We start from the raw sequence: 51,255 nt of genomic DNA, 5'->3' as shown, positions 1-51,255 counted from the left end.
AACTCAGAAGTGAAACGCCGTAGCGCCGATGGTAGTGTGGGGTCTCCCCATGTGAGAGTAGGGAACTGCCAGGCATCAATTAAGTAAAGAGGCCATCCGCAAGGATGGCCTCTTTGCGTTTATAGACTAAAAAACGGTAGGCGCCGGGTAAGGCAAAGCCGCCACCCGGCAAGTCAGACCGCACTCCACTTCACAACAAACTCTGCAATCCCATCCACATCATTCAAATTCAGTAACGGAACTTCAAGCGGCAATACAACATCACTGGCCACCGCAATCACATGCTCATCCAGCGTTAACTCGCTGAAATCATGCCCGGCATCGCTTCTGAACAGCAGGATCTTAGGTACGGCCTCATGCTTAAATCCCTCAACCAGCACCAGATCCAGCGTGGAATGATCCATCCGGCTGACCAGATACGCAAGATCCAGCGGTGCCTCATCCGGCGTTTCTGTCATCAACGCCCAGCGCTGGTTGCTTGCCACCATCGTTTGCGCCGCACCCGCTTTACGAAGTTCATAGCTATCTTTGCCCGGCTTATCTACATCCATATTATGGTGCGTGTGTTTAATCAAGCCTGGACGGATGCCGCGGGCGCACAGCGCGGGTATCAGTTTTTTCAGCAGCGTAGTTTTTCCCGTACCGCTCCAGGCGGAGATTGCTAAAACAGGTGTCATCTCTTCTCCTGCATGGCCTGTAAATCTTCTGTCGTGTTCACATTCACGAAGGATGTTTTCATGTCGCTAAAATCAACAGCATGTCCGCCAACCTTGCGCATAAACACCATAACTCTTCGTTCACCGGCAGCCAGATAGTCGCTCATGTCCGGAATCAACGATTTGTTAACGAGCGCGATAGTTGGATGGTCGCGCTCGCCGTCATGCACCCAAACCACGGGCGATTCACCTCGCTGTTGCACCATTCGCTCTACCAGGCAAGTGGGTATAAATGGCGTATCACACGAACAAAAGAGAAACCACTCGCCCTGCGACTGCTGCATCACCGAAAGCATGCCAGCCAGCGGTCCCGGATAATCTGCGAGATTATCCTGATAAACGGGAAACCCGCTGCGTTGGTAAATATCAATATGGCGATTAGCGCTGAGCGCCATGGCCGATACCTGATTGACAAGCGTATCAGCGACGTGCTGCCATAAGGGCTTGCCATTCAGGCGCTGTAACCCCTTATCTTCTCCGCCCATTCGCGTCGCTCTGCCACCGGCCAGAACGACACCGATGATTTTCTGGCTCTCATTCACTAATATCGCCTCTTTTATTGTGGGATTGACCCTGCTAACGTGTCACTCTAAATGAAAGGAGCACCACCATGAAATGTAAACGTCTGAATGAAGTCATTGAACTCCTCCAGCCAGCCTGGCAAAAAGAGCCAGAGCTGAATCTGATGCAATTCTTACAAAAACTGGCGAAAGAGTCAGGTTTTGACGGCGATCTGGCAGACCTTTCTGACGACATCCTGATCTACCACCTCAAAATGCGCGACTCGGCCAAAGATGCTGTTATTCCTGGTATTCAGAAGGATTATGAGGAAGATTTTAAAACTGCGCTGCTGCGCGCCCGAGGCGTAATTAAAGAGTAAAAGCTTGTAAGCGGAGCCACCGAAATCGCCACAAGATGATATCCTGAATCATTCGTATAATTTCCGGATGATCGGATGAACGACCAGGCTTTTACTTTCCAGACACTACACCCGGATACCATTATGGATGCCCTGTTTGAACAGGGTATTCGTGTGGATTCAGGGCTAACCCCGTTAAATAGCTACGAAAACCGCGTCTATCAATTTCAGGACGAGGATCGTCAGCGCTTCGTCGTAAAGTTCTATCGCCCTGAACGTTGGTCTGCACAGCAAATTCAGGAAGAGCACCAGTTTGCTCACGATCTGCTGGGTGATGACGTCCCTGTTGCCGCGCCGATAAAGTTCAATAACCAAACACTGCACACGCATGAAGGGTTTTACTACGCCGTATTCCCCAGTCTGGGTGGCCGCCAGTTTGAAGCGGATAATATCGATCAGATGGAGTGGGTTGCTCGCTATCTGGGACGCATTCATCAGACGGGACGTAAAACAGCGTTCACTGCCCGACCAACGCTCGGGGTTCAGGAATATCTCACCGAACCACGTCAGGTATTTGAAACGTCTGCGCTGATCCCCACTGCGCTAAAGGATAATTTCCTCAACGCCACCGATAAGCTTATTGCTGCGGTGAAAGCCTGCTGGCGTGATGATATTTCCGTTCTGCGCCTGCATGGCGATTGTCACGCCGGAAATATCCTCTGGCGCGATGGCCCGCTGTTTGTCGATCTCGACGATGCGCGCATGGGACCAGCGGTTCAGGATCTGTGGATGCTGCTCAATGGCGACAAAGCCGAGCAGCGCATGCAGCTTGAAACGATTATTGAAGCCTATGAAGAATTTAGCCCGTTTAATTCAGACGAAATTGCCCTGATTGAGCCTTTACGTTCTATGCGTTTTGTTTATTATCTCGCATGGTTAATCAGGCGTTGGGACGATCCCGCATTTCCCCGTAATTTCCCGTGGCTTACCGGAGAAGATTACTGGCGTAGCCAGATATCTACATTCACTCAGCAGGTTAAGGTTCTTCAGGAACCCCCTCTGCAATTAACGCCGATGTATTAATTGGACACACCCAGGAGAGAGTTAATCATGAAAAAAATTTGGCTGGCGCTGGCAGGTATGATTCTGGCATTTAGCGCTTCTGCTGCGCAGTTTACCGACGGTAAACAGTTCATCACGCTGGAAAAGCCGGTTGCTGGCGAGCCACAGGTTCTGGAATTCTTCTCGTTCTACTGCCCGCACTGCTATCAATTCGAAGAGGTGCTGCATGTTTCTGACAACGTGAAGAAAAAGCTGCCGGAAGGCACCAAAATGACCAAGTACCACGTTGAGTTCCTGGGCCCGTTGGGTAAAGACCTGACTCAGGCGTGGGCGGTTGCGATGGCGCTGGGTGTGGAAGATAAAATCACTGCTCCAATGTTCGAAGCCGTACAGAAAACTCAGACCGTTCAGACCACTGCGGATATCCGTAAAGTGTTCGTTGATGCCGGCGTGAAAGGTGAAGAGTACGACGCCGCGTGGAACAGCTTTGTGGTGAAATCTCTGGTGGCTCAGCAGGAAAAAGCGGCCGCGGACCTGCAGCTTCAGGGCGTTCCGGCGATGTTTGTTAACGGCAAATATCAGCTGAACATGCAGGGCATGGACACCAGCAGCATGGATATCTTTGTACAGCAGTATGCCGATACCGTGAAATACCTGGTTGAGAAGAAGTAATTTCGTTGATATGAAAACGCCGGTCACTGACCGGCGTTTTTGTATGAGGATTTAATGCTGTCTATCTGTTGGTCTTTCTCTTTCCAGAGCGTATTAAGCCACTGCTGGAAACCACGTTTGAAATTCTTATCGTTAACGTAGTCACCGTGCAGCTCGACATCGATCGGTACTAAATTCACCCGAACAACAATGCGCGTCAGCTTGCCGCTGAGCATATCGAAGAACGGCGTCCTGTCATTTTCCGGATAGCAGAGCGTAACGTTCAGAAGTTTATCGAACTGTGCACCCAGCACGTTAAGCGCCATAGCAATACCCGCCGCCTTTGGCGGGAGCAAATGCCGATAAGGAGAGCGAGTTTGTTGACGCTTCTCTTCCGTAAACCGGGAGCCTTCAACAAAGTTCACGATGGTTGTTGGATGCGCGCGAAACTTTTCACAGGAACGGCGCGTGGTCTCCACATCCTTACCGCGACGCTCCGGATGACGAATCAAATAGCTGCGCGAATAGCGTTTCATAAATGGCATATCGAGGGCCCAGCAGGCCAGCCCGATAAAAGGCACCCAGGCGAGCTGCTGCTTCAGGAAGTATTTGTTCATCGGGATATGTTTGCGGAAAAGCACGCATAACACCACGATGTCTGCCCAGCTGTGGTGATTGCAAATCAGCAGGTACCAGTTCTTTTTGTTCAGGCTCTCCAGCCCTTCGATATCCCACTTCAGATGCGGGTTCAGGCACAGCAGGATCGCCAGTCCTTCACACCAGCAATACATCATGAAATTACAAAACGCAGAGACGGATCGCCACACCGCAGGCACAGGCAGCAGCAGTTTAACGATCCCGGCGATAATGATCGGCACAGAACAGGCAATCGTCACCAGAATAGTTAAAATGATGCTTAGCGGTAATGTTATTGCAGCGAGCAATTTCGACATGATGAGCTTTTTCAGGTGGTTAGCTTTAATGAAGCGGCCGATAATTCGGCGCTGGGCGCTGATTTTATCAGAAAAATGACAAAATAATGGCGCTTTCATGTCTTCAATTGACGGCTTTTCCCCTGACGCAGAAGATTTCTCTAATACTGTGCGCTATTCAGGACTTATATCCACATAGACTAAATTGTCACCATCAGGCTATTATCATACAGTGTTAGTGTTTAACAAGCTGATATGTAATGATTTATTCTCAACGCATAGCTGTATTTAGCACCTGTTTTTCATTTGAAGTGAAAATATTCACAAACTTATCCACAGTTTGAGTTTTGCGAGCGATCCTCACGATCGCAAAATCTTTTCCTGTATCGAACCTGAATAACTGATGTTTTCATCCTTCTGTGGCATCCTTTACGCATAAATTGATTAAAGGCACGGACATTATGGTTCAGATCCCAGAAAACCCACTTATTCTCGTCGACGGCTCTTCTTACCTGTATCGGGCGTACCATGCGTTTCCTCCTCTGACCAATAGCGCAGGGGAACCTACCGGCGCAATGTACGGCGTGCTGAACATGCTGCGCAGCCTGATCCTTCAGTACCAACCCACCCATGCGGCTGTCGTTTTTGATGCGAAAGGCAAAACCTTCCGCGATGAGCTGTTTGAGCATTACAAATCCCATCGTCCGCCAATGCCTGACGATCTGCGTGCGCAGATTGAACCGCTGCACGCCATGGTGAAAGCAATGGGCCTGCCGCTGCTGGCCGTCTCTGGCGTGGAAGCCGACGACGTCATCGGTACGCTGGCGCGTGAAGCGGAAAAAATGGGCCGTCCGGTACTGATCAGCACCGGCGATAAAGATATGGCCCAGCTGGTGACGCCAGGTATCACCCTGATAAACACCATGACCAACACCATTCTGGGGCCGGAAGAAGTGGTCACTAAGTATGGCGTGCCGCCAGAGCTCATTATCGACTTCCTCGCGTTGATGGGTGACTCCTCGGATAACATCCCTGGCGTCCCCGGCGTTGGTGAAAAAACCGCGCAGGCGCTGCTCCAGGGGCTGGGTGGTCTGGACACGCTCTACGCGGAATCAGACAAAATCGCCAGCCTTTCCTTCCGTGGCGCAAAAACCATGGCCGGGAAGCTGGAAGAGAACAAAGAGGTGGCTTATCTCTCCTATAAGCTGGCAACGATTAAAACCGATGTGGAACTGGAGCTGGGCTGTGAGCAGCTGGAAGTGCAACAGCCTTCCGCTGACGACCTGCTGAGCCTGTTTAAGAAATACGAATTCAAGCGCTGGACCACTGACGTGGAAGCCGGTAAATGGCTGCAGGCAAAAGGGGCCAAACCAGCTGCGAAGCCGAAGGAGACGATTGTCGTTGATGCCGAAGAGCAGGCGGAAGAAGAAGCCGCTGCGCTCTCCTTCGACAACTACGAAACCGTTCTGGAAGAGTCACAGCTGATCGCCTTGATCGAGAAACTGAAAAAAGCGCCGGTCTTTGCCTTTGACACCGAAACTGACAGCCTCGACAACATCTCAGCCAATATGGTGGGATTGTCCTTCGCGACAGAGCCGGGTATTGCCGCCTACGTTCCTGTGGCGCACGACTACCTGGATGCGCCGGAGCAGATCTCCCGCGAGCGCGTGCTTGAGCTGCTGAAGCCGATTCTGGAAGATGAAAAGGCGCTCAAGGTCGGGCAAAACCTCAAGTACGACCGCGGTATTCTGCAGAACTACGGCATTGAACTGCGCGGGATTGCCTTCGACACTATGCTCGAATCTTACATTCTGGACAGCGTCGCGGGTCGTCATGATATGGATTCCTTATCTGACCGCTGGCTCAAGCACAAAACCATCACCTTTGAAGAGATTGCCGGTAAAGGGAAAAATCAGCTCACATTTAACCAGATCGCTCTTGAAGAAGCAGGGCGCTACGCGGCGGAAGACGCCGACGTCACGCTGCAGCTGCACCTGAAGATGTGGCCAAAACTGCAGAAGCATGAAGGTCCGCTGAACGTGTTCCAGCATATCGAGATGCCGCTGGTGCCCGTGCTGTCACGGATTGAACGTAACGGCGTGAAAATAGACCCAACGGTGCTGCATAACCACTCCGGGGAGCTGGCGCAGCGTCTGACCGAGCTTGAGCAGAAAGCGCACGATCTTGCAGGCGAGCCGTTTAACCTTTCTTCACCGAAGCAGCTGCAAACCATCCTGTTTGAAAAGCAGGGCATCAAGCCGCTGAAGAAAACCCCTGGCGGCGCACCGTCAACCTCAGAAGAGGTGCTGGAAGAGCTGGCGCTGGACTACCCGCTGCCAAAAGTGATTCTGGAGTACCGCGGTCTCGCAAAGCTTAAGTCTACCTACACGGACAAACTTCCGCTGATGATCAACCCGAAAACGGGTCGCGTGCACACGTCGTATCATCAGGCTGTCGCGGCCACGGGACGCCTCTCGTCAACCGATCCTAACCTGCAGAACATCCCGGTGCGTAATGAAGAAGGGCGCCGCATTCGTCAGGCTTTCATCGCCCCGGAGGATTACCTGATTGTCTCGGCTGACTACTCGCAAATCGAACTGCGCATTATGGCGCATCTGTCCCGTGACAAAGGTCTGCTGACGGCATTTGCGGAAGGGAAAGACATCCACCGTGCGACCGCGGCGGAGGTCTTTGGTTTGCCGCTGGAGAGCGTGACCAACGAACAGCGCCGCAGTGCAAAAGCGATCAACTTCGGTCTGATCTACGGCATGAGCGCGTTTGGTCTTTCTCGCCAGCTCAACATTCCGCGTAAAGAGTCGCAGAAGTATATGGATCTCTACTTCGAACGCTACCCGGGCGTGCTGGAATATATGGAACGTACCCGCGCGCAGGCGAAAGAGAAAGGCTACGTTGAAACCCTGGATGGCCGTCGTCTCTATCTCCCGGACATCAAATCCAGCAACGCGGCCCGCCGCGCTGGCGCAGAACGTGCGGCGATCAACGCCCCGATGCAGGGAACCGCGGCGGACATCATCAAGCGCGCCATGATTGCCGTTGATGCCTGGCTGGAGAAAGAGAAGCCGCGCGTGAAAATGATCATGCAGGTACACGATGAACTGGTGTTTGAAGTGCACAAAGACGATCTCGATACTGTGTCGAAAAAGATCCACGAACTCATGGAAAGCAGCATGACGCTAGACGTGCCGTTGCTGGTGGAAGTGGGAAGTGGTGAAAACTGGGATCAGGCTCACTAAAGGTTCAATGAATAACGCGCTTTTTATGTAAGTTAGCAACATAACAAAGCGCGTTTTGTGACGATCATTAGAATTCCCTATGTAAAGAATGAAAAAAAACTACAAAAAGTGCTTTTTCTACAGCAAAAAAAGGGGTAGAGTTATCGACGTAGGGTACAGAGGTAAGATGTTCTATCTTTCAGACCTTTTACTTCACGTAATCGGATTTGGCTGAATATTTTAGCCGCCCCAGTCAGTAATGACTGGGGCGTTTTTTATTGCGGCAAAGAAAAGTTCCGTCAAAAAAAAGCGCGGACATTGCCGCGCTCGGTTTTACTCTGCTTCCGCTTCTGTTGCGGGTTCCAGCTCGTTAAACCAGCTATCGAGCTTCTGACGCAGCTTGTCAACGCCCTGTTTTTTCAGCGAAGAGAAGGGCTCAACCTGTACATCGCCATTAAAGGCCAGTACCGCTTCGCGAACCATATTCACCTGCGCTTTACGCGCGCCGCTTGCCAGCTTATCGGCTTTCGTCAGCAGCACCAGCACGGCAATATCGCTTGCTACGGCCCAGTCGATCATCTGCTGATCGAGATCTTTTAGCGGGTGACGAATGTCCATCAACACCACCAGACCTTTCAGGCACATGCGTTTTTCCAGGTATTCGCCCAGCGCACGCTGCCATTTGATCTTCATCTCTTCTGGCACCTGCGCATAACCGTATCCCGGCAAGTCGACCAGGCGTTTGCCTTCAGCGACTTCAAAAAGGTTAATCAGCTGGGTACGGCCAGGTGTTTTTGAGGTACGCGCCAGGTTCTTCTGATTGGTCAGCGTATTCAGGGCGCTGGACTTCCCCGCATTTGAGCGGCCAGCAAATGCCACTTCAATACCGGTATCAGAAGGCAGGTGGCGAATATCGGGCGCACTGGTGACAAAATGCGTCTGTTGGTAATTCCAGGTAGTCACGTGGTCGTCTCCAAAAATCGTAATCTGGGGGGATTATACCCGAATGCGGGCAAAAGGCTTTTCTCATTGCACGGCGCCTGCAGGCGAAAGCCCGAAGCGTTGTGAGAGATCGGCTAATGTTGCTATGGGAGATTTCAGAGAATTCGCAGGTGCCAAAAAAGTCAAACTGTTTTAAATCATAAGCTTATTTCCGGGTAATTGTCTGAAAATCTCTTTTTGTACCGTTTCGTTGCTTGTCAGTTTAAGCGAACAAGGTAAAGTATGCGTCAGGGCGAGGAAGCCAACAGGAATTCGACTTAAGGATTAGGGTCAGGAGCGCCAGGAGGCGAAGACGCAGGACTGTCAGGACGACCAGCGCCAGGAGGCGTTTTAACAGGAAATGGAACCATACACGGACGGTATCAGCCAAAGGATAAACAGGGTGTGTTGTTGGTAAACATGGAATGTCTGACCCGCTAAGGGTTGTGAGTCAGGAAAAAAGGCGACAGATTGCTCTGTCGCCTTTTTTCTTTGCTTGCTTTCTGCTAGATTTCGCCGCAATTCTATACTGAAGAAAACGACTTAAAGATAAAACATCATGAAAAAACCAACCTCCGCTGCGGGTGCGAAACGCCCTGCAAAAGCACGCCGCAAAACGCGCGAAGAACTGAACCAGGAAGCGCGCGATCGCAAACGCGATAAGAAACATCGTGGCCATGCTGCGGGTAGCCGTGCAAACGGCGGTGGTGCAGCGGGCGCTTCTGCAAAAAGCAAGCAGCAGAAAGATGCTCGTATCGGCAGTAAAACTCCCATTCCGCTGGGCGTGACAGACACCCCGGTCACTAAGCAGCACAAACCAAAGAGCGAGAAACCTATGCTTTCACCGCAGGCTGAGCTGGATATGCTGGAGAACGATGAGCGCCTGGACGCGCTGCTGGAACGTCTTGAAGAGGGTGAAACCCTGACCGCAGAAGAGCAGTCATGGGTGGATGCTAAACTGGACCGCATTGATGAGCTGATGCAGAAACTCGGTCTGTCTTACGATGACGAAGACGACGAAGAAGAAGACGAAAAGAAGGAAGATATGATGCGTCTTCTGAAAGGTGGAAACTAACATTTGCACCCGGCAGGCACGATAGTCCTGCTTATAACCCTTCCGGTTATATGTTATCTGGTGTGGTTATTCGTTAAACTACGGCGGTTGTCGCGGCGACAGAAGTGGCTGCGCACCCGAATGATGGCTCGCGATGGGGCCAGAACGGGCCGCCGTATACGAACGCGACACCAACGGAAGGAGTGAGCATGTCAGCACCAACTATCGACTGGGATTTGGCCCTAATCCAGAAGTATAACTATTCCGGGCCGCGTTACACGTCATACCCCACTGCGCTGGAGTTCTCCGATGCCTTCGGCGAGGCGGATTTTCAGCAGGCCGTCGCGCGCTATCCTGAGCGCCCGCTGTCGCTCTACGTCCATATTCCGTTCTGCCATAAGCTCTGCTACTTCTGCGGCTGCAATAAAATCGTGACCCGTCAGCAGCATAAGGCCGACCAATACCTGGATGCGCTCGAACAGGAAGTTGTGCACCGCGCGCCGCTTTTTGTTGGCCGTCACGTCAGCCAGCTTCACTGGGGCGGCGGCACGCCAACCTATCTGAATAAGGCGCAAATAAGCCGTCTGATGACGCTGCTGCGCGGAAATTTCAATTTTAAAGACGACGCCGAAATCTCGATCGAAGTCGATCCGCGTGAAATTGAGCTGAATGTCCTGGATCATTTACGCGCGGAAGGCTTCAACCGGCTGAGCATGGGCGTGCAGGATTTCAATAAAGAGGTCCAGCGTCTGGTGAACCGCGAGCAGGACGAAGAGTTTATCTTCGCCTTACTCAACCACGCACGTGACATCGGCTTTACCTCGACCAACATCGACCTGATTTACGGCCTGCCAAAGCAGACGCCGGAGAGCTTCGCCTTTACGCTGAAGCGCGTGGCTGAACTCAGCCCGGACCGCCTCAGCGTCTTTAACTACGCGCACCTGCCGACGCTATTCGCCGCTCAGCGCAAAATCAAAGATGCGGATCTGCCTTCTGCCCAGCAGAAGCTGGATATCCTGCAGGAAACCATCACCTCGCTGACCGAGAGCGGCTATCAGTTTATCGGCATGGATCACTTTGCCCGTCCGGACGACGAGCTGGCCATTGCCCAGCGCGAAGGGGTACTGCACCGCAACTTCCAGGGTTACACCACCCAGGGCGATACCGATCTGCTCGGCATGGGCGTCTCTGCCATCAGCATGATTGGTGACTGCTACGCGCAGAACCAGAAAGAGCTGAAGCTCTACTACCAGCAGGTAGATGAAACCGGCAACGCGCTGTGGCGCGGCATCGCGCTGACCCGTGACGACTGCATTCGTCGTGATGTGATTAAAGCGCTTATCTGCAACTTTCGTCTCGACTTTAGCGACGTGGAAGCACAGTGGGATCTGAAATTCAGCGATTATTTTGCACAAGACCTGGAGCTTCTGGCGCCGCTGGCTAAAGACAGGCTGGTGGATGTGTCGGAGAGTTCAATTGAGGTCACGCCGAAAGGGCGTCTGTTGATCCGTAACATCTGCATGTGCTTTGACGCGTATCTGCGCCAGAAAGCGCGACTGCAGCAGTTCTCGCGGGTGATTTAAATCGCAAAAGCACGAAACGTAGGCCGGGTAAGGCGAAGCCGCCACCCGGCTTTTACGTTCAACCCCGCTAGCTAAACAGCCCAACCAGCGCCGCACACAGCACCGCCGCAACGGCGGTTTGTGGCGTGTGGCTTTCAACTGCTCCGCTAGAGAGCATATTGACTAATGTTTCCAGCATGATCTCCACCCTCGATTTCCGGGCACGATCATACAAAACTCATCGGAACAGTAAAGCGCAAAATAACGGCAATTTGCGCTCAATTAATAACCTTTACACTTCGGGGAATCTTACTCCATTCCCAGCTCTTTAAGCTTGCGCGTCAGGGTATTACGTCCCCATCCCAGCAGGCGAGCGGCTTCCTGCTTATGGCCCTGCGTATGACGAAGCGCGGTGGTCAACAGCGTACGCTCCATCTCGGGCTGAGCCTCAGACAGCAGGTTTTGATGACCGGAACGCAGCGCGCGGTCGGCCCACTGCGCCAGCAGCGTCGCCCAGCTGTCCGGCAGCGCGTGTCCGGTACTGCTTTCTGGCGCGGTGGCCTCAAACAGCTCGGCCGGTAAATCCTGAATCAGCACTTCCTGTCCGGCGGCCATCACGGTTAACCAGCGGCAGGTGTTTTCCAGCTGACGGACGTTGCCCGGCCACGCCAGGCGGGTGAGGGCGGCATCGGTTTCCGGGTGCAGCTGCTTGGCTTCCACGCCCAGCTCGCGGGCGGCAACCTGCAGGAAATGACGCGCCAGGCGGGGAATATCTTCCCGACGCTCGCGCAGCGGCGGCAGATGAACGCGAATGACGTTCAGACGGTGGAATAAATCCTCACGGAATTTCCCCTCCTGCACGCGCAGCTCCAGGTTCTGGTGCGTCGCGGCGATAATGCGCACGTCCACCTTCACCGGCGCATAGCCGCCCACGCGATAAAACTGCCCATCGGCCAGCACGCGCAGCAGGCGGGTCTGAACGTCCAGCGGCATATCGCCAATCTCGTCCAGGAACAGCGTGCCGCCGTCAGCCTGCTCAAAGCGCCCCTGGCGAATGGTATTCGCGCCGGTAAACGCACCTTTTTCATGGCCGAACAGCTCGGATTCAATCAAATCCTTCGGGATCGCCGCCATATTCAGGGCGATGAACGGCGCTTTTGCCCGCGGGCTGTGGCGATGTAACGCATGCGCCACCAGCTCTTTACCGGTTCCCGATTCACCGTTAATCAATACGCTGATGGACGAGCGGGACAGACGGCCAATAATGCGAAATACGTCCTGCATCGCCGGCGCTTCGCCGATGATGTCCGTCGTTGGCCCAAAATCGGGCGCGTGGCGGGGCTGTTGCTGCTCCTGGTAGTGGCTAATCGCGCGCTCAACCAGCGCCACCGCTTCGTCGATATCAAACGGTTTGGGCAGGTAATCAAACGCCCCTTGCTGATAGGCGCTCACCGCGGCATCCAGATCGGAGTGCGCGGTCATTATGATGACCGGAAGCATCGGGTGGCGTTGTTTGATCTGCTTTAACAGCGCCAGCCCGTCCATGCCCGGCATACGGATATCCGAAAGCAGAACATCTGGCGTTTTGGTGGTGAGTGCGTCGAGCACTTCGCTGCCGCTCTCAAACGTCGTGCAGCTTAATCCTGCCCCTGTGAGCGCGCGTTCAAGCACCCAACGGATGGAGCTATCGTCATCGACTACCCAGACTATCCCTCGTTGCATAAACGTCACCTTTATTTTTTAATCGGCAGGAAAACCGAAAACTCGGTATGTCCCGGCCAACTGGTAAATTCAATTTTTCCGGAGTGCTGATCGATCAAGCTGCGGGCGATAGATAAGCCCAGACCCGTACCGCCTTCGCGCCCGCTTACCATCGGGTAGAACAGGGTGTCCTGCAGATGCGCAGGAATACCGGGACCGTTATCCTCAACGTCGATACGGGCCGCCAGACGATAGCGCACGCCGTGCAGCGTGAGCTGGAAGGCGGTGCGGGTGCGTAAAATAATCTCGCCGCCTTCCGGCCCCAGCGCCTGCAGGGCATTGCGCACAATATTCAGCAGTACCTGCTCAATCTGATCGGGGTCATGCGCCAGTTCCGGCAGGCTGGGGTCGTAATCACGCACCAGCGTGACGTTCTCCGGCAGTTCCATGGAGACAAGCTTCACCACCCGTTCAGCCACTTTATGGATGCTTTCTGAAACGTGCATGCCGGGCTGCTGCGGCCCAAGAAGGCGATCAACCAGGTTACGCAGGCGGTCCGCCTGCTCAATGATGACGTTGGTGTACTCCGCCAGCGCGGGGTCGGGCAGCGCTTTGGTCAGAAGCTGTGCCGCGCCGCGTAACCCACCCAGCGGGTTTTTGATTTCATGCGCCAGACCACGCACCAGGTCACGGGCGGCAATTTGCTGCGCATGCTGCAGCTGTTCCTGGCTCAGGCGACGCTGGTTATCCATCGGCGCCATTTCGAGCAGGATCATTCCCTCGGGAAGTCGTTGCGCGGTAAGCGACAGAATGTGCGAGCGCCCGTCGATCACCAGCGTCACTTCGTTATCGGTAAACCCCTGGCCGGCCTGCAAGCTTTCCTGCATCAGGCCAATATTCAGCGAAAAATAGCTCAACAACTCAGGAAGCGGGGTGCCAAACAGTTTGCGTGAACTCTGGGCGAGCAGCTGTTGCGCCGCCGGGTTGGCGTAATGGACGGCCAGCTCGTCGTCGACCAGCAAAATACTGTTAATTAAAGAATTGAGGATCTGCCCAGCATCGGGCAGCGTGCCAGTTGCCATTCAGCAGTCTCCTGGAGTAGTTGCACTATTTTAGTGCAGTATAGCGGTTTCGGCGTAAAAAGCGCGTGAGATCAGGTTGTTGGTGGAGAAAAAAGCCCATCCGGAGATGGGCTAAAAGTTTCCACGGCAACTACCCCCGGCGCTTTTCACGCCGGGTAAAACAACTAAATTAAACGCTGTAGTACAGTTCGAACTCAACCGGATGCGGAGTCATACGCACGCGGTCGTTCTCTTCAGTACGCAGAGCGATGTAGGCATCGATAGCGTCGTCAGTGAATACGCCACCTGCGGTCAGGAACTCGCGGTCTGCGTCCAGCGCCTGCAGGGCTTCTTCCAGAGAACCCGCAACCTGTGGGATCTCTTTCGCTTCTTCTGGCGGCAGGTCGTACAGGTTTTTGTCCATCGCTTCGCCCGGGTGGATCTTGTTCTTGATACCGTCCAGACCGGCCATCAGCAGTGCTGCGAAGCACAGGTATGGGTTAGCCGCTGGGTCCGGGAAGCGCACTTCGATACGACGCGCTTTCGGAGAAGCTACCACCGGGATACGGATAGAAGCAGAACGGTTACGCGCAGAGTAGGCCAGCATTACTGGTGCTTCGTAGCCCGGGACCAGACGCTTGTAGGAGTTGGTGGTTGGGTTCGCCAGGGCGTTGATCGCTTTAGCGTGTTTGATAACACCACCGATGTAATACAGCGCCTGCTCGGACAGACCAGCGTATTTGTCGCCAGAGAACAGGTTGGTACCGTTCTTGGACAGAGACATGTGGCAGTGCATACCGGAACCGTTATCGCCAAACATTGGTTTTGGCATGAAGGTCGCGGTTTTACCGAAACGGTGCGCAACGTTGTGCACAACGTATTTGTAGATCTGAATTTCGTCCGCTTTTTTGGTCATGGTGTTGAAGCGGGTTGCCACTTCGTTCTGACCAGCAGTCGCCACTTCGTGGTGGTGCGCTTCAACAACCAGGCCCATCTCTTCCATCACCAGACACATGGTGGAACGGATGTCCTGTGCAGAGTCGACCGGAGGAACAGGGAAGTAACCGCCTTTCACACCAGGACGGTGACCTTTGTTACCACCTTCGTATTTGGTGGAAGAGTTCCATGCACCTTCGATGTCGTCGATAGCCACGTGGGAACCGGAAATAGAGGCACCGAAGCGGATGTCGTCGAACAGGAAGAACTCTGGCTCTGGCCCGAACAGAACGGTGTCCGCGATGCCGGTAGAACGCAGGTACTCTTCAGCGCGTTTAGCGATAGAACGTGGGTCGCGGTCGTAGCCCTGCAGCGTGCCTGGCTCGAGGATGTCGCAGCGGATGATCAGGGTTGGTTCTTCGAAGAACGGATCAATGACCGCAGTGGTTGCGTCTGGCATCAGAACCATGTCGGATTCGTTAATGCCTTTCCAGCCACCAATGGAGGAGCCGTCAAACATTTTGCCTTCTTCAAAGAATTCGGCGTTCACCTGATGAGCAGGGATTGTGACGTGCTGTTCTTTACCTTTGGTATCGGTGAAGCGCAGATCAACAAACTTCACTTCATGTTCGTTCAGCATCGTCAAAACGTGTTCAGCGGACATACTTAACTCTCCAGATTGGTCATTGTCGTCGTGGTAACGAGGTCTTCAATTTCTGTTTGTACTGGCTGTTGCCATGTATTTTTTATAAAGCGAAATCTGTGCCAACTTTTAAAACACCCCAAAAAGGCGTTATCATGCGCACCATAGTGCAAAAGGGCTGCACCATGATGGATTTGTTGCACCAGTATAGTGCTTCATTGTGAACATTGAGCACCATATTGGTGCAATTTACGTTAAAGTGCCCTTTTACCGCTCCGTGAAAGCGATCACAAAGCATCTCTGCAATACTTGTTTGCGGGGGATGTTTGTGATCCTGTTTTGTAGTGCGATTAATCCGTGTACAATAACGCGCTATTTCTAAATGCCTGAGGCAAAGTTGTGATCGAAAATTTGCGTAACATCGCCATCATCGCGCACGTTGACCATGGTAAAACTACCCTGGTTGATAAGCTGCTGCAGCAATCCGGTACGTTTGATGCACGTGCCGAAACCCAAGAACGCGTGATGGACTCCAACGATTTGGAGAAAGAGCGTGGGATTACTATCCTCGCGAAAAACACCGCGATTAAATGGAATGACTACCGTATCAACATCGTTGATACCCCAGGGCACGCCGACTTCGGTGGTGAAGTTGAACGTGTAATGTCCATGGTAGACTCCGTTCTGCTGGTCGTTGACGCAATGGATGGCCCAATGCCACAGACGCGCTTCGTGACCAAAAAAGCTTTTGCCCATGGTCTGAAGCCAATCGTTGTTATCAACAAAGTTGACCGCCCTGGCGCGCGTCCTGACTGGGTTGTTGACCAGGTATTCGACCTGTTCGTTAACCTCGACGCGACCGACGAGCAGCTGGACTTCCCTATCGTTTACGCTTCTGCACTGAACGGTATCGCAGGTCTGGACCACGAAGACATGGCTGAAGACATGACCCCGCTGTATCAGGCGATTGTTGACCGTGTCCCTGCGCCAAACGTTGACCTGGAAGGCACCCTGCAGATGCAGATCTCCCAGCTCGACTACAACAACTACGTTGGCGTTATCGGCATTGGCCGTATCAAGCGCGGTAAAGTGAAGCCTAACCAGCAGGTCACTATCATCGATAGCGAAGGCAAAACCCGTAACGGTAAAGTCGGTAAAGTACTGACTCACCTGGGTCTTGAGCGTATCGAGAGCGACATCGCTGAAGCGGGCGACATCATCGCGATCACCGGTCTGGGTGAACTGAACATCTCCGACACCATCTGCGATCCGCAGAACGTCGAAGCGCTGCCAGCCCTGTCCGTTGATGAACCAACCGTTTCTATGTTCTTCAACGTCAACACCTCTCCGTTCTGTGGCAAAGAAGGTAAGTTCGTTACCTCTCGTCAGATCCTTGACCGCCTGAACAAAGAGCTGGTGCACAACGTTGCGCTGCGCGTTGAAGAAACCGAAGACGCTGATGCGTTCCGCGTTTCTGGTCGTGGTGAGCTGCACCTGTCTGTTCTGATCGAAAACATGCGTCGTGAAGGTTTCGAGATGGCGGTTTCCCGTCCGAAAGTTATCTTCCGCGAAATCGACGGCCGTAAACAAGAGCCGTTCGAAAACGTCACGCTGGACGTTGAAGAGCAGCACCAGGGTTCTGTGATGCAGGCGCTGGGCGAGCGTAAAGGCGACCTGAAAAACATGAATCCAGATGGCAAAGGCCGCGTACGTCTCGACTACGTGATCCCAAGCCGCGGCCTGATCGGCTTCCGTTCTGAGTTCATGACCATGACCTCCGGTACCGGCCTGCTGTACTCCACCTTCAGCCACTACGACGACGTTCGTCCGGGCGAAGTGGGCCAGCGTAACAACGGCGTGCTGATCTCCAACGGTCAGGGTAAAGCGGTTGCGTTTGCGCTGTTCGGCCTGCAGGATCGCGGTAAGCTGTTCCTGGGTCACGGTGCTGAAGTTTACGAAGGCCAGATCATCGGTATTCACAGTCGTTCTAACGACCTGACCGTAAACTGCCTGACCGGTAAGAAACTGACCAACATGCGTGCGTCCGGTACTGACGAAGCAACGGTTCTGGTTCCGCCGATCAAGATGACGCTGGAGCAGGCTCTGGAGTTCATCGATGATGACGAACTGGTAGAAGTGACGCCACAGTCAATTCGTATCCGTAAGCGTCACCTGACCGAGAACGATCGTAAACGTGCTATGCGCGGTGCGAAAGAAGACTAATACGGTCAATCCGTAGTAAAAAAAGCCGCTGATCCCTCAGCGGCTTTTTTATTAGAACGAATACCGTAACCCCAGGCGGATTCGGTACTGCTCCCGGTTGTAGTCATTCCATCTATCCAGCCACTGTAATTCGAGGTACGGCAGCCAGTTTCTGTCGATCTTATAGCTGAATTTATTGGTAATTTCCCAGTGATGATCTTTGCCATTTTTGCTGTGGTAATCATTCACCCGCTGGAAAAAGTGCGGTTCAAAGGTGTAGAAAAACGCATCCGTCACTTTGAAATTCCAGTAGTTGGCAAATTCGTGCGTGTCGTTTTTATCCATCTGCCCGTTATAGTCCGGCGTATCGTAATTGTTATGGTTATAGCGATAGCGGAACGTCAGATTAAACCAGTCCGTAAATTTGTAGTTGGTATCTAAATAAACTGCGCCACCGGACCCCGCGCTGCTGTCGTTAATCAACCCGCCGGGCTGGAAGGTGAGTTTGTCGGTCGGTTTAAAGAGCGGATACCACCCCTCTATTTCGTTATAGCTGTGCTTAAGCTCATCCCATTTGCCCACGTTATAGGCGTTGGTAAACATCAGCCCCGCGCCCATATCGAAGTTATAGCCCGCACGCAGGATCACCTCGTGCAGCTCAGAAGCCGTATTGTAGGCTTCGCGGGTTTCGACATAGGCCCCGGCAAATACCGGGCAGGACACAGACGACACGATCAGTACAGTGATGATTCTTTTCATAATTTGTCCATGTATCAGGTACAGAAAGGCCTCCCTCCTGATAAACAGGAAGGACATAATGGCCGGATTTATAGTTATAAAGTGACTGCTGACGCTTTATTGTTGGTGGTTATCTCAGGGGTATTCGCGGTTTGTTTTTTCCGTTTTCCAATCTCCTCGATAATAAAGGCGAAGCGCGCTTCGTTGAGTTTATAAAACAGCCCCATGGTCACGGCGGCGACAATCGCCAGACCGCACGGCCAGAGGAAAATCAGCTGACGCAAACCCAGCAGCGTGCCCGCGCTCTGTACCGCATGGGGAACGTAGCCAATCTGGGTCAGCATGATGCCGGGCAGGAAACCTGCGAGCGCGGCGGAGATTTTGCGCGAGAAGGTATAGCCGGTGTAAACCGACCCTTCGGCGCGAATGCCGGTTTTCCACTCGCCGTAATCGACGGTATCCGGCACCAGCGCCCAGTTCAGGCTGTTCACAAATGCCGTGCCGAAGAAGGCCATGCAGGAAAACAGCACGAACAGCAGGGAGCTGGTCCCCCAGAAGAAGTTCAGCACGTCGCCCACTGCCCACAGCGTCAGCCCGCCCAGATAGACCGGCTTCTTGCCAAAGCGCTTCACCGCGCCGGGGACCAGAAACACGCCAATCAGAATGCAGCCCATGCTGAAAAAGCCCATCCACGACAGCAGATGCAGATCGTTCAGCACGTACTGGGTGTAATAAACCTGGATCGCCAGCTTGATGTTGAAGGCGGCGAGGGTACACAGATTGGCGATGCACAGCACCAGCAGCGGTGGATTGCGGAAAATCGCGCAGAACGATTTCAGAATGCCGGGCTTATGGTGATCGGGCGTAAGCTCCACGTAGCGTTCTTTCACGCCGCTGTAGCACCACCACATGCAGAACAGGCCGCCGGTAACGAACACCAGCGCGGCCACCAGATAACCGAGGGAGGGCTGGCTGACGAACAGCGCCTGGATGGGCATAAAGCCGACGGTGCAGAGCAACAGCCCCACCGTAGCGCCGCCCTGACGCCATGCCGCAAGCTGCGCGCGCTCGTTCGGGTTTTTGGTGATGGCCGGGACCATCGCTCCGTAGGCGCAGTTCATCAGGCTATAGCAGAGGCCAAACATCATGAAGAGCACGGTGGCGAGGGCCGTTTTCACCGTCAGGCTAAAGTCGTTGGCCATAAACTGCGCCGTCGCCACCAGCGCCACCGGAACGGAGGCGTAAAGAATGAACGGCCTGAATTTTCCCCGCGCGCCGATGTTACGTCGGGAGTCCAGCAGTACGCCGGTCAGCATGTCGGTAAACGCGGTAAAAAACTTTGCCACCAGGAAAATAATGCCGCCATAGAACGCAGGCATGCCCAGTTCGTCCGTGTAAAACTTCAGCAAATACAGCGTGCCAATACACAGCATCAGGTTCGAGCCAAAATCGCCCATCCCGTAGGCGCACTTCTCTCGCAGGCTCAATTTCAGGGTTAACGGATCACTGTTATGTGTCATGGTCGATCCTCAGAGCGCCCAGCCGGGCGCTCTATCTCGTCATTTAGGCCGTACGTTTGCGCAGTTCAATCTCTTCAACAATGCGCACATACATCTTCTCGTTGAGGTTATAGAAGCAGCCCATCGCCACGATGGTGATGATCGCCAGCAGGCTCGGGTAGATAAATATCAGCTGCCGCAGCCCTTCAACCGTTCCGGCGGATTGCACCACGTTGGGCACATAGCCGATCTGGGTGAGCATGATCCCCGGGAAAAAGCCCGCCAGCGCCTGGGATACCTTCCGGAAGAAGGTAAAGCCGGTATAGACCGTCCCCTCTGAGCGCATGCCGGTGCGCCACTCGCCGTATTCCACGGTATCGGATACCAGCGCCCAGTTCAGGCTGTTCACAAACGCGGAGCCAAAGAACGCCAGGCAGGAGAACGCCACAAAGCTCACCGAGCCGCCACCGAAGAAATAGTTGAGCAGATCGCCCGCCACCCAGATCATCAGCCCGCTGATGTAGACCTTTTTCTTGCCGAAGCGCCGCACCGCGCCGGGCATCATAAAGACGCCGATAAAAATGCAGCCCATGCTGAAGAAGCCCATGTACGACAGCAGGATCGGGTCGTTCAGCACGTACTGCGTGTAGTAGACCTGGATGGCGAGTTTGACGTTAAAGGCGCCCAGCGTGCACAGGTTAGCGATGCACAGGATAAACAGCGGACGGTTCCCGGCGATGGCGCGAAACGACTGCAGCAGCCCCGGCTTTTGCGTCGGGTTTGCAGGCTGCGTCTCGACGTAACGCTCGGTCACGCCCTTATAGCACCACCACATAAAGAACAGGCCGAACAGCGAGAAGAGGGTCGCGGCAAAGATATAGCCAAGCTGGTCGTTGCCCTCGATCAGGTTCATCACCGGCACAAAGCCCACGGTACAGAGCAGCAGGCCCAGCGTGGCGCCGCCCTGACGCCAGGCGGCCAGCGAGGCGCGCTCGTCCGGGTTTTTGGTAATGGCCGGCACCATCGCGCCGTAGGAGCAGTTCATCATGCTGAAGAACAGGCCGTACAGCATAAACAGCACCGTCGCCATCACCGTTTTACCGGTGATTTCAAACGGCGTGCCGACGAAGTTGGCAATCGCCAGGAGGGTCACCGGGAACGCCGCGTAGAGCACGAACGGGCGGAATTTCCCTTTCGGGCCAATCTTGCGCCGGGAGTCGAGCATGATCCCGGTCCCCATGTCGGTGAAGGCGGTAAAGAACTTCGCAATCAGGAAGATGATCCCGCCGTAGGTGCCCGGCAGGCCCAGCACGTCGGTGTAAAACTTCAGCAGATACAGCGTGCCGATATCCAGCAGGATGTTAGATCCGAGGTCGCCCATCCCGTAGGCGAGTTTTTCTTTAAACGGCAGGCGTAGGGTTGCCGGATCGGAAGTATGTTGACTCATTATTATTCTCCGTCTGCCCGCAGGTTTCCCTGCGGGCGAGCCTTATCAGATATGACGTAAGGAGCTAAACAGATCTGCCCAGTCGCTGTGCTGGCGATAGAACACCGGCGGCTTGCCGAGCGGGGCATCAACGGTCACGTCGCCGCCATCGCAGGTTTCCCCGGTCCACGCATTGACCCAGCTGTCCTGCGGCAGATAGAGCGTCCAGTCGTGGCGACCCTCTTCATGAACCGGCGCCACCAGCAGATCGCGGCCAAACAGATACTGATATTTCAGCGTGTAGGCACGTGCGTCGTCTTCGTAGTGCAGGAACAGCGGGCGCATTACCGGCAGGCCGCTTTTCGCATTCTGCGTGACGGCGGCTTTGATGTACGGCGTCAGGGTGGTGAAGACGGTGGTCATGCGCGCGAAGTGCGCGATGGTTTCCGCGTCACCGTCGAACTGCCAGTTATCGCCAGGGCGGTTGCCCTCGTGGGTGCGCATCATTGGCGTAAAGGCGCTGAAGTCGCACCAGCGCAGGAGCAGCTCTTTGCTGCGCTTCATCTCGAAAAGCGTCGTATAGCCGCCGATGTCGCTGTGGTGCAGGCCGTGCCCGGTCATCGCCAGCGAAAGGGCCGCAGGTACGACGGACGCCAGACCGTCGTCCAGGCTCCAGTCGACGTTCTGATCCCCCGCCCACATCATCACCGAGTGCTTCTGGCTACCGGTGTAGCCCGCACGCATAAAGAACAGGATCTCGCCGAGCTTGCCGGTCTCCTGGAGCGCCTCGTAGTTACATTTTGCCCACAGGGCAGGCCAGGCGTTATGCATGATCTCCGCGCTAACGCCGTTGTGCAGGAAGGTATCGGTCGGCAGATACTCACCGAAATCGGCCATCCAGCCGCCGCAGCCCAGCGCGATCAGGTTCTTTTTAATGACCTCTTTGTACCAGCCGTAGGCTTCCGGGTTGGTCAGGTCGATAACGCCCGCGTAGAACTCGCCGAACTCGACGTGGTAGTCCTTACCGTCGGCGTTTTTGGTCAGATAGCCGCGCGTTGCCGCTTCTTCGCAGAGATCTTTATCGCTGGCGACGTATGGGTTGATATAGGAGAGGAACTGCACGCCTTCCTGTTTCCACTGCGCAATACGCTCGTCAAGCTGCGGATACAGCTCGCTGTTCCACTTCCAGTTCCACATCACGCGTTTGCCGAAGGAGGTCATGCGAATCCCGGACCAGTCCTGCGCCCAGATGCCGTTTACCTTCACACCGCCCTGGCGCATAGCGTCGAGCTTTTGCTGGCACACTTCGGTGCCGCCCTGAATACCCAGCGTCACGCCGTCGTAAACCCAGTCCGGTAGTTCAGGCTGACGCCCCAGCAGGCCGGTGAGTTTTTCCAGTAGATCGACGTAAGTTTGCGCACATTCGAAGCGCAGCGTGGCGTTATCTTCCCAGAACGCCAGCTCGTGGAACTCCGGCGCGCTGAAGTCGAAGTTCATGTAGCAGCTGTTGTCCACGTGGCAGTAGTACTTCTGAGTGCTCACAAAGGTGGGCTGCGGGAAGAAGGTCCAGTAGTAGTCGCCGCCCGCGTTCTCTTTGCAGTCGGCCTGCCAGGTGACGTAGGTCTGCTTATTGCGGCCTACGCCCTGCTCGCTGGTCCACAGCGGGAACGGCTTGCCGCGCAGATCGAAGTACGAGAACTGCTCGCCGCAGCCGTAAATATGATCTTCCGGCTGCGCCGCCAGCCGCAGCCAGATGCGGTTATAGCGGGTGGCGTCGTTTTTAAGCTTCAGCTCGAGACGGCCATCCGCATCGACGCCCACCAGCAGCGTCGCGCTCACCGCGTCGCCGCGGGTAAAGCGGATAGCCCAGCCTGCGCTTTGCTGCGTGACGGTCGCGTCCGTCAGGGCAATCTTTTCGTTGAGCTTGTCCTTGATGCTGAAATTGCCGCGAAACATCTCGATATCGGCCTCGCCTGCGCCAATCCACAGGCAAGGGGCATCCACTGTGTGGGATAAAATCAGACGGTCCTGCCAGCGCAGGGTGAAGCCACTTTCGTTATTTTTCAGGTCAATATTGTGTAGGGTACGCATAAACACTCCGTCTTTATTATTTAGCCAGGCTATCCAGTAAACCAGCGGCTACGGCAGGGGCTAAGCCCGGTGCCAGCGGCAGGCGGGGGATTACCAGGCAGTGCAGCAGGTGGTAAATATCCTGCTTGCCGTCCCAGACTTTGGTGGTCACTTCGTTATTGGTGTCCAGCTCCTGCCACCAGGAACCGTTTTCGTAGTCCATCAGGTACTTGATGCAGTAATCCCACCATTTCTGATACCAGGCTTCGTACTGCGCCTCGCCGGTCACGGTGTAAAGCGCATAAGCCGTGCCCATCGCCTCGACGATTGGCCAGCGCACGCGTTCACGCACGATTGGCTTACCGTCCCAGCCCACGGAGTAGACAAACCCATCGGCCCCGTCGGGTGCCCAGGCGTCGCGGATGGTGGCGTGGAACAGCCCTTTCGCATCTTCCAGCAGCCACTCCGGTGGGGTTTCAAAGCAAGCCTCCAGCGCGGCGCGCAGGTGCAGCATCAGACGGCCCCATTCGATCCAGTGCCCCGGCGTGCCGCCGTAGGCGCGGAAGCGGTGAGCAGGGTTATCAATGTTGTAGTCGCGGATTGGGTTCCAGTTCGCGTCGAAATGCTCGTTAACGCGATACTCTCCGTTGCGCGCCACGTCGTGAATAATCACCGAGGCGATGCGCAGGGCGCGATCGAGCCATTTCCGGTCGTGGGTCACGTCATAGACGATGAGGAAAGCTTCCACGGCGTGCATGTTGGCGTTCCCGCCGCGGTAATCTTCCGTTTTGCTGAAGGCCTCATCCCAGGACTCCAGGCACATCTGCTCCTGCTCGCTCCAGAAGTAGCGCTCAATCACCTCGATGGCATCGTCCAGCAGCCTGCGCGCCTGCGGGTGGCCGGTGGTGACGGCGCTCGCCGCGCCCAGCAGAACGAAGAAGTGCTGATAGCCCTGCTTGGAGGCATCCATCACGCCCTCATCGTTAACGCAGGCGTACCAGCCGCCGTGCCGTTTGTCGCGCAGCGGGCCGTTAAGGGCGCTGATGCCGTGCTCGACCAGGGCATACGCGCCGGGGCGGCCCATGTTTGCCGCCACCGCGTATACGTGCAGCATGCGGGCGGTGATCCACAGATGGGTGCCCATATCGCTGCGCACCTGGCCGTTATTGCCCAGCCAGCCAAAGCCGGTCGGTACGGCGGCGTTTTTACCGAAATCAAAGATGCGGTCGGTCTCTTGTTCGAGCCAGCGGTTATGGCTCAGGGTGTTAAACCATTTCATGTTCGGGTCCTTTCTCAGCGGCGAGCCATCATTTCGTCGACGATCTCACCCAGACGCTGCAGTTTGGGTACAGAAATATCGCGGAGCATCAGCCCGGTGTCCGGCAGGCCAATCACCGATGACCAGACGGCGCGACCGGCTAAAAAGCCAGATGCCCCTGCCTGCATCGCTACGCTCACGGCGCGCGGGAATAATTTTTCGTCCACGCCGGAGGAGAGGATCACCCACGGCATAGCGATGTTCTCGTTTAGCCTTTGCGAGGCGGCCAGCAGTTCCGGCTGCGTGCCTTTGCCAAACAGCGGCATCTCCACTTTGTAGAGGTCTGCGCCGCTGTCGCCCAGCTCTTTGGCCGCGTCGATAATCGCCTGCTCGCGGTCAAATGCGGCACCGCGACGCGGCGGACGTACAACCGGCTCGATAATGCTCAGCAGACCGTTATCGTGGCACAGCGTATTGAACGCCTTCACCATCTCCAGACGCTGCTGCGGATCTTCATCGCTACGCCACAGCACCAGCAGCTTCAGCGCCTTGCCGCCATCGCGTTTGACCGCCTGCGCGTCGACGTTCTTGTCGATCACCACGCTGTCGACCGGTATACCGTTCCCCGGAATAAACTCGTCGGCCGCCACAATCATCGCGCAGCTTTTGGCAACGGCCTGCTGCTCCACAATCTGGCGATAGCAGAACTGCTGGTCGACGAGAATGGCAGAGGCGTACGGCGACAGAATTTTCGCTGCGTTGACCTTAAAATCCGTCAGGTGCTGGTCGGTTACCGGCACCGGTGCGCCTGCGGCGGCAAACATCAGGCGCATCGCTTCGCGCTGATCCACGGCCAGCATCGCAAAACCGCCGGAAGGTCGGGTGATATCTTTCAGGGTGTACATCGTCATTCCTCAGTCCTTTCGTATCAGTGTGTTTTTTTCAGCCCGGCAGATGCGCGAACCTGTTCAAGAATGGCTGTCCAGTCTTCGCGCCCGCGCCCGGCGGCGCGTGCCTGGTTGTAAACTTCGCGGGAAGCCGCGCCCAGCGGCATCGGAACGTGGAGCTGGTTGGCCACGTCCAGGGCGATCCCCAGATCTTTATGCGCAAGGTCGATCATGAAGGCGGGAGAAAGATCCCCTTTCAGCACCTTGTTCGGCCATGAGGTGGTGAAGTGGCCTTTACCTGCAGGCGTACCGCTCATCACCTTAAGTGCCACATCGAAGGAGAGGCCAAGCGCTTCGCACAGCACGGCGGCCTCGGCGGAAAGGGCGTTCAGGGCGATGCTCATATAGTTATTGATAAGCTTCACGCGAATGCCCATGCCCGGCCCGCCGGCGTTAATCAGCTCATTGCCCATTGCCATCAATACGGGAGTAGCGCGCTCAACCTGCTGCGCCGTGCCGCCAGCCAGAAGGAGCAACGTACCGGCGACGGCGTGGTCAGACGTGCGTCCGACGGGCGCGTCCATCAGGCTGAAGCCGCGTCCAGCCATGTCGCGGATCAGCGCGTCGGTTTGTAGCGGGTGAATGGTGGACATATCTATCACCAGCGCGTCGGGGGATAGCCCCTCGCACACGCCGTACTCATCGAACAGCACGCTGCGCACCAGGTCGCCATTTGGCAGCATGGTGATGACGAATTCGGCGTCCGTGGCGGCCTGCGCGGGCGTTGCCGCCGCCTGTGCGCCGCTCTCCACCAGCGCCTGCACCGCCTGCGGGTTCACATCAAAAACGTTAAGCTGGTGGCCCTGTTTCAACAGATTCTTCGCCATTGGCGCGCCCATCTGCCCTAAACCGATAAATGCGATTGCTGACATGCCTCTCTCCTGTCACATCGTGTCAATTTTTGCGCGTTTGTGTTGTCTGTTTTTGATCGTATTTGTAATTTATAGTCAAAAAATTGACACGGGTCACTTTTTAAACATTTGATGAAATTAAAATGAAAGCATCAGAAATCGCAGAAGGAATTACCATGACTCGCATCGTTTGTGTCGGCATTACCGTGCTGGATCGCATCTGGTATCTCGATGATTTACCTAAGGAAGGTGGGAAATATGTCGCAAAAGACTATACGGAAGTGGGCGGCGGTCCGGCGGCCACTGCGGCGGTGGCGGCGGCGAAACTGGGCGCGGAAGTGGATTTTATTGGCCGGGTGGGGGACGACGACACCGGTAAACGGCTGCTGGCGGAGCTGGAATCCCTGGGGGTGAATACCCGCTACACGCGCGTCTTTAAAGGTGCCCGATCGTCACAGTCGGCGGTGTTGGTGGACGGCAGCGGAGAGCGCGTCATTGCGAACTACCCCAGCCCCGATCTCCCTGCCGCGGCAGACTGGCTACGTGAAATCGACTTCTCGCAATGGGATATCGTTTTAGCAGACGTGCGCTGGCATGACGGGGCAAAACAGGCGTTTACTTTGGCCCGGCAGCAGGGCGTTCCTACTTTGCTTGATGCCGACGTCACCCCGCAGGAGATCGCGGAGCTGATTGCCTTAAGCGACCATGCGGCTTTCTCCGCGCCGGGCCTGCGGCGCTTAACGCAGCTGGATGAAACCGAAGACGCGCTGAAAAAAGCACAAATGCTCACAAATGGACATGTGTACGTCACGCAGGGGCGAGACGGCTGCTTTTGGCTGGAAAATGACACGCTGTGCCATCAGCCCGGCTTTGAGGTGGACGTGGTAGATACTACCGGGGCGGGTGACGTTTTCCACGGCGCGCTGGCGGTCAGTCTGGGACAACAAACGTCTTCAGCCGACGCTGTGCGTTTTGCCAGCGCCGTCGCAGCCCTGAAATGCACCAGGCCCGGCGGGCGCGCGGGTATACCCGACTGTGATCAAACCCGCTCTTTTTTGTCACTTTTTGTATAAAATGCGGGGCGTGATGGTTTTCAGAGGACAGCCCATGAGCCTTACCGAACTGACCGGCAACCCGCGTCACGATCAGCTGCTGACGCTGATTGCCGACCGCGGCTATATGAACATTGATGAACTGGCGCAGCTGCTGGATGTCTCCACGCAAACGGTGCGCCGGGATATCCGCAAGCTCAGCGAGCAGGGGCTGATCACGCGTCATCATGGCGGCGCGGGCAGGGCATCCAGCGTGGTGAACACGGCGTTCGAACAGCGCGAAGTGTCGCTTACCGAAGAGAAGCGGGCGATTGCCGAGGCGATTGCGGACTATATTCCGGACGGCTCGACTATTTTCATCACGATCGGCACGACCGTGGAGCATGTTGCCCGGGCGCTGCTCAACCATAATCATCTGCGCATTATTACCAACAGCCTTCGGGTGGCGCATATTTTGTATAAGAACCCGCGCTTTGAAGTGATGGTGCCGGGTGGCACGCTGCGCCCGCACAATGGCGGCATCATCGGGCCTGCTGCAACCGCCTTTGTGTCTGGCTTCCGTGCAGATTATCTGGTGACCAGCATCGGGGCGATTGAGCACGACGGCGCGATGATGGAGTTTGACGTTAACGAAGCCAGCGTGGTGAAAACCATGATGGCGCACTCCCGCCATATTCTGTTAGCGGCCGATCATACGAAATATACCGCTTCTGCGGCCGTTGAGGTTGGTAACGTGTCGCAGACTACTGCGCTCTTCACCGATGAGATGCCTGGCTCGGCGCTGCAAAATCATCTGAAATCCAGTAAGGTTGAAACGGTGCTGGCCTGTACCAGCGATGATATTGCCTGAAGCAAAAAGCCGCTGATCCCTCAGCGGCTTTTTTGTTGTTACTTGAAGCTGTATTTCACCCCAAGCATCCCCTGCGTATCGCTGTAGCCTTTGTCGCCAATCTGCTGAGCCACATTGCCCCAGACGCTAAGCTGCGGCGTAATCTGCCCCTCTACGCCTGTCTTTAACTCACCAATATTGCGTGCACCACGCATCTCATTGCTGACGTCATCCATGCGAATGCGCGTGGTCTGGGTATTGTGGATCCAGTTCGCCTCGATAAACGGCTGGAAGGTGCGTGATTTACCGTCATCCATCGCGTTATGTCCGCTGATGTAGGCCTTCACGCCGAGACGTGTCATCAGGTTCCCCTGAGTTTCGTCTTTCACCCGCGTACCGTTACGTTCGCGATGGTCGTCAGCCTGCACGTCCATCCAAACGGCCTGCGCCTTCGGCTGGATCCAGTAGCTGTTACGGCCGCTTTCACCCACCTTAACGCTGTAGCCTGCTTCGACAGAGGCGGTCACACCGCTGGAGCGATAATTCTCAGTGGCCTGATCCTGTCCCATGACCTTATTGTCAAACCAGTTATACAGCACCCAGCTGTCAACGTAGGTGCCGCTTTTATCGGCTTCGTTTGCGTACCAGGTACCGTACAGACCTACGCTATAGCCATTCACTTCGCCGCGTGAGTGGTATCCGGTCAGGCTGGAAGCGCTCCGGCTCTGGCTGTTGCCGTAGCCCGCCATCAGGCCAAGATGCCACCGATCCAGGCCGTCGCTGCTCCACTGAGCGATATCACCACCCAGCTGCAGCACATAGCGGTTGGCCGTTGTTTTTAGCTGGCCGCTGCCGTCTTTGAAGCGCGTATGTCCGCCGACGTTACGCATCCACAGGCTCGTCACTTTTTGCTCGCCGGTGAGCATGTCGGTGTACTGCGTTTCACCCAGGCGATCGTGCAGGCGGGTCATAAACAGCGTATTTGCCGCATAGCTGTTCGCCTGATAGCTGCCGAATTCCGGGCGATACTGATGCTCGCTTTTCGGCGGCGCGGCAGGTGGTACCGGTTCTTGCGGCGGAATCACCGGGTCGACGGGCGGATCGACAGGGTCGACTGGTGGGTCTACGGGGTCGACAGGTGGATCCACCGGGTCAACAGGCGGGTCGACGGGGTCTACCGGTGGGTCTACCGGGTCAACAGGGGGATCTACCGGGTCGACCGGTGGGTCAACGGGTTCAACCAGGCTGGTCAGAAACCAGTTCTTACCTTTCTGCACAACGTTATAGTCATAACCCCCCGCTACGATACGGCTGGCCTTCTCAAACGTCCCCGCTGAGTTGCCGCCAACGCTGACAATTTCAATCCCTTCAACGGTTTGTGCGCCAGCACCGCCAATGTTGTTCACGTCAACCGCGGTATGACCGGACGTATTTCCTTCAACAATCAGCTTGTCGGTTTCAGAGGTATCATCAGACAGCACGGTATTGAAAACCAGCTTGCCGCCGTTGCCGATGTAATCCTCATTGATGGTCAGGGTTTGCCAGGCCGTGTCTTCATCGTGCTGGAAATTTATCGTGCCGCCCGCATTCAGCGTCAGGCTGGTCACCGTGGAGCTGTCACGCATATTCCACACGGCGTCATTCATCGTAAGCGCGATAGTCCCGGTGCCGGCGGCGTTGCTCTCTATATAAGACGCTCCGTTCCATAGCGAGCTGTTCTCCATTGTCAGCGTAATGGTACTGTTTTGTGCCGGAAGGGTGCTGTTGGCCGCCACGCCACCTGCGGCAAGGATATCGCCGTTAAGGATGAATTTTCCGCCTGCGGAGGCATCAATAATTCCGCCATTGCTGGCGTTCAGGGCATAGCTACCGTTGTCGCGCTGGCCTGCGGTGGTAATGGTTGCCCCGCCGTCGAGCGTTATCACGCCGCGTGACCAGGCATACATCCCGTGCGGCGCCTGGGCGGAGCTGCTGGTTTTCTCGCTGCTATTTACCGCAACAGTGACGTTATCTCCCACATTCACCGCTGCTGTGTAAGCGTAGATGCCATGCGCGCTGGCACCGTTGGTGGTGATGGTTGCGCCTTCATCAAGGGTGATGGTTGACGAACCGGTAGAGTACACGCCGGAGGCACTGGCCGCGTCGGTGGTAATGTTCGCACTTTTTCCGAGCTCAATTTTTGACGCCGAGCCCGCATACAGGCCGTAGGCCGATGCGCCGTACGTTTCGAGAATGGCTTCATTGCCCAGACGGACGTACGATCCGCTCTGGTTAGTACGAATCCCCTCGGCATAGGTACCCCGCGTCACAATATGTGCACGATCGCCGACGATAACGTTATTTTTTGCCTTAGAAGCGTCATTCAAGGCATAGGCGCTAATGCCGCGACCGGTACTGCCGGTGGTTTCGATATAAAGATCGTCACCCACATAAATATTGGCGGAGCCGAGAGAGCCCTGACTGAAGGAACTGTACCCGGCATTAATGCCATCGCCGCTTTGGCCATTCACGTAAATGTGGGTGCGGTCGCCGGTAATGATAAACACCGGGTTATTCGGCGTGTTCATACCATGGGTACGAATACCGTCGACATCTTTACCGTTATTGGCGGCCACTTTTGACTGGGTACGAATAGTCAGGTCGTCACCAAATATCACCCCCGGGCTGCCGGACGTGGAGTTCTGAATAACGGTCACGGAGTGCTCGAAGGCTTCCGCTCCCGGCCCGTCAAGGGTGATCCCATCTCCGTAGATGGGAATATTGCCTGGGCTGTACTGGTAGACATAGTTAGGATCGCTGGTATTTTTGCTAAAGTTTGCGTTTGCCGTTGCAGGAATCAGCGCCTGTATTTCTGCAGGCAAATCCGTTACCGCTCCGGAGGCAGGTAAATTAGCAAAATCAATAACTGCTGCATTTGCGGTAAATAGCGCTGACGATAGCGCCAGCGAAATCGCAACGGCGACAGGTGAATGTTTCATTATATATGGCATAACTGCCCCCTTTCTTTCAGGCGTAGAACATCCTCCACACCATTAAATGTGGGTATGTTAAGGAGATGAAATTACAAAACAGAAACGAGTATTTTATGAATGCTGGTACCTAACTTCCTCTCTAATCGTATTTTATGAACATAAATTTTCTTCACATCAATGCTGTCTGTTTTTATTATCTCCTGGAGGCACACTCCTGACATAAATCTGTTAAGCAAAGTAAATTCAACAGTATTCAGGGTGTTTCCTCGTCTACTGTTCATACGTCTGCCGGAAAAGAGGTGGTTAATTTTTTCCTGTAATACAGCGTCATTGTCATCTGAATAAATAATTCCCTTTATTTCATCATGATGAGCGAATAAGTAATTAGCCAATGCCTCCAGCTTGCGGTCCGAGATAAGAACGATGTGCATGTTAGTTATCGCCAGATGCTCAATCCATTGCGGATCGGCAAGTACGCGCAGGTTGTACATCGAAAAATCTACAAAAATAAAACCACGTAATAAGTGATTCTTGTTTCCCCGCAATATTTTATTTGCTACTGCAAGTTGCAGGAAATGATTACCAATCGGCCAAACTGCGAACGAAGCGTTACCACAGTATTGTGAGCGCACTGCGTTATCCGGGAGTAACTGACAGGACAGTTCACAGCTTATGCAGCGGACAACCTTTTGCGACGACGTTATCATCCAGCCCACTCCTGTCTTATTTTCATTGTCAATATTTCACTGCCTTTCAAATGTGTCAATCTTGAAACATATCCAGGGATCCTGACGTGTTTATGAAAAATAGCGGCAGTTAAAATAAATTCCTGGCGGTATCTATTTTGTCAGGCTGTAGCCATAACGGCATAACATCAGTAGCCAGACATAATCCAGGAATATTCATCAATCCTTTAAGATTATTCGGCAAAAAAAAGCCTGGAAGAAGATTCAGGGAATAGCACTAATAGCTAAAGATTCTTCTCCTCGATCTGCCTGGACGTCAGTCTCTTCTCAATGTGGAACTCAATATAATTATTCGGCCTGGCGAAGTGTAATGAAATCTCATTATGTGGGTTTAGCTGAGACTCACCTAAGAAAACATCAATGTAACTGTTTGAAAAATAATAGTTTGATTTTAATCTTAGGTATGGTGTTCTCGCACCCTAATCATCGTGACCTATACTGTTGTTAAATATTCGTAAGTGTTTAGGGTGTTTAGGATTAAATATTGTTATTGCTGAGGAAAGTAAAATTGTATCTCATTAACAAACTGGTCGAGTATGATCCGGAAAACAAAACCCTGGCGAATCCCATATCCGGGCGCACGATACAATTGCAGCTTCCTGCTAATCTCTGTTTTCTTTATCTCGTTACCCACCCCGGAGAAATTATTTCGCAAAATCAGTTAATGGTGGTGGGATGGGGGGAGCGTAATGACGTTACAACCCCAAATACCTTTTATCAGGCCATTTTGACTTTGCGCAATGCGCTGGCTGAGGTGGGGTTACCGCGTGATACCGTTAAAACGATTTCGCGTCGTGGGCTGATGCTTTCCAAAACAACCCACGTTGAGGTATTTACCCCAACCACTGAGGCGGTGATAGTCAATAAAGACGAGGAAACAGTTGCTGACACCGTGATACAGAGACCGGTCTGGTTGATCATTACCACCACTGTGCTTTTACTGATCGTACTTATCAACGGAGTGGTGTTATATAAACACCACCTGACGATGCCGTTCAGTAATTATATTCCGCTCTCAACGGGCAGTAAGGTCGGCCCCTGCCAGCCTTTTTATGCGCCTAATGAACCTATGCAGGACCATTACCTGCGCTTGTTAAAGAATTATCCTGCCCTGTGTGCCGAGAACCGGTACGTTTTTCTCATCGGCTATAGTAAAACGGAGCGAATCGCGGCATTTGTCTGTAATAACGATGCGCGACATGACGCGACGGCGTTATGTACCACGCATTATTTTTGGGCGCATGAGCAATGAAGATACTCGGGAACCGTATTATTTTACTGGGGGCGTTTCTGGGGGCTGCTATTACCAGCGGCTGGTTAGCGTATTCGCATTTTTCAAGTAAGCCGATACGCTGTACAGGTGATGTAGAGTGGACGATTGGTAAAAACCGGTTTGTAGGTACCGTTTCCTGGCGAATGCAGCATAGGGAAGGAACTGCTGTCATTAACGGTAAATTGTTTGGTCACGCGGTTTCTGAAGTTAACCGTACCATCTATTTCCACTACAGCTATCATCAGAATGCGCGTGTATTAAATAACGATCGTATTGTTAAAACCTTTGCTGATAGGGCGGATGAGACCGATATCAATGCAACCCTGCCGGGCTTTTATCGCACGCCGGGAAGAGATCTGAGCCTGATGATTGATGAGTATCGCGGAGCCTGGCTTTTTGCCGCGTCAAACGTCCCTTCGCTGTACTGTCGTAAAAACGCGCCGTAAAAATCGATCGCACACCTTAGACGGCACGCATAGTCAAATCTCGTGATTCCCGCTACAGTTACTTCTCCACGGCGAGCAGGAGATAAACATGCTTTATATCTTTGACTTAGGAAACGTAATCGTCGATATCGATTTTAACCGGGTGCTGGGTGCCTGGAGCGACTTTAGCCGTGTTCCGCTGGCGACGTTAAAGCAGAATTTTGCGATGGGTGAGACCTTCCATCAGCATGAGCGCGGCGAGATCGGCGATGAAGCGTTTGCTGAACGCTTCTGCCAGGAGATGGGGCTTTCGTTAAGCTATGAACAGTTTTCCCATGGCTGGCAGGCGGTATTTGTCGCCATCCGGCCTGAGGTGATCGACATTATGCACAAACTGCGCGAGCAGGGGCATCGGGTGGTGGTGTTGTCGAACACCAACCGCCTGCACACCACCTTCTGGCCGGAGGAATACCCCGAGGTTAAGGCGGCGGCAGATAAAATCTATCTTTCGCAAGAGATGGGTATGCGTAAGCCTGAAGCGCGAATTTATCAGGCTGTTCTGCAGGCAGAAGGATTCACCGCGGCCGATGCGGTCTTTTTCGACGACAACGCCGATAATATAGAGGGAGCTAACCAGTTGGGTATCACGTCAATTCTGGTGACCGGAAAAGAGACGATACCGAACTACTTTGCGAAGCAGTTATGCTAAAAACCGTTCATCAAAAAGCCACGCATCATACTCGCCCACTGAGGGCCTGGCTGAAGCTGCTCTGGCACCGTATTGATGAGGACAACATGACCACGCTGGCGGGTAACCTCGCCTACGTGTCGTTGCTCTCGTTAGTGCCGCTGGTGGCGGTTATCTTTGCGCTCTTTTCCGCCTTCCCGATGTTTGCGGACGTCAGCCTGCAGCTTCGCCATTTCGTCTTCGCGAACTTCATCCCGGCCACCGGGGATGTTATCCAGAACTACATCGAGCAGTTTGTTGCCAACTCCAGCAAGATGACGGCGGTGGGGGCGTGCGGCCTTATCGTTACCGCGCTGCTGCTGATGTACTCCATCGACAGCGCGCTTAACACCATCTGGCGAAGCAAAAAAATCCGTCCTAAGGTCTATTCCTTTGCCGTTTACTGGATGATCTTAACACTGGGGCCATTGCTGGCCGGGGCGAGTCTGGCAATCAGCTCATATCTTCTCTCCTTGCGCTGGGCGAGTGATTTAAACAGCGTAATTGATAATGTGCTGCGTATTTTTCCGCTGATCCTGTCATGGCTCTCGTTCTGGCTGCTCTATAGCGTTGTACCGACCACGCGCGTGCCTAACCGAGATGCGGTAGTTGGGGCGCTGGTGGCGGCAGTGCTTTTTGAACTGGGTAAAAAAGGGTTTGCCCTTTACATCACCATGTTCCCCTCTTATCAGCTGATTTACGGCGTGCTGGCGGTGATCCCCATTTTGTTTGTCTGGGTTTACTGGACCTGGTGTATCGTCTTGCTTGGCGCCGAAATAACTGTCACTCTCGGCGTATACCGCGAACTTAAAAAAGCAGCAGAAGCTGAAAAACAATTAGAAGCAGACCAACCATGATTGCATTGATACAGCGCGTAACCCGTGCCAGCGTCACCGTGGAGGGAGAGGTGACGGGTGAAATTGGCCCAGGACTTTTGGTGTTGTTAGGTGTCGAAAAGGATGATGACGAACAAAAAGCTAACCGCTTATGCGAGCGCGTGCTGGGCTACCGCATATTCAGCGATGCGGAAGGCAAGATGAACCTGAACGTCCAGCAGGCGGGCGGGAGCGTGCTGGTGGTTTCCCAGTTTACGCTGGCAGCGGATACCGAGCGCGGCATGCGCCCGAGTTTCTCTAAAGGCGCCGCGCCCGATCGTGCTGAAGCACTTTACGAGTACTTTGTTGAGCGTTGTCGCCAACAGGAAATGAATACGCAAACCGGACGATTCGCTGCAGATATGCAGGTCTCGCTGGTGAACGATGGCCCCGTCACATTCTGGCTCCAGGTATGAGCCAACTGGCGGCGTGGCCGCGGGTAACAAGAGAGAGTACAGCTATGTATCACCTTCGAGTACCGCAAACGGAAGAAGAGTTAGACGCTTATTACCAGTTCCGCTGGGAAATGCTGCGCAAGCCACTGCATCAGCCAAAAGGCTCTGAACGCGATGCCTGGGACGCGATGGCCCACCATCAGATGGTGATGGACGAAGAGGGCAACCTTGTTGCCGTCGGGCGTTTGTATATCAACGCCGATAACGAAGCCTCTATTCGCTTTATGGCGGTTCATCCCTCCGTGCAGGACAAAGGTCTGGGGACGTTAATGGCGATGACGCTGGAGTCCGTCGCCCGTCAGGAAGGCGTTAAACGCGTCACCTGTAGCGCCCGCGAAGATGCTGTAGAGTTCTTTGCCAAACTTGGTTTTGTTAACCAGGGTGAAATTACTGCTCCGCAAACCACGCCGATTCGTCACTTTTTGATGATCAAACCCATCGCCACGCTGGACGACATTCTCCATCGCGCGGACTGGTGCGGGCAGCTGCAGCAGGCCTGGTATGAACACATCCCTCTGAGTGAAAAAATGGGCGTGCGCATCCAGCAGTACACCGGGCAAAAATTCATTACCACCATGCCGGAAACCGGCAATCAGAACCCTCACCACACCCTGTTTGCCGGCAGTCTGTTTTCCCTGGCGACGCTCACCGGTTGGGGGCTGATCTGGCTAATGCTGCGCGAGCGGCATCTCGGCGGCACCATTATTCTGGCCGATGCCCACATTCGCTATAGCGCACCGATAAGCGGCAAGCCGAGCGCGGTGGCGGACCTTGGCGCGCTGGGTGGTGATCTTGACCGTCTGGCGCGTGGCCGAAAAGCACGCGTGCAGATGCAGGTTGAGCTGTTCGGCGATGAAACGCCGGGCGCGGTGTTTGAAGGCACCTATATCGTTCTCCCTGCGAAGCCGTACGGTGCGTATGAAGAGGGTGGAAACGAGGAGGAGTGATCTCCTGTTCACACTCCCCGGGCGTGCTGAATCCGCCCGGCGATATCCCGCATAACGTCTCGCGCAGACTGGCTAATGCCGCCAAGCTGAAAGAAGCCATGGATGACGCCCAGCCAGCGCTGAGCGGTACACGCCACCCCTTGCTCCGTGAGGCGTTGAAACAGCGCCTCCCCCTCATCGCATAACGGATCGTACTCAGCGGTAACGATATGGACAGCTGGCAGGCCGCTGAAGTCTTCCCGCCACAGCGGGCTAACCTCAGGATGCTTACGGTCGGATCCAGCCAGATATATTTCATAGCCGCTCAGCAGGGTATCGCGAGTGATCACGTAATCCATGCCGTTGAGGGTATAGCTTTCAAAACTGGCCGTGGCGTCGAGCATGGGGTAGATAAGAATAAGCTGTACAGGCTGCCACAGCCCTTTAGCCTTAAGCCGCAGCGCCGTTACCAGCGCCAGATGCCCTCCTGCGCTGTCTCCACAGAGGGTGAGCCGGTTCTTATCTACGCCTAATTCGTCTGCATACTGCCAGACCAGATCCGCACCTCTTTCCGCATCGTCATGTGCGGTGGGGAAGGTATGCTCCGGCGCCAGCCTGTACTGAATCGCAACCACCCGGCAATTGCCGTAGCAGGCTAACTGACGGAGTTGGTTGTCATGGGTATCAAAGCCGCCGCTGATAAAGCATCCACCGTGATAGTAGATGGCAGCAGGCAATATTTCAGGCGCATTAAGAGGTGAAAATACCCGAATGGTAAGACCTTCAAGAACAAGCGTTTCCACCTGAACGCGCGTTTCGGTCTCCCCGGCAAGCCCCGTGCTGGCAATATAGCCTGCTCGTCGCACCTCAATGCTCTGGCGACGCGACGAGGGCCGACCTGCAGCGATAAATCCCTGAACCAGCTGTGCAATACCCTGTTCCAGTGCCATGAAAATTCCCTTTTACTGTATGGATGAACAGTTTTATAGCCTGGTTTGATTCAAAAGAAAACAAGAATAGTGTTGAGGGCAACAACCTGGAAAGCGGCTCGCAAAGGCGAGAGCTTTTTTATTATCTGCCTTCGTCACAGACATAAAGTGCGGATGTTGCCTGAGATTTGTCGTGGAAGCGATGCTAAAGCGATAACGCGTCTTTAGACGGATCCAGGACTACGGGCTGAAGAGCATCTGGCATATAAGATGGCTGGTATTGCTGTCGAGTTGTAGGCCGGGCAAGCGCGCGCCGCCCGGCACTGTCACAGGAGATTACTCCCCTTCACCCGGGAACAGGAACGGGTTAATCGAGCTGCGGGCAAAGCCCTCCTGCTCCATTTTCGCGTCCAGAATCAGCGAGGCGAGATCGTCGGCCACCGCTTCGACTTTCGGGTCTTTTTCCTGATACAGAATCTTCAGGTAGGTCCCGCAGTCGCCGCAGCTTTCCGCTTTCACCGCCGCTTCTTCATTTTCCAGCGACCAGTAGTTCAGGTCGCGGGTCTGCTCGCAGTTGCTGCACTTGATGCGCACCACGTGCCACTCGGTTTCACACAGGTTGCAGTGCAGGTAGCGCAGCCCCTGCGTGGTGCCGATTTGTACCATGCTGGAGACGGGCATGGAGCCGCAGACCGGGCAGAACTGGCGCGCCTCGCCGTATTCGGCGCGGGCTTTGCCCGGGATCAGGCTCGCCATTTGCGCCCAGTAGAGCGACAGCGCAGCCCAGATAAATGGTGCTTTATCGCTGCTGACCAGCGAGAAGTCGGAGGCAAACAGCGCGCTCGCCATCTCTTCCAGTTCCAGGTCAGAGGCTTTTTCCAGATTCTCAATGACCGCCAGCGCCGTGCCGCTCATCTCCGGCTTCAGCTCGGCAATCAGCGAATGCAGCAGTTTATGCCAGTGCTTGTCGCGCGGCAGGACGTGAATGTCCAGCGGCGGCTTGCCCTGCGCGTTGGCCTCTTTGATGCGCGCGGTCAGATCCATTTGCAGCGGGTGGTCGTATAGCACCACTTCCTGCGCGTGGGCGACCAGCGCGGCAAAACGCAGAAAATCGCCCAGCGGGTTGTTCTCTGCCAGCTCGCGCAGACGCTCTGCGCGGCGGTTGTAGAGGTTCTTGAGTCTGGGGAATAACAACGGCGGAATATACTCCGCCGTGCGTTTCTCGCTCGACCCCAGCTCATCTTGCGGGATTATGCGAATACTCATTCAGATGACTTTTCCTGTTTCTGGCGGACCTCTCGGTACCAGCGCGGGTGATGTTTCTTCGCCCACGTGCTGGTTACCCATCCTTCCACCATCGCGGTAATGGTGCCTTTCACCCAGAGGGCGGCGTAAATATGCACCATGATAACCACAATTAACGCCACTGCGGCAAATGAATGCAGCATCAGCGCGAATCGGATCACCGGGATTGAGAAAGCAGGCGCAAAGTACGGACGCCAGATGATCACGCCGCTCACCAGCAACAGGACCAGGAAGATAATCGCCGCCCAGAATACGCATTTCTGGCCGAAGTTATAACGCCCGGTATCACCCACTTCCTCGTTGACGACGATCTTACGAATATTCTTCGCCCAAAAGATATCATCCCGATTGATTAGGTTATGGTGCCAGTAGCGGAAAAACATGATGATAAACGAGGCAAACATCACCACACCCACGAACGGGTGAAGGATGCGCGCCAGCTGCGGCGTGCCCAGTACCTGCATCAGCCAGTTGAAGGACGGGAAGAAGAACCCCAGCCCGCTTATCGCCGCCAGCATGAAGCAGAAGGCGGTGACCCAGTGGTTGATGCGTTCCGGTGCGGTGTAGCGCACGATGGTGTCACGTTTTCTCATTTGCGCACCTCGTCTTTCTCTTCATGCAGGTTGTCGTCTTCCTCTTCCGCGCGGTTCGGACCAACGCCGACGTAGTGGAAGATGCTCGCTGCGAAGGTGGCAGCAAAACCGACCGCTGCCAGCGGTTTCCAGATGCCTTTCCAGAACTTCACGGTGGCGCTGATTTCCGGGTTCTCCGGCAGGCCGTGATACAGGTTCGGCTTGTCGGCGTGGTGCAGCACGTACATGACGTGCGTACCGCCAACCCCGGCCGGATCGTACAGGCCCGCGTTATCGTAACCACGTGTTTTCAACTCGCCCACGCGCTCTGCCGCCAGCGTTTTCATATCCTCTTTGGAGCCAAAGTGGATAGCGCCGGTTGGGCAGGTCTTCACGCATGCAGGCTCCTGGCCCACGTTAACGCGGTCAACGCACAGCGTGCATTTATAGACGCGGTTGTCTTCCGGGTTCATGCGCGGCACGTCGAACGGGCAGCCGGCGATGCAGTAGCCGCAGCCGATGCACTGTTCGGACTGGAAGTCGACGATGCCGTTGGCATACTGAATGATAGCCCCTTCTGACGGACATGCCTTCAGGCAGCCCGGATCCGCACAGTGCATACAGCCGTCTTTGCGGATAAGCCATTCCAGCTTGTCGTTCTGCTCCACTTCAGAGAAACGCATCACCGTCCAGGACTTGGCGGTCAGGTCTGCCGGGTTGTCGTACACCCCGACGTTGTGACCCACTTCGTCACGGATGTCGTTCCACTCTGAACAGGCCACCTGACAGGCTTTACAGCCGATACAGGTGGTCACGTCGATAAGTTTCGCCACTTCCTGCTGGTGGTCCCGCGCCTGAGGCGCGGGCGTGAAACCGTTAGTCGCGGAACGACGGATAATGTCTTGAGATTGATAAGCCATAAGTCGTCTCCGTTACACCTTTTCCACGTTCACGAGGAAGGCCTTAAACTCCGGCGTCTGCGTGTTCGCATCGCCGACAAACGGCGTCAGGGTGTTCGCAATGAACCCTTTCTTCGCCACGCCCTCATAGCCCCAGTGAATTGGGATGCCGATGGTATCCACCTGCTGACCGTGAACGTTCAGCGTGCGAATACGCTTGGTCACCACCGCCTTGGCTTTGATATAGCCGCGGTTAGAGGAGACCTTCACGGTATCGCCATGGGCGATGCCGAGCTTGTTCGCCAGCTTCTCGCCGATCTCCACAAACTGTTCCGGCTGCGCGATGGCGTTGAGCAGCGCGTGCTTGGTCCAGTAGTGGAAGTGCTCGGTCAGACGGTAGGTAGTGCCCACGTACGGGAACTTGTCCTTTTTACCCAGCGCTTCAAAATCGCTCTTGAAGATACGGGCTGCCGGGTTAGAAACCACGTTCGGGTGCAGCGGGTTGGTGCCCAGCGGCGTCTCAAACGGCTCGTAGTGTTCCGGGAACGGACCTTCCGCCATCTTATCGATAGCAAACAGGCGTCCCATCCCTTCAGGCTGCATGATAAACGGCCCAACGTCACTGCCCGGTGCGGCGGTGCTGTAGTCCGGAATATCCACGCCGCCCCATTTCGCGCCGTCCCACTTCAGAAGCTGACGCTTCGGATCCCACGGGTTGCCCTGCGGGTCAGCGGATGCGCGGTTATAGAGGATACGGCGGTTGAGCGGCCACGCCCATGCCCAGCCTAGCGTATTGCCGAGGCCCGACGGGTCGGCGTTATCGCGGTTGGCCATCTGGTTGCCCTTCGGCGTCCAGCTACCGGCGAAGATCCAGCAGCCGCTTGACGTGGTGCCGTCATCGCGCAGGTGCGCGAAGGTGCTGAGCTGATCGCCTTTCTTCGCCAGCACGGTACCGGTGGCCGGGTCGATAACGTCCGCCAGCGCCTTACCGTTGCTCTCCATCGCCACTTCTTCCGGCGCAGGGTTTTCCGGCGTCGAGTAGTTCCAGGTCATGTTGAGCACTGGTTCCGGGTTCGCGCCGCCTTCTTCCGCATACATCTTACGCAGGCGTAAGAAGATACCGGCCAGGATCTCGCCGTCGTTCATGGCGATGCCCGGGGCGTCCGCGCCTTTCCAGTGCCACTGCAGCCAGCGGCCTGAGTTGACGATAGAACCGTTCTCTTCCGCGAAGCAGGTTGATGGCAGACGGAACACTTCAGTCTGAATCTTCGACGGATCGACGTCGTTCGATTCACCGTGGTTCTGCCAGAAGGTTGAGGTCTCGGTATTGAGCGGGTCAATCGTTACCAGGAACTTCAGCTTCGACAGAGACTCAACAACCTTGTTCTTGTTCGGGAACGAGGCAACCGGGTTAAAGCCCTGGCACAGATAGCCGTTCACTTTGCCCTGGTGCATCATCTCGAAATACTGCAGAACGTCGTAGCCTTTGTCCCACTTCGGCAGCCAGTCAAAGCCCCAGCTGTTTTCCGCCGTCGCTTTGTCGCCGAAGAAGGCTTTCATCATCGAGACGAAGAACTTCGGATAGTTGCCCCAGTAGTTCACCTGGCCTTCGAGCAGCGGTTTTGGCGTGCTGGCCGTCAGGTAGGTCTGCAGGTCGGTCTGTTTCTCGCTTGGCAGGTTCATGTAACCCGGCAGGCTTTGAGACAGCAGGCCGAGGTCAGTCAGACCCTGAATGTTGGAGTGGCCGCGCAGGGCGTTCACGCCGCCGCCTGCCATCCCCATGTTGCCGAGCAGCAACTGCACCATCGCCATGGTACGGATGTTCTGCGCGCCGATGGAGTGCTGCGTCCAGCCGAGTGCATACAGGAACGACGCGGTTTTGTCCTTCGCGCTGGTTTCAGCGATAAGCTCACACACCTTCAGGAAGTCCGCCTTCGGCGTACCGCAAATGTTCTCAACAACTTCCGGCGTATAGCGGGAAACGTGCTCTTTCAGCAGGTTCCACACGCAGCGCGGGTGTTGCAGGGTGGTGTCGCGCTTCGCAAAGCCTTTCTCATCCAGTTCGTAGTTCCAGCTGGTTTTGTCGTATTTGCGTTTTTCGGCGTCGTAACCGCTGAACAGGCCATCTTCGAAGTGGTAATCCTCACGCACGATCAGGCTGGCGTTGGTATAGGCTTCGGTGTATTCGCGGTTATATTTTTCGTTGGTCATCAGGTACAGCAATACGCCTGACAGGAAAGTGATGTCAGTACCTGAACGAATAGGGGTGTAGAAATCCGCCACTGACGCAGTACGCGTAAAGCGGGGATCGATCACAATCAGTTTCGCACCGTTGTGGATTTTGGCTTCCATCGCCCAGCGGAACCCGACAGGGTGCGCTTCAGCGGCGTTACCGCCCATCACCACAATGAGGTTGGCGTTCTTGATGTCGACCCAGTGGTTGGTCATCGCACCGCGACCAAATGTTGGAGCAAGACTTGCTACCGTTGGTCCGTGTCAGACACGCGCCTGGTTGTCGACCGCGAGCATACCGAGTGCGCGCGTAAATTTCTGGGTTAAATAACCGGTTTCGTTACTGGAGGCAGAAGCACACAGCATCCCGGTGGAGAGCCAGCGGTTAACCGTGACGCCGTCGGCGTTCTTCTCAATAAAGTTGGCATCGCGGTCTTCTTTGATATGTTTTGCGATGCGGTCGAACGCCTCTTCCCAGCTGATTTGCTGCCATTTGTCGGAACCAGGCGCGCGGTATTCCGGGAATTTCAGGCGGCTTTCGGAGTGGATAAAGTCCACCAGACCGGCCCCTTTCGGGCACAATGCACCGCGGTTGACCGGATGATCCGGGTCGCCTTCGATATGGAAAATAGACGCTTTGGCGTTTTTAGCACCGTCGCCGAGGCTATACATCAACAGCCCACAGCCGACGGAGCAGTACGTACAGGTGTTACGGGTTTCGCGGGTGCGCAGCAGTTTGTACTGCCGCGTTTCCGCCAGCGCTACGCCAGGCGCAAAGCCCAGTGCCGCTGCCGTGGTGCCTGCCATACCGCCAGCGCAGATCTTAAAGAACTGCCTTCTGCTGACCTGCATGGGTCACTCCTTGTTCGACATTGCTTATATATGTAGTTTTAACTTCGCGGTTGAGAATTGACCGCAAAGGAGAAAAATTTGCGTTAATCCCTCATTTCTCCGAGGGATATCATCAGAATACCACAATGTCGGTATACCTGTTCTAACGGCGTTAATACAAAGTGAACGTATTATCACTGTGTTGATTATAAAGTGTGATACTGATCACACTACAAGCTCTGCATGTTAAAGGGGTGTAGCAGGGGCCGGGTTGCACCCCTTCTTAATGAGTAGGAGAATGAGTGTCGAAAAGTTGATCCATACTATGCGTAAGGCCTGTGGTTTATGCTGCAATAGCAGGCTTTCTTCCGTGGTTGTTCAGGAATACCGCTGTGTCTAAACAAAACCGTGCTACCCGTTCATCGCCATTGCCTGCGGGCATTGTGGAACTGTCGGTACGCAGACCGCCCCACATTACCCATGCCACGCCGGATTTTCTGGCAGAAGAAGTGCCCGTTGCCCTCGTTTACAACGGTATTTCGCATGTGGTGATGATGGCTTCACCGAAAGATCTCGAACTGTTCGCCATCGGTTTTTCCCTCTCGGAAGGCATCATTGCGCACCCGCAGGAGATCTACGGCATGGACGTGGTGCAGGCCTGCAACGGTCTTGAAGTGCAAATCGAACTTTCCAGCCGCCGCTTTATGGGGCTGAAAGAGCGCCGCCGCGCGCTGGCCGGGCGTACCGGCTGCGGCGTGTGTGGCGTTGAGCAGCTCAATGATATTGGCAAGCCCGTTGTGCCACTGCCGTTTACCCAGAGCTTTAATCTGGCGCATCTCGACCGTGCGCTTGAGCACCTCAACGATGTACAGCCCATCGGCCAGCTGAGCGGCTGTACGCACGCGGCGGCGTGGGTGCTGCCGTCGGGGGATATTGCCGGAGGGCATGAAGACGTGGGTCGACACGTCGCGCTGGACAAACTATTAGGCCATCGTGCGCGGGAAAGCGATGTCTGGCAGCAGGGGGCCGCGCTCGTATCGAGCCGCGCCAGCTATGAGATGGTGCAGAAGTCCGCCATGTGCGGCGTGGAGATCCTGTTTGCGGTGTCGGCGGCAACCACGCTGGCGGTGGATGTCGCGGAGCGCTGCAACCTGACGCTGGTAGGCTTCTGCAAGCCGGGAAGGGCGACGATTTATACCCATCCGCAGCGGTTAATAGTTAATCAGTAATTTTGAATGATAATAGCAAATCCTTCCGCTTTTAGTTGTTCGTGATGAGGTCTAGTATTTATCTCATCAAGGCACGGTGCCTTACCTAAACAACTTAATGAAAGGGTTTATATTATGAAAAGCATCAAAACTTTTGTCGCTGTAATCGCTCTGGCTACTTCTTTCGGTTCTTTCGCTGCACAGACCGTGACCGCAACCGCGTCAACCATTGACGGCGCAGAAGCGAAAATCGCGGCTCAGGCTCAGGAAGCCGGCGCGTCATCCTACAAAATTACCCAGGCGTTCTCAGGTAACCGCGTACACATGACTGCTGAACTGACTAAATAAGCTGTCACACCGTCGAAAGAGCGCCCCCGGGGCGCTTTTTTAGTTTATGCCCGCCACGCGCAGCAGCGCGGTCACCACTGCCGCCGCTACGATCACCACAATTAACGGCATTTTGCGCCAGGCGAGAAACACCGCAAACGCCACGCCCAGCACGCGCGCCATCCCGGCGAAATGTTCTCCTTCGTAAAACGTGGTCGCCAGCGCGACGGAAAACAGCAATACCGTTGCCGCGTCCGAAAGCAGCGCCTGAGACCGTTCAGAGAGCGCCAGCCGGTTGCCCAGCTTTGCCCCGCCAAGCCGCATTAAATACGTGCCCGCAGACAAAATGGCGATGCCAAGAATAAAAAACGTCATGTTTCCCATTATTTTTTCCTCGCAGCGAGACCGAGTAACGAGAGCAGAACCGGTAAGCCCACCGGGGCAAACGGCACGGCAGCCAGTGATAATGCGGCACCGCTGCAGGCGCGGATCAGCGTGGTACGGTTTTTAAACGCAGGTACCACTAACGCCAGTAAAATCGCCGGAAATACTGCATCCAGCCCGATAGTTTCCGGGGCCGGCAGCAGTTTGCCGACCATGGCACCCAGCAGGGCGCCCACCGGCCAGATAATCGCCACGCCTAAGCCGCATAGCCAGTAGGCTGCCTTACGCTGCTCGGGCGTTTTTTGCGACAGGCCAAAAACCACGCTTTCATCGTTCATGATGTGACAGCCGAGATAGCTCAAACCCCGTTTACCCACCAGTTCACGCACCGTCACGCCAAACGGCACGTGGCGCGCGTTAACCAGCAAACCGGCGGCCGCTGCCGCCAGCGGATTGCCGCCGCTTGCCACAATGCCGATAAACATAAACTCCGATGCGCCCGCCAGCACGGTGAGGGAGAGGACAAACGGCACCCAGAGTGGGAAACCGTAGGCCATCGCCAGCGAGCCGTAGGACATCCCAACGACCCCAACCGCGAGGCAAACCAGGATGATTGCTTTTATCGTGTCGCCTTTCAGGCAAGAGAGAGGATTCTTCATACCATTTTAGCCATATCGAACGTATTTCCATTATAATGAACGCATCAAAACCGTTTTACAAGACGAACGATTCGTTCGTTATAGATAAGCAGAGGCCGTTTTTATGACGCAGCCAATCAGCGTGATTGCCAAAAGCCTGGTGCGAGAACGCCTGCGAACCGGGCTTTCGCTGGCGGAAATTGCCCGCCGTGCCGGGATCGCTAAATCCACGCTTTCCCAGCTGGAATCCGGCAACGGTAACCCGAGTCTGGAAACGTTGTGGTCACTGTGCGTGGCGCTGGATATTCCTTTTGCCCGCTTGCTGGAGCCGCAGCAGCCGACCACGCAGGTGATCCGCCGTGGTGAAGGCACGAAAGTGGTGGCCGGGCAGGCAAATTATGAAGCCATTTTGCTCGCCGCATGTCCACCTGGCGCGCGTCGGGATGTCTATCTTCTGATGACCCAGCCGGGTGCCGATCGTATTTCTCAGCCGCATCCGCCTGGCTCAGTAGAGCATATTATTGTGATGCAGGGGCGGGCCCTGGTCGGCCTGATCGACGCGGCGGAAGAACTCGCCGCCGGGGATTACATTTGTTACCCCGCTGACCAGCCGCATATCTTTAAGGCGCTGGAGCCGGATACGCACGCGCTGCTGGTGGCGGAACAGAACTAACAGAGATACGGAAACTCATGTCGCTTAAAGCCATTGCCAAAGAACTGGGGCTGTCTGTCACTACCGTCAGCCGCGCCCTCAACGGATATGACGACGTCTCCGCCGAGACGCGCGCCCGCGTGGAAGCGGAGGCCCAGCGCCGTGGCTACCGGCCCAATACCTTCGCCCGCCGCCTGAAGATGGGCAAAATTGACGCCGTCGGGCTGGTGTTTCCGGTCCATCCCGTTCCGCTCAATAACAGCGTATTTATGGACATGGTCGGCGAAATTAGCCACGAACTGGCGCGGCATGAGATCGACCTATTGCTCATCGCCGACGACGATCTGGCGGATAAGCACAGCTACATGCGCATGGTACAAAGCCGCCGCGTCGACGCGCTGATCGTGGCGCATACGCTGGATCACGATCCGCGTCTTGAGCAGCTTCAGGCCGCCGGTTTTCCTTTCCTGGCGCTTGGGCGCAGCCACCTCCCGCAGCCGTACGCGTGGTTTGATTTTGACAATCACGCCGGTACGTACAGGGCCACCCGCTGGCTGATCGAAAAAGGACATCAGCGTATTGCCTTGCTGGGGGAGAGTAATAATCAGGCGTTCATTACCCAACGCCGTCAGGGCTATCTGGATGCACTGCGTGAGGCTGGGCTTTCCAGCGAGTGGCTGCGCGCCATGCCGCCTTCGCGCCGCGTCGGGTATGCCACCACAAAAGAGCTTCTCGCCCTGCCGCAGCCGCCCACGGCCATCATTACCGACTGCAACACCCACGGCGACGGCGCAGCAATGGCGCTGGCGGAGCTGGGGCGTTTATCCGGCGACAACGCAGTCTCGCTGGTGGTCTATGACGGTCTGCCGCAGGATAGCATCGTCGATATTGACGTGGCGGCGGTGATCCAGTCCACCCGCCAGGGCGTTGGCAAACAGATAGCCGATATGACGCGTCAGCTAATTAACGGCGACGACATTGCCCAGCTGCAGGTGCTCTGGCAGCCGGAATTCTCCCCGGGCCAGACGGCCTAAACCGCGCGAAATTCCAAACCCGATCACAGATCCGAAACGTTTTGGTTTGTATCCGAAACGTTTCGGATCAACACTCAAGACATCCCGATGACAGGAGATGTCTTATGCAAGATGCCATATTTCGACTTGAAAGCAGCACGGTAGACGTGGTGATAAAAACGCGCCCGTTTGCCGAAATGCTTTACTGGGGGCCACACCTTCACCACTTTTCACCGCAGGATGCTGCGACGCTCGTACGCCCCGTTGCCAACGGCAGGCTGGACGTGGACTCCCCGGTTACGCTGATGGCCGAGCTGGGGCACGGTCTGTTTGGCTCACCCGGCATTGAGGGGCACCGGCAGGGGCTGGACGGTTCCCCGGTATTCAGCACCACCGACGTACAGCAGCAGGCGCAAACCCTGACGGTAACGGCGGAAGATGAACATGCGGGCCTGCGCCTGACCAGCGAACTGGCGCTGGATGCCAGCGGCGTGCTGGTAGTGCGCCACGGCTTAACCAACCTGAAATCGCAGGCGTGGCAGGTGGAGCGCTTCGCCGTTACGCTACCGGTGGCCGAGCGCGCCCGGGAGGTGATGGCCTTCCACGGACGCTGGATCAGAGAATTTCAGCCGCACCGCGTAAAGCTCGATCACGACAGCTTTGTGATTGAAAACCGCCGGGGTAAAACCTCCCACGAACACTTCCCGGCGCTGATTGCCGGTACGCCGTCGTTCAGCGAAATGCAGGGTGACGTCTGGGGCGCGCATCTGGGCTGGAGCGGCAACCACCGCCTGCGCGCGGAAGCGAAAACCGACGGTCGCCGCTATCTGCAGGCCGAAGCGCTCTACCTGCCGGGTGAAATGGCGATTGATGAAGGCGAAACGCTCTGGACGCCGCGTCTGTATGCCAGCTACTCCCCGCGTGGCCTGAACGGTATGAGCCAGCAGTTCCACCGCTACCTGCGTGACAACATTATCCGTTTCCCGGAAAACAAACCGCGCCCGGTGCATCTCAATACCTGGGAGGGGATCTACTTCAACCACGACCCGGACTACATCATGCGCATGGCGGACGAGGCCGCCGCGCTGGGCGTGGAGCGCTTTATCATCGATGACGGCTGGTTCAAGGGCCGCAACGACGACCACGCGGCGCTGGGTGACTGGTATCTGGATGAGAAGAAATACCCGAACGGCCTGACGCCGGTGATCGACCACGTCAAACGGCTCGGCATGGAGTTTGGCATCTGGGTTGAGCCGGAGATGATCAACCCGGATTCCGATCTGTACCGCGCGCACCCTGACTGGGTACTGGCGCTGCCGGGCTATCCCCAGGTGACCGGACGACACCAGCTGGTGCTCAATCTCAACATCCCGGAGGCCTTTGATTACCTGGTGGAACGCATGAGCTGGCTGCTGGGCGAACATGCGGTCGACTACGTTAAGTGGGACATGAACCGCGAGCTGGTGCAGCCGGGCCACAGTGGCAAAGCTGCCGCCGATGCCCAGACCCGCCAGTTTTACCGCCTGCTGGACGTGCTGGGCGAGCGCTTCCCGCACATCGAGTTTGAATCCTGCTCCTCCGGCGGCGGGCGTATTGATTACGAGGTACTGACCCGCTGCCACCGTTTCTGGGCGTCTGATAACAACGACGCGCTGGAGCGTAACACCATCCAGCGCGGCATGAGCTACTTCTTTCCGCCGGAAGTGATGGGCGCGCATATCGGTCATCATAAATGCCACGCCACCTTTCGCCAGCACAGCATCGCTTTCCGCGGGCTGACGGCGCTGTTTGGCCATATGGGACTGGAGCTGGATCCGCTCACCGTGGACGCGCAGGAGCGCGAAGGCTATCGCCGTTACGCCGCACTACACAAGCAGTGGCGAGCGGTTATCCACACCGGTACGCAGTGGCGCATCGATATGCCGGACGCCACCACGCTGGCGCAGGGTATAGTGAGCGAAGACAAGACCCAAGGGCTGTTTATGGTCAGCCAGCTGGCGATGCCGGATTACACCCTGATGATGCCGCTGCGCATGCCGGGGCTGGACGCCCGAGCGCGGTACCGCATCACGCTGCTCGATCACCCGAATATTCAGATTACGGGTAAGGGTGGGCACACCATGCGCAGGCTGCCGGCGTGGATGGCCGCACCGCAAACGGTGAGCGGTGAATGGCTGATGCAGGCGGGCATTGCGCTGCCGATTCTGGATCCGGAAACCGCCATTCTGATTGGCGTGGAACGCGTGTAAGGGTGACGGGCCGGGCAACCGGCCCTCCGTTGAGGATAAAAATAATGAACGCAACAACCTGTACCCACAAAGACAACCCTAACTTCTGGATCTTCGGGCTGTTCTTCTTTCTCTACTTCTTCATCATGGCCACCTGCTTTCCGTTCCTGCCGATTTGGCTGTCGGACATCATCGGCCTGAACAAAACCCATACCGGGATTGTTTTCTCCTGTATCTCGCTGTCCGCCATCGCGTTCCAGCCAGTGCTGGGGGTGATTTCAGACAAGCTGGGGCTGAAAAAACACCTGCTGTGGATCATCTCGGTGCTGCTGTTTCTGTTCGCACCGTTCTTCCTGTACGTCTTCGCGCCGCTGCTGAAAGCCAATATCTGGCTGGGCGCGCTGAGCGGCGGGCTGTATATCGGCTTTGTTTTCTCGGCAGGATCGGGGGCGATTGAGGCCTACATCGAACGCGTGAGCCGCAACAGCTTCTTTGAATACGGCAAGGCGCGCATGTTTGGCTGTCTCGGCTGGGGGCTGTGCGCCTCAACGGGCGGCATCCTGTTCGGCATTGACCCGTCGTACGTCTTCTGGATGGGATCGGCGGCGGCGCTGCTACTGATGCTGCTGCTGGTGGTCGCGAAGCCAAAGCCCAACCAGACGGCGCAGGTAATGAATGCGCTGGGCGCCAACCAGCCGCAGATCACCGCCAGAACCGTCTTTAACCTGTTCCGCCAGCGCAGAATGTGGATGTTCATTCTGTACGTGATCGGCGTGGCCTGCGTGTATGACGTCTTCGACCAGCAGTTTGCCACCTTCTTCAAAACCTTCTTCGCCACGCCGCAGGAGGGGACCCGCGCCTTTGGTTTTGCTACCACTGCCGGAGAAATCTGTAACGCTATCATCATGTTCTGCTCGCCGTGGATCATTAACCGCATCGGCGCGAAAAATACGCTGCTGATCGCCGGGGTGATTATGGCGACGCGCATTATCGGCTCGTCGTTCGCCACCACCGCCGTGGAGGTGATTGCCCTGAAGATGCTGCACGCGCTGGAGGTGCCGTTCCTGCTGGTGGGCGCGTTCAAGTACATCACCGGGGTGTTTGATACTCGCCTGTCGGCCACTATCTACCTGATTGGCTTCCAGTTTGCCAAACAGTCGGCGGCAATTTTCCTCTCCGCCTTTGCCGGGAATATGTATGACCGGATCGGCTTCCAGGAGACGTATCTGATGCTGGGCTGCTTCGTGCTGGCGATTACGGTGGTGTCGGCGTTTACGCTGAGCAGCAAACGGGAGATTGCGGCGCGTAGCCATACGATTGAAGCTAGCTAGGTAAAGCGCTGCCCCTGACGCGGCAGCGCGGGTTCAATTGGAGG

Annotated in this window: 45 protein-coding genes; 21 read left to right on the top strand and 24 right to left on the bottom strand. The window is 55.5% G+C overall.

Annotated elements, in window-relative coordinates; genetic code table 11:
- Positions 1–173: 173 nt before the first annotated feature.
- Positions 174–677, bottom strand: coding sequence for a molybdopterin-guanine dinucleotide biosynthesis protein MobB (gene mobB, locus URZ40_RS19580; protein ID WP_116343729.1), 504 nt, complete (start codon positions 675–677; stop codon positions 174–176).
- Positions 674–1,258 carry a molybdenum cofactor guanylyltransferase MobA gene (mobA, locus tag URZ40_RS19575; protein WP_316380682.1) on the bottom strand — a complete coding sequence of 195 codons (585 nt, stop codon included), beginning with the start codon at positions 1,256–1,258 and terminating at the stop codon, positions 674–676. The genes mobB and mobA overlap by 4 nt, the downstream gene beginning before the upstream one ends.
- A gap of 68 nt (positions 1,259–1,326) precedes the next feature.
- Between mobA and URZ40_RS19570 the strand changes: the two genes are divergently transcribed.
- The 3 genes from URZ40_RS19570 (at position 1,327) to dsbA (ending at position 3,309) form a co-directional block, all read left to right on the top strand.
- Entirely contained in the window at positions 1,327–1,596 is a 270-nt protein-coding gene (locus URZ40_RS19570) for a YihD family protein (protein WP_008501866.1), read from the top strand.
- Positions 1,597–1,671: 75 nt separating this feature from the next.
- Positions 1,672–2,658, top strand: a complete 987-nt coding sequence (locus tag URZ40_RS19565) for a serine/threonine protein kinase (protein ID WP_320721012.1) — start codon at positions 1,672–1,674, stop codon at positions 2,656–2,658.
- A gap of 27 nt (positions 2,659–2,685) precedes the next feature.
- On the top strand, positions 2,686–3,309 hold the full coding sequence (dsbA, locus tag URZ40_RS19560; RefSeq protein WP_028014899.1) for a thiol:disulfide interchange protein DsbA: 624 nt from the start codon (positions 2,686–2,688) through the stop codon (positions 3,307–3,309).
- Between the two features lie 23 nt (positions 3,310–3,332).
- Here the strand turns inward: dsbA and URZ40_RS19555 are convergent, their stop codons facing one another.
- Positions 3,333–4,241, bottom strand: coding sequence for an acyltransferase (locus URZ40_RS19555; RefSeq protein WP_166712640.1), 909 nt, complete (start codon positions 4,239–4,241; stop codon positions 3,333–3,335).
- 440 nt (positions 4,242–4,681) lie between these two features.
- Between URZ40_RS19555 and polA the strand changes: the two genes are divergently transcribed.
- Entirely contained in the window at positions 4,682–7,474 is a 2,793-nt protein-coding gene (gene polA / locus URZ40_RS19550; RefSeq protein WP_320721011.1) for a DNA polymerase I, read from the top strand.
- Positions 7,475–7,786: 312 nt separating this feature from the next.
- Here the strand turns inward: polA and yihA are convergent, their stop codons facing one another.
- Positions 7,787–8,416, bottom strand: coding sequence for a ribosome biogenesis GTP-binding protein YihA/YsxC (gene yihA / locus URZ40_RS19545; protein ID WP_116343734.1), 630 nt, complete (start codon positions 8,414–8,416; stop codon positions 7,787–7,789).
- Positions 8,417–8,993: 577 nt separating this feature from the next.
- On the opposite strand from yihA, the gene yihI reads away from it, so the two are divergent.
- Together yihI and hemN are read left to right on the top strand one after the other, a co-directional pair.
- Complete coding sequence (gene yihI, locus URZ40_RS19540; RefSeq protein ID WP_320721010.1) at positions 8,994–9,509, top strand: Der GTPase-activating protein YihI; 516 nt, start codon at positions 8,994–8,996, stop codon at positions 9,507–9,509.
- 188 nt (positions 9,510–9,697) lie between these two features.
- Positions 9,698–11,071 carry an oxygen-independent coproporphyrinogen III oxidase gene (gene hemN / locus URZ40_RS19535; RefSeq protein WP_320721009.1) on the top strand — a complete coding sequence of 458 codons (1,374 nt, stop codon included), beginning with the start codon at positions 9,698–9,700 and terminating at the stop codon, positions 11,069–11,071.
- A gap of 67 nt (positions 11,072–11,138) precedes the next feature.
- Here hemN and URZ40_RS19530 read toward each other — a convergent pair whose 3' ends face one another.
- The 4 genes from URZ40_RS19530 to glnA form a co-directional block, all read right to left on the bottom strand.
- Entirely contained in the window at positions 11,139–11,249 is a 111-nt protein-coding gene (locus URZ40_RS19530; protein ID WP_023331639.1) for a YshB family small membrane protein, read from the bottom strand.
- 110 nt (positions 11,250–11,359) lie between these two features.
- Entirely contained in the window at positions 11,360–12,772 is a 1,413-nt protein-coding gene (gene glnG, locus URZ40_RS19525; protein WP_028014893.1) for a nitrogen regulation protein NR(I), read from the bottom strand.
- A gap of 11 nt (positions 12,773–12,783) precedes the next feature.
- On the bottom strand, positions 12,784–13,833 hold the full coding sequence (gene glnL, locus URZ40_RS19520; RefSeq protein WP_116343739.1) for a nitrogen regulation protein NR(II): 1,050 nt from the start codon (positions 13,831–13,833) through the stop codon (positions 12,784–12,786).
- A gap of 169 nt (positions 13,834–14,002) precedes the next feature.
- On the bottom strand, positions 14,003–15,412 hold the full coding sequence (gene glnA / locus URZ40_RS19515) for a glutamate--ammonia ligase (protein WP_008501856.1): 1,410 nt from the start codon (positions 15,410–15,412) through the stop codon (positions 14,003–14,005).
- Positions 15,413–15,790: 378 nt separating this feature from the next.
- Between glnA and typA the strand changes: the two genes are divergently transcribed.
- A complete protein-coding gene (typA, locus tag URZ40_RS19510) occupies positions 15,791–17,614 on the top strand; it encodes a ribosome-dependent GTPase TypA (RefSeq protein WP_028014891.1) in 1,824 nt (607 codons plus the stop codon).
- A gap of 51 nt (positions 17,615–17,665) precedes the next feature.
- Here typA and ompL read toward each other — a convergent pair whose 3' ends face one another.
- The 7 genes from ompL to yihU all read right to left on the bottom strand — a co-directional run bounded on the left by ompL (position 17,666) and on the right by yihU (position 26,403).
- A complete protein-coding gene (gene ompL, locus URZ40_RS19505) occupies positions 17,666–18,352 on the bottom strand; it encodes a porin OmpL (protein WP_003861929.1) in 687 nt (228 codons plus the stop codon).
- A gap of 74 nt (positions 18,353–18,426) precedes the next feature.
- Complete coding sequence (locus URZ40_RS19500; protein ID WP_006808724.1) at positions 18,427–19,851, bottom strand: MFS transporter; 1,425 nt, start codon at positions 19,849–19,851, stop codon at positions 18,427–18,429.
- A 43-nt stretch (positions 19,852–19,894) separates the two neighbouring features.
- The gene (locus URZ40_RS19495) at positions 19,895–21,277 is read right to left on the bottom strand and encodes an MFS transporter (protein WP_320721008.1); all 1,383 of its coding nucleotides are present in this window, start codon (positions 21,275–21,277) and stop codon (positions 19,895–19,897) included.
- A gap of 45 nt (positions 21,278–21,322) precedes the next feature.
- Positions 21,323–23,347, bottom strand: a complete 2,025-nt coding sequence (locus URZ40_RS19490) for an alpha-glucosidase (protein WP_320721007.1) — start codon at positions 23,345–23,347, stop codon at positions 21,323–21,325.
- A gap of 16 nt (positions 23,348–23,363) precedes the next feature.
- Positions 23,364–24,605, bottom strand: coding sequence for a sulfoquinovose isomerase (gene yihS, locus URZ40_RS19485; RefSeq protein WP_320721006.1), 1,242 nt, complete (start codon positions 24,603–24,605; stop codon positions 23,364–23,366).
- Positions 24,606–24,619: 14 nt separating this feature from the next.
- Positions 24,620–25,495, bottom strand: a complete 876-nt coding sequence (gene yihT / locus URZ40_RS19480) for a sulfofructosephosphate aldolase (protein WP_316380689.1) — start codon at positions 25,493–25,495, stop codon at positions 24,620–24,622.
- Between the two features lie 17 nt (positions 25,496–25,512).
- Positions 25,513–26,403, bottom strand: a complete 891-nt coding sequence (yihU, locus tag URZ40_RS19475; RefSeq protein ID WP_316380690.1) for a sulfolactaldehyde 3-reductase — start codon at positions 26,401–26,403, stop codon at positions 25,513–25,515.
- Between the two features lie 155 nt (positions 26,404–26,558).
- On the opposite strand from yihU, the gene URZ40_RS19470 reads away from it, so the two are divergent.
- Entirely contained in the window at positions 26,559–27,455 is an 897-nt protein-coding gene (locus tag URZ40_RS19470; protein ID WP_316380691.1) for a sugar kinase, read from the top strand.
- 34 nt (positions 27,456–27,489) lie between these two features.
- The gene (locus tag URZ40_RS19465; RefSeq protein WP_316380692.1) at positions 27,490–28,284 is read left to right on the top strand and encodes a DeoR/GlpR family DNA-binding transcription regulator; all 795 of its coding nucleotides are present in this window, start codon (positions 27,490–27,492) and stop codon (positions 28,282–28,284) included.
- Between the two features lie 38 nt (positions 28,285–28,322).
- On the opposite strand, the gene URZ40_RS19460 is transcribed toward URZ40_RS19465, so the two are convergent.
- Together URZ40_RS19460 and URZ40_RS19455 are read right to left on the bottom strand one after the other, a co-directional pair.
- A complete protein-coding gene (locus URZ40_RS19460) occupies positions 28,323–31,253 on the bottom strand; it encodes an autotransporter outer membrane beta-barrel domain-containing protein (RefSeq protein WP_320721005.1) in 2,931 nt (976 codons plus the stop codon).
- Positions 31,254–31,324: 71 nt separating this feature from the next.
- Complete coding sequence (locus tag URZ40_RS19455; RefSeq protein WP_320721004.1) at positions 31,325–31,942, bottom strand: helix-turn-helix transcriptional regulator; 618 nt, start codon at positions 31,940–31,942, stop codon at positions 31,325–31,327.
- A 547-nt stretch (positions 31,943–32,489) separates the two neighbouring features.
- Here URZ40_RS19455 and URZ40_RS19450 point away from each other — a divergent pair.
- The 6 genes from URZ40_RS19450 to fabY all read left to right on the top strand — a co-directional run bounded on the left by URZ40_RS19450 (position 32,490) and on the right by fabY (position 36,683).
- Positions 32,490–33,233 (top strand): winged helix-turn-helix domain-containing protein, encoded by a 744-nt coding sequence (locus tag URZ40_RS19450; RefSeq protein ID WP_320721003.1) that lies wholly within the window; start codon positions 32,490–32,492, stop codon positions 33,231–33,233.
- The gene (locus URZ40_RS19445; protein ID WP_116343743.1) at positions 33,230–33,700 is read left to right on the top strand and encodes a hypothetical protein; all 471 of its coding nucleotides are present in this window, start codon (positions 33,230–33,232) and stop codon (positions 33,698–33,700) included. The genes URZ40_RS19450 and URZ40_RS19445 overlap by 4 nt, the downstream gene beginning before the upstream one ends.
- Positions 33,701–33,788: 88 nt before the next feature.
- The gene (gene yihX / locus URZ40_RS19440) at positions 33,789–34,388 is read left to right on the top strand and encodes a glucose-1-phosphatase (RefSeq protein ID WP_116343744.1); all 600 of its coding nucleotides are present in this window, start codon (positions 33,789–33,791) and stop codon (positions 34,386–34,388) included.
- Positions 34,382–35,263 carry a virulence factor BrkB family protein gene (locus URZ40_RS19435; RefSeq protein WP_045260235.1) on the top strand — a complete coding sequence of 294 codons (882 nt, stop codon included), beginning with the start codon at positions 34,382–34,384 and terminating at the stop codon, positions 35,261–35,263. The genes yihX and URZ40_RS19435 overlap by 7 nt, the downstream gene beginning before the upstream one ends.
- Positions 35,260–35,697 (top strand): D-aminoacyl-tRNA deacylase, encoded by a 438-nt coding sequence (gene dtd, locus URZ40_RS19430; RefSeq protein ID WP_008501836.1) that lies wholly within the window; start codon positions 35,260–35,262, stop codon positions 35,695–35,697. Before URZ40_RS19435 ends, dtd begins: the two co-directional genes overlap by 4 nt.
- A 44-nt stretch (positions 35,698–35,741) precedes the next feature.
- Positions 35,742–36,683: a fatty acid biosynthesis protein FabY gene (gene fabY, locus URZ40_RS19425; RefSeq protein ID WP_162875000.1), complete on the top strand. Its 942-nt coding sequence runs from the start codon at positions 35,742–35,744 to the stop codon at positions 36,681–36,683.
- Positions 36,684–36,691: 8 nt separating this feature from the next.
- On the opposite strand, the gene URZ40_RS19420 is transcribed toward fabY, so the two are convergent.
- The 5 genes from URZ40_RS19420 to fdnG form a co-directional block, all read right to left on the bottom strand.
- Positions 36,692–37,612: an alpha/beta hydrolase gene (locus URZ40_RS19420; RefSeq protein WP_320721002.1), complete on the bottom strand. Its 921-nt coding sequence runs from the start codon at positions 37,610–37,612 to the stop codon at positions 36,692–36,694.
- A 315-nt stretch (positions 37,613–37,927) separates the two neighbouring features.
- A complete protein-coding gene (gene fdhE / locus URZ40_RS19415) occupies positions 37,928–38,857 on the bottom strand; it encodes a formate dehydrogenase accessory protein FdhE (protein WP_116343748.1) in 930 nt (309 codons plus the stop codon).
- The gene (fdoI, locus tag URZ40_RS19410; protein WP_010436852.1) at positions 38,854–39,489 is read right to left on the bottom strand and encodes a formate dehydrogenase cytochrome b556 subunit; all 636 of its coding nucleotides are present in this window, start codon (positions 39,487–39,489) and stop codon (positions 38,854–38,856) included. Before fdoI ends, fdhE begins: the two co-directional genes overlap by 4 nt.
- Positions 39,486–40,388, bottom strand: coding sequence for a formate dehydrogenase subunit beta (gene fdxH / locus URZ40_RS19405; RefSeq protein ID WP_003861960.1), 903 nt, complete (start codon positions 40,386–40,388; stop codon positions 39,486–39,488). The genes fdoI and fdxH overlap by 4 nt, the downstream gene beginning before the upstream one ends.
- Positions 40,389–40,400: 12 nt before the next feature.
- A complete protein-coding gene (fdnG, locus tag URZ40_RS19400; RefSeq protein ID WP_166712631.1) occupies positions 40,401–43,451 on the bottom strand; it encodes a formate dehydrogenase-N subunit alpha in 3,051 nt (1,016 codons plus the stop codon).
- Between the two features lie 371 nt (positions 43,452–43,822).
- Here fdnG and fdhD point away from each other — a divergent pair, with 371 nt between their 5' ends.
- Positions 43,823–44,659: a formate dehydrogenase accessory sulfurtransferase FdhD gene (fdhD, locus tag URZ40_RS19395; RefSeq protein ID WP_320721001.1), complete on the top strand. Its 837-nt coding sequence runs from the start codon at positions 43,823–43,825 to the stop codon at positions 44,657–44,659.
- Between the two features lie 114 nt (positions 44,660–44,773).
- Positions 44,774–44,986, top strand: a complete 213-nt coding sequence (locus URZ40_RS19390; RefSeq protein ID WP_023309747.1) for a DUF1471 domain-containing protein — start codon at positions 44,774–44,776, stop codon at positions 44,984–44,986.
- 39 nt (positions 44,987–45,025) lie between these two features.
- Here URZ40_RS19390 and URZ40_RS19385 read toward each other — a convergent pair whose 3' ends face one another.
- Together URZ40_RS19385 and URZ40_RS19380 are read right to left on the bottom strand one after the other, a co-directional pair.
- Positions 45,026–45,349 carry an AzlD domain-containing protein gene (locus URZ40_RS19385; RefSeq protein WP_116343751.1) on the bottom strand — a complete coding sequence of 108 codons (324 nt, stop codon included), beginning with the start codon at positions 45,347–45,349 and terminating at the stop codon, positions 45,026–45,028.
- Positions 45,349–46,008, bottom strand: a complete 660-nt coding sequence (locus tag URZ40_RS19380; protein ID WP_116343752.1) for an AzlC family ABC transporter permease — start codon at positions 46,006–46,008, stop codon at positions 45,349–45,351. The genes URZ40_RS19385 and URZ40_RS19380 overlap by 1 nt, the downstream gene beginning before the upstream one ends.
- A gap of 103 nt (positions 46,009–46,111) precedes the next feature.
- Between URZ40_RS19380 and URZ40_RS19375 the strand changes: the two genes are divergently transcribed.
- The 4 genes from URZ40_RS19375 (at position 46,112) to URZ40_RS19360 (ending at position 51,211) form a co-directional block, all read left to right on the top strand.
- Positions 46,112–46,660, top strand: coding sequence for a helix-turn-helix domain-containing protein (locus tag URZ40_RS19375; protein WP_116343753.1), 549 nt, complete (start codon positions 46,112–46,114; stop codon positions 46,658–46,660).
- Between the two features lie 17 nt (positions 46,661–46,677).
- On the top strand, positions 46,678–47,673 hold the full coding sequence (locus URZ40_RS19370; protein WP_320721000.1) for a LacI family DNA-binding transcriptional regulator: 996 nt from the start codon (positions 46,678–46,680) through the stop codon (positions 47,671–47,673).
- A gap of 104 nt (positions 47,674–47,777) precedes the next feature.
- Positions 47,778–49,901, top strand: a complete 2,124-nt coding sequence (locus URZ40_RS19365; protein WP_320720999.1) for an alpha-galactosidase — start codon at positions 47,778–47,780, stop codon at positions 49,899–49,901.
- 44 nt (positions 49,902–49,945) lie between these two features.
- The gene (locus tag URZ40_RS19360) at positions 49,946–51,211 is read left to right on the top strand and encodes an MFS transporter (RefSeq protein ID WP_316380699.1); all 1,266 of its coding nucleotides are present in this window, start codon (positions 49,946–49,948) and stop codon (positions 51,209–51,211) included.
- Positions 51,212–51,255: the final 44 nt, after the last annotated feature.

The sequence above is a fragment of the Enterobacter sp. 296B2 genome (assembly GCF_034106185.1).
Taxonomy (GTDB): domain Bacteria; phylum Pseudomonadota; class Gammaproteobacteria; order Enterobacterales; family Enterobacteriaceae; genus Enterobacter; species Enterobacter cloacae_N.
Note: the sequence above shows the minus strand (reverse complement) of the source record. Positions and strands in the feature narration are given on the sequence as shown.

Coding starts and splice junctions, on each gene's coding strand:
- mobB (WP_116343729.1), bottom strand. CDS start 677: ATGACACCTGTTTTAGCAATCTCCGCCTGGAGCGGTACGGGAAAAACT.
- URZ40_RS19570 (WP_008501866.1), top strand. CDS start 1,327: ATGAAATGTAAACGTCTGAATGAAGTCATTGAACTCCTCCAGCCAGCC.
- URZ40_RS19565 (WP_320721012.1), top strand. CDS start 1,672: ATGAACGACCAGGCTTTTACTTTCCAGACACTACACCCGGATACCATT.
- dsbA (WP_028014899.1), top strand. CDS start 2,686: ATGAAAAAAATTTGGCTGGCGCTGGCAGGTATGATTCTGGCATTTAGC.
- URZ40_RS19555 (WP_166712640.1), bottom strand. CDS start 4,241: ATGTCGAAATTGCTCGCTGCAATAACATTACCGCTAAGCATCATTTTA.
- polA (WP_320721011.1), top strand. CDS start 4,682: ATGGTTCAGATCCCAGAAAACCCACTTATTCTCGTCGACGGCTCTTCT.
- yihI (WP_320721010.1), top strand. CDS start 8,994: ATGAAAAAACCAACCTCCGCTGCGGGTGCGAAACGCCCTGCAAAAGCA.
- hemN (WP_320721009.1), top strand. CDS start 9,698: ATGTCAGCACCAACTATCGACTGGGATTTGGCCCTAATCCAGAAGTAT.
- URZ40_RS19530 (WP_023331639.1), bottom strand. CDS start 11,249: ATGCTGGAAACATTAGTCAATATGCTCTCTAGCGGAGCAGTTGAAAGC.
- glnG (WP_028014893.1), bottom strand. CDS start 12,772: ATGCAACGAGGGATAGTCTGGGTAGTCGATGACGATAGCTCCATCCGT.
- glnL (WP_116343739.1), bottom strand. CDS start 13,833: ATGGCAACTGGCACGCTGCCCGATGCTGGGCAGATCCTCAATTCTTTA.
- glnA (WP_008501856.1), bottom strand. CDS start 15,412: ATGTCCGCTGAACACGTTTTGACGATGCTGAACGAACATGAAGTGAAG.
- ompL (WP_003861929.1), bottom strand. CDS start 18,352: ATGAAAAGAATCATCACTGTACTGATCGTGTCGTCTGTGTCCTGCCCG.
- URZ40_RS19500 (WP_006808724.1), bottom strand. CDS start 19,851: ATGACACATAACAGTGATCCGTTAACCCTGAAATTGAGCCTGCGAGAG.
- URZ40_RS19495 (WP_320721008.1), bottom strand. CDS start 21,277: ATGAGTCAACATACTTCCGATCCGGCAACCCTACGCCTGCCGTTTAAA.
- URZ40_RS19490 (WP_320721007.1), bottom strand. CDS start 23,347: ATGCGTACCCTACACAATATTGACCTGAAAAATAACGAAAGTGGCTTC.
- yihS (WP_320721006.1), bottom strand. CDS start 24,605: ATGAAATGGTTTAACACCCTGAGCCATAACCGCTGGCTCGAACAAGAG.
- yihT (WP_316380689.1), bottom strand. CDS start 25,495: ATGACGATGTACACCCTGAAAGATATCACCCGACCTTCCGGCGGTTTT.
- yihU (WP_316380690.1), bottom strand. CDS start 26,403: ATGTCAGCAATCGCATTTATCGGTTTAGGGCAGATGGGCGCGCCAATG.
- URZ40_RS19470 (WP_316380691.1), top strand. CDS start 26,559: ATGACTCGCATCGTTTGTGTCGGCATTACCGTGCTGGATCGCATCTGG.
- URZ40_RS19465 (WP_316380692.1), top strand. CDS start 27,490: ATGAGCCTTACCGAACTGACCGGCAACCCGCGTCACGATCAGCTGCTG.
- URZ40_RS19460 (WP_320721005.1), bottom strand. CDS start 31,253: ATGCCATATATAATGAAACATTCACCTGTCGCCGTTGCGATTTCGCTG.
- URZ40_RS19455 (WP_320721004.1), bottom strand. CDS start 31,942: ATGATAACGTCGTCGCAAAAGGTTGTCCGCTGCATAAGCTGTGAACTG.
- URZ40_RS19445 (WP_116343743.1), top strand. CDS start 33,230: ATGAAGATACTCGGGAACCGTATTATTTTACTGGGGGCGTTTCTGGGG.
- yihX (WP_116343744.1), top strand. CDS start 33,789: ATGCTTTATATCTTTGACTTAGGAAACGTAATCGTCGATATCGATTTT.
- URZ40_RS19435 (WP_045260235.1), top strand. CDS start 34,382: ATGCTAAAAACCGTTCATCAAAAAGCCACGCATCATACTCGCCCACTG.
- dtd (WP_008501836.1), top strand. CDS start 35,260: ATGATTGCATTGATACAGCGCGTAACCCGTGCCAGCGTCACCGTGGAG.
- fabY (WP_162875000.1), top strand. CDS start 35,742: ATGTATCACCTTCGAGTACCGCAAACGGAAGAAGAGTTAGACGCTTAT.
- URZ40_RS19420 (WP_320721002.1), bottom strand. CDS start 37,612: ATGGCACTGGAACAGGGTATTGCACAGCTGGTTCAGGGATTTATCGCT.
- fdhE (WP_116343748.1), bottom strand. CDS start 38,857: ATGAGTATTCGCATAATCCCGCAAGATGAGCTGGGGTCGAGCGAGAAA.
- fdoI (WP_010436852.1), bottom strand. CDS start 39,489: ATGAGAAAACGTGACACCATCGTGCGCTACACCGCACCGGAACGCATC.
- fdxH (WP_003861960.1), bottom strand. CDS start 40,388: ATGGCTTATCAATCTCAAGACATTATCCGTCGTTCCGCGACTAACGGT.
- URZ40_RS19390 (WP_023309747.1), top strand. CDS start 44,774: ATGAAAAGCATCAAAACTTTTGTCGCTGTAATCGCTCTGGCTACTTCT.
- URZ40_RS19385 (WP_116343751.1), bottom strand. CDS start 45,349: ATGGGAAACATGACGTTTTTTATTCTTGGCATCGCCATTTTGTCTGCG.
- URZ40_RS19380 (WP_116343752.1), bottom strand. CDS start 46,008: ATGAAGAATCCTCTCTCTTGCCTGAAAGGCGACACGATAAAAGCAATC.
- URZ40_RS19375 (WP_116343753.1), top strand. CDS start 46,112: ATGACGCAGCCAATCAGCGTGATTGCCAAAAGCCTGGTGCGAGAACGC.
- URZ40_RS19370 (WP_320721000.1), top strand. CDS start 46,678: ATGTCGCTTAAAGCCATTGCCAAAGAACTGGGGCTGTCTGTCACTACC.
- URZ40_RS19365 (WP_320720999.1), top strand. CDS start 47,778: ATGCAAGATGCCATATTTCGACTTGAAAGCAGCACGGTAGACGTGGTG.
- URZ40_RS19360 (WP_316380699.1), top strand. CDS start 49,946: ATGAACGCAACAACCTGTACCCACAAAGACAACCCTAACTTCTGGATC.